51 protein-coding genes (2 of these 51 cut by a window edge) are annotated in these 56506 nt (G+C 72.1%); 21 read left to right on the top strand and 30 right to left on the bottom strand.

The genetic code is table 11. From position 1 onward, the window contains the following. The 7 genes in view from C2L58_RS11580 to C2L58_RS11610 are tightly spaced (at most 40 nt apart) and all read right to left on the bottom strand, a layout consistent with a single transcriptional unit that may run on beyond the window. Window positions 1-340, bottom strand: the 5' portion of a protein-coding gene (locus C2L58_RS11580) for an HD domain-containing protein (protein ID WP_103337567.1). 2840 nt of this gene lie to the left of the window's left edge; only the first 340 of its 3180 coding nucleotides appear in the window; it begins with the start codon at window positions 338-340; its stop codon lies off the left edge, out of view. Window positions 341-358: 18 nt separating this feature from the next. Beyond that, window positions 359-793, bottom strand: a complete 435-nt coding sequence (locus C2L58_RS11585; protein ID WP_103337568.1) for an NUDIX domain-containing protein — start codon at window positions 791-793, stop codon at window positions 359-361. Beyond that, window positions 793-1263 (bottom strand): hypothetical protein, encoded by a 471-nt coding sequence (locus C2L58_RS11590; RefSeq protein WP_103337569.1) that lies wholly within the window; start codon window positions 1261-1263, stop codon window positions 793-795. The genes C2L58_RS11585 and C2L58_RS11590 overlap by 1 nt, the downstream gene beginning before the upstream one ends. Before the next feature lie 40 nt (window positions 1264-1303). Then, entirely contained in the window at window positions 1304-2221 is a 918-nt protein-coding gene (locus C2L58_RS11595; RefSeq protein WP_103337570.1) for an SMP-30/gluconolactonase/LRE family protein, read from the bottom strand. 10 nt (window positions 2222-2231) lie between these two features. Continuing rightward, window positions 2232-2888: a histidine phosphatase family protein gene (locus tag C2L58_RS11600; protein WP_103337571.1), complete on the bottom strand. Its 657-nt coding sequence runs from the start codon at window positions 2886-2888 to the stop codon at window positions 2232-2234. After that, window positions 2888-3946, bottom strand: coding sequence for a phosphotransferase family protein (locus C2L58_RS11605; RefSeq protein WP_103337572.1), 1059 nt, complete (start codon window positions 3944-3946; stop codon window positions 2888-2890). Before C2L58_RS11605 ends, C2L58_RS11600 begins: the two co-directional genes overlap by 1 nt. After that, window positions 3943-4695 (bottom strand): SDR family oxidoreductase, encoded by a 753-nt coding sequence (locus C2L58_RS11610; protein ID WP_103337573.1) that lies wholly within the window; start codon window positions 4693-4695, stop codon window positions 3943-3945. Before C2L58_RS11610 ends, C2L58_RS11605 begins: the two co-directional genes overlap by 4 nt. A gap of 382 nt (window positions 4696-5077) precedes the next feature. On the opposite strand from C2L58_RS11610, the gene C2L58_RS11615 reads away from it, so the two are divergent. Then, on the top strand, window positions 5078-6007 hold the full coding sequence (locus C2L58_RS11615; protein ID WP_103337574.1) for a hypothetical protein: 930 nt from the start codon (window positions 5078-5080) through the stop codon (window positions 6005-6007). 4 nt (window positions 6008-6011) lie between these two features. Here the strand turns inward: C2L58_RS11615 and C2L58_RS11620 are convergent, their stop codons facing one another. Continuing rightward, window positions 6012-8969 (bottom strand): helix-turn-helix transcriptional regulator, encoded by a 2958-nt coding sequence (locus C2L58_RS11620; RefSeq protein WP_103337690.1) that lies wholly within the window; start codon window positions 8967-8969, stop codon window positions 6012-6014. A gap of 76 nt (window positions 8970-9045) precedes the next feature. On the opposite strand from C2L58_RS11620, the gene C2L58_RS11625 reads away from it, so the two are divergent. Continuing rightward, window positions 9046-9342, top strand: coding sequence for a nuclear transport factor 2 family protein (locus C2L58_RS11625; RefSeq protein WP_103337575.1), 297 nt, complete (start codon window positions 9046-9048; stop codon window positions 9340-9342). 76 nt (window positions 9343-9418) lie between these two features. On the opposite strand, the gene C2L58_RS11630 is transcribed toward C2L58_RS11625, so the two are convergent. Next, on the bottom strand, window positions 9419-11053 hold the full coding sequence (locus C2L58_RS11630) for an acyl-CoA synthetase (RefSeq protein ID WP_103337576.1): 1635 nt from the start codon (window positions 11051-11053) through the stop codon (window positions 9419-9421). Between the two features lie 214 nt (window positions 11054-11267). Here C2L58_RS11630 and C2L58_RS11635 point away from each other — a divergent pair, with 214 nt between their 5' ends. Next, window positions 11268-12956 carry a bifunctional 3'-5' exonuclease/DNA polymerase gene (locus C2L58_RS11635; protein WP_103337577.1) on the top strand — a complete coding sequence of 563 codons (1689 nt, stop codon included), beginning with the start codon at window positions 11268-11270 and terminating at the stop codon, window positions 12954-12956. Window positions 12957-12960: 4 nt separating this feature from the next. On the opposite strand, the gene C2L58_RS11640 is transcribed toward C2L58_RS11635, so the two are convergent. The 4 genes from C2L58_RS11640 to C2L58_RS11655 form a co-directional block, all read right to left on the bottom strand. Then, entirely contained in the window at window positions 12961-14715 is a 1755-nt protein-coding gene (locus C2L58_RS11640) for a sialidase family protein (RefSeq protein ID WP_103337578.1), read from the bottom strand. Window positions 14716-14814: 99 nt separating this feature from the next. Next, window positions 14815-18666 (bottom strand): ATP-dependent RNA helicase HrpA, encoded by a 3852-nt coding sequence (gene hrpA, locus C2L58_RS11645; RefSeq protein WP_441296302.1) that lies wholly within the window; start codon window positions 18664-18666, stop codon window positions 14815-14817. Window positions 18667-18831: 165 nt separating this feature from the next. Continuing rightward, window positions 18832-19083: a hypothetical protein gene (locus C2L58_RS11650; protein WP_103337580.1), complete on the bottom strand. Its 252-nt coding sequence runs from the start codon at window positions 19081-19083 to the stop codon at window positions 18832-18834. Window positions 19084-19201: 118 nt separating this feature from the next. Beyond that, complete coding sequence (locus tag C2L58_RS11655) at window positions 19202-20365, bottom strand: lactate 2-monooxygenase (protein WP_103337581.1); 1164 nt, start codon at window positions 20363-20365, stop codon at window positions 19202-19204. 113 nt (window positions 20366-20478) lie between these two features. Here C2L58_RS11655 and C2L58_RS11660 point away from each other — a divergent pair, with 113 nt between their 5' ends. The 3 genes from C2L58_RS11660 (at window position 20479) to C2L58_RS11670 (ending at window position 24883) form a co-directional block, all read left to right on the top strand. Beyond that, window positions 20479-21657 carry a saccharopine dehydrogenase family protein gene (locus C2L58_RS11660; protein WP_103337582.1) on the top strand — a complete coding sequence of 393 codons (1179 nt, stop codon included), beginning with the start codon at window positions 20479-20481 and terminating at the stop codon, window positions 21655-21657. A gap of 150 nt (window positions 21658-21807) precedes the next feature. After that, a complete protein-coding gene (locus tag C2L58_RS11665; protein WP_103337583.1) occupies window positions 21808-23907 on the top strand; it encodes a M4 family metallopeptidase in 2100 nt (699 codons plus the stop codon). A gap of 76 nt (window positions 23908-23983) precedes the next feature. Then, window positions 23984-24883 (top strand): hypothetical protein, encoded by a 900-nt coding sequence (locus C2L58_RS11670; protein ID WP_103337584.1) that lies wholly within the window; start codon window positions 23984-23986, stop codon window positions 24881-24883. Here the strand turns inward: C2L58_RS11670 and C2L58_RS11675 are convergent. After that, window positions 24856-26334 (bottom strand): flavin-containing monooxygenase, encoded by a 1479-nt coding sequence (locus C2L58_RS11675; RefSeq protein ID WP_103337585.1) that lies wholly within the window; start codon window positions 26332-26334, stop codon window positions 24856-24858. The two genes, C2L58_RS11670 and C2L58_RS11675, sit on opposite strands and share 28 nt — an antisense overlap. 66 nt (window positions 26335-26400) lie before the next feature. On the opposite strand from C2L58_RS11675, the gene C2L58_RS11680 reads away from it, so the two are divergent. Then, window positions 26401-26991: a TetR/AcrR family transcriptional regulator gene (locus tag C2L58_RS11680; RefSeq protein WP_103337586.1), complete on the top strand. Its 591-nt coding sequence runs from the start codon at window positions 26401-26403 to the stop codon at window positions 26989-26991. A gap of 173 nt (window positions 26992-27164) precedes the next feature. Next, complete coding sequence (locus C2L58_RS11685; RefSeq protein ID WP_103337587.1) at window positions 27165-28010, top strand: chitosanase; 846 nt, start codon at window positions 27165-27167, stop codon at window positions 28008-28010. Between the two features lie 6 nt (window positions 28011-28016). Here the strand turns inward: C2L58_RS11685 and C2L58_RS11690 are convergent, their stop codons facing one another. Genes C2L58_RS11690 through C2L58_RS11700 form a run of 3 tightly spaced genes read right to left on the bottom strand, consistent with a single transcriptional unit; the run spans window position 28017 to window position 30166 of the window. Then, window positions 28017-29003, bottom strand: a complete 987-nt coding sequence (locus C2L58_RS11690; RefSeq protein ID WP_103337588.1) for a PHP domain-containing protein — start codon at window positions 29001-29003, stop codon at window positions 28017-28019. A gap of 9 nt (window positions 29004-29012) precedes the next feature. Then, a complete protein-coding gene (locus tag C2L58_RS11695) occupies window positions 29013-29516 on the bottom strand; it encodes a metallophosphoesterase family protein (protein WP_103337589.1) in 504 nt (167 codons plus the stop codon). Then, window positions 29513-30166, bottom strand: a complete 654-nt coding sequence (locus C2L58_RS11700) for a GntR family transcriptional regulator (protein ID WP_103337590.1) — start codon at window positions 30164-30166, stop codon at window positions 29513-29515. Before C2L58_RS11700 ends, C2L58_RS11695 begins: the two co-directional genes overlap by 4 nt. 75 nt (window positions 30167-30241) lie before the next feature. Between C2L58_RS11700 and araD the strand changes: the two genes are divergently transcribed. The 3 genes from araD (at window position 30242) to C2L58_RS11715 (ending at window position 35109) form a co-directional block, all read left to right on the top strand. Then, window positions 30242-31954 carry an L-arabinonate dehydratase gene (araD, locus tag C2L58_RS11705; protein WP_103337591.1) on the top strand — a complete coding sequence of 571 codons (1713 nt, stop codon included), beginning with the start codon at window positions 30242-30244 and terminating at the stop codon, window positions 31952-31954. A gap of 116 nt (window positions 31955-32070) precedes the next feature. Further along, complete coding sequence (locus tag C2L58_RS11710) at window positions 32071-33855, top strand: VanW family protein (RefSeq protein WP_103337592.1); 1785 nt, start codon at window positions 32071-32073, stop codon at window positions 33853-33855. A 51-nt stretch (window positions 33856-33906) separates the two neighbouring features. After that, entirely contained in the window at window positions 33907-35109 is a 1203-nt protein-coding gene (locus C2L58_RS11715; RefSeq protein ID WP_103337593.1) for an MFS transporter, read from the top strand. 35 nt (window positions 35110-35144) lie between these two features. Here C2L58_RS11715 and C2L58_RS11720 read toward each other — a convergent pair whose 3' ends face one another. Further along, complete coding sequence (locus C2L58_RS11720; RefSeq protein WP_103337594.1) at window positions 35145-35423, bottom strand: hypothetical protein; 279 nt, start codon at window positions 35421-35423, stop codon at window positions 35145-35147. Window positions 35424-35632: 209 nt separating this feature from the next. On the opposite strand from C2L58_RS11720, the gene C2L58_RS11725 reads away from it, so the two are divergent. Further along, a complete protein-coding gene (locus C2L58_RS11725) occupies window positions 35633-36907 on the top strand; it encodes a diguanylate cyclase (RefSeq protein ID WP_103337595.1) in 1275 nt (424 codons plus the stop codon). 1 nt (window position 36908) lies between these two features. Here the strand turns inward: C2L58_RS11725 and C2L58_RS11730 are convergent, their stop codons facing one another. Beyond that, window positions 36909-38261 (bottom strand): TrpB-like pyridoxal phosphate-dependent enzyme, encoded by a 1353-nt coding sequence (locus C2L58_RS11730; protein ID WP_103337596.1) that lies wholly within the window; start codon window positions 38259-38261, stop codon window positions 36909-36911. A gap of 65 nt (window positions 38262-38326) precedes the next feature. On the opposite strand from C2L58_RS11730, the gene C2L58_RS11735 reads away from it, so the two are divergent. Both C2L58_RS11735 and C2L58_RS11740 read left to right on the top strand, forming a co-directional pair. Continuing rightward, window positions 38327-39004, top strand: a complete 678-nt coding sequence (locus tag C2L58_RS11735; RefSeq protein WP_103337597.1) for a dienelactone hydrolase family protein — start codon at window positions 38327-38329, stop codon at window positions 39002-39004. After that, window positions 39001-39729 carry a phosphatase PAP2 family protein gene (locus C2L58_RS11740; protein WP_103337598.1) on the top strand — a complete coding sequence of 243 codons (729 nt, stop codon included), beginning with the start codon at window positions 39001-39003 and terminating at the stop codon, window positions 39727-39729. The genes C2L58_RS11735 and C2L58_RS11740 overlap by 4 nt, the downstream gene beginning before the upstream one ends. A gap of 350 nt (window positions 39730-40079) precedes the next feature. Here the strand turns inward: C2L58_RS11740 and C2L58_RS11750 are convergent, their stop codons facing one another. The 3 genes from C2L58_RS11750 to C2L58_RS11760 form a co-directional block, all read right to left on the bottom strand. After that, the gene (locus tag C2L58_RS11750; protein WP_103337599.1) at window positions 40080-41708 is read right to left on the bottom strand and encodes a hypothetical protein; all 1629 of its coding nucleotides are present in this window, start codon (window positions 41706-41708) and stop codon (window positions 40080-40082) included. An 84-nt stretch (window positions 41709-41792) separates the two neighbouring features. Then, window positions 41793-43016 carry an RNA polymerase sigma factor gene (locus C2L58_RS11755; protein ID WP_103337600.1) on the bottom strand — a complete coding sequence of 408 codons (1224 nt, stop codon included), beginning with the start codon at window positions 43014-43016 and terminating at the stop codon, window positions 41793-41795. After that, window positions 43013-43336 (bottom strand): YciI family protein, encoded by a 324-nt coding sequence (locus tag C2L58_RS11760; RefSeq protein WP_103337601.1) that lies wholly within the window; start codon window positions 43334-43336, stop codon window positions 43013-43015. Before C2L58_RS11760 ends, C2L58_RS11755 begins: the two co-directional genes overlap by 4 nt. Window positions 43337-43449: 113 nt before the next feature. On the opposite strand from C2L58_RS11760, the gene C2L58_RS11765 reads away from it, so the two are divergent. Both C2L58_RS11765 and C2L58_RS11770 read left to right on the top strand, forming a co-directional pair. Next, window positions 43450-44196: a class I SAM-dependent methyltransferase gene (locus tag C2L58_RS11765; RefSeq protein WP_103337602.1), complete on the top strand. Its 747-nt coding sequence runs from the start codon at window positions 43450-43452 to the stop codon at window positions 44194-44196. 55 nt (window positions 44197-44251) lie between these two features. Next, window positions 44252-44713 (top strand): phage tail protein, encoded by a 462-nt coding sequence (locus C2L58_RS11770; protein WP_103337603.1) that lies wholly within the window; start codon window positions 44252-44254, stop codon window positions 44711-44713. Between the two features lie 88 nt (window positions 44714-44801). On the opposite strand, the gene infA is transcribed toward C2L58_RS11770, so the two are convergent. Continuing rightward, the gene (infA, locus tag C2L58_RS11775; protein ID WP_103337604.1) at window positions 44802-45023 is read right to left on the bottom strand and encodes a translation initiation factor IF-1; all 222 of its coding nucleotides are present in this window, start codon (window positions 45021-45023) and stop codon (window positions 44802-44804) included. After that, on the bottom strand, window positions 45023-45721 hold the full coding sequence (locus C2L58_RS11780; protein WP_103337605.1) for a GNAT family N-acetyltransferase: 699 nt from the start codon (window positions 45719-45721) through the stop codon (window positions 45023-45025). Before C2L58_RS11780 ends, infA begins: the two co-directional genes overlap by 1 nt. A gap of 249 nt (window positions 45722-45970) precedes the next feature. On the opposite strand from C2L58_RS11780, the gene C2L58_RS11785 reads away from it, so the two are divergent. Beyond that, on the top strand, window positions 45971-46597 hold the full coding sequence (locus C2L58_RS11785) for a glyoxalase (protein WP_103337606.1): 627 nt from the start codon (window positions 45971-45973) through the stop codon (window positions 46595-46597). Between the two features lie 7 nt (window positions 46598-46604). Here the strand turns inward: C2L58_RS11785 and pdxR are convergent, their stop codons facing one another. Next, on the bottom strand, window positions 46605-48008 hold the full coding sequence (gene pdxR / locus C2L58_RS11790; RefSeq protein WP_233225676.1) for a MocR-like pyridoxine biosynthesis transcription factor PdxR: 1404 nt from the start codon (window positions 48006-48008) through the stop codon (window positions 46605-46607). Window positions 48009-48055: 47 nt separating this feature from the next. Between pdxR and C2L58_RS11795 the strand changes: the two genes are divergently transcribed. After that, complete coding sequence (locus C2L58_RS11795) at window positions 48056-49207, top strand: MFS transporter (RefSeq protein WP_103337608.1); 1152 nt, start codon at window positions 48056-48058, stop codon at window positions 49205-49207. A gap of 109 nt (window positions 49208-49316) precedes the next feature. After that, entirely contained in the window at window positions 49317-50108 is a 792-nt protein-coding gene (locus tag C2L58_RS11800; protein ID WP_233225677.1) for an Fpg/Nei family DNA glycosylase, read from the top strand. Here C2L58_RS11800 and C2L58_RS11805 read toward each other — a convergent pair. Continuing rightward, the gene (locus C2L58_RS11805) at window positions 50105-50563 is read right to left on the bottom strand and encodes a DinB family protein (protein ID WP_233225678.1); all 459 of its coding nucleotides are present in this window, start codon (window positions 50561-50563) and stop codon (window positions 50105-50107) included. The two genes, C2L58_RS11800 and C2L58_RS11805, sit on opposite strands and share 4 nt — an antisense overlap. A gap of 75 nt (window positions 50564-50638) precedes the next feature. Between C2L58_RS11805 and C2L58_RS11810 the strand changes: the two genes are divergently transcribed. Then, window positions 50639-51433, top strand: coding sequence for a PIG-L family deacetylase (locus C2L58_RS11810; protein WP_103337611.1), 795 nt, complete (start codon window positions 50639-50641; stop codon window positions 51431-51433). A 235-nt stretch (window positions 51434-51668) separates the two neighbouring features. Here the strand turns inward: C2L58_RS11810 and C2L58_RS11815 are convergent, their stop codons facing one another. Then, window positions 51669-52067 (bottom strand): RidA family protein, encoded by a 399-nt coding sequence (locus C2L58_RS11815; RefSeq protein WP_103337612.1) that lies wholly within the window; start codon window positions 52065-52067, stop codon window positions 51669-51671. Window positions 52068-52113: 46 nt separating this feature from the next. On the opposite strand from C2L58_RS11815, the gene mtnA reads away from it, so the two are divergent. Further along, a complete protein-coding gene (mtnA, locus tag C2L58_RS11820) occupies window positions 52114-53079 on the top strand; it encodes an S-methyl-5-thioribose-1-phosphate isomerase (protein WP_103337613.1) in 966 nt (321 codons plus the stop codon). On the opposite strand, the gene C2L58_RS11825 is transcribed toward mtnA, so the two are convergent. From C2L58_RS11825 to C2L58_RS11835, 3 genes are all read right to left on the bottom strand, one after another. Then, window positions 53076-53291: a ferredoxin gene (locus C2L58_RS11825; protein ID WP_103337614.1), complete on the bottom strand. Its 216-nt coding sequence runs from the start codon at window positions 53289-53291 to the stop codon at window positions 53076-53078. The two genes, mtnA and C2L58_RS11825, sit on opposite strands and share 4 nt — an antisense overlap. A 3-nt stretch (window positions 53292-53294) precedes the next feature. Then, window positions 53295-54485 (bottom strand): cytochrome P450, encoded by a 1191-nt coding sequence (locus C2L58_RS11830; protein ID WP_103337615.1) that lies wholly within the window; start codon window positions 54483-54485, stop codon window positions 53295-53297. A 96-nt stretch (window positions 54486-54581) separates the two neighbouring features. Next, on the bottom strand, window positions 54582-56506 hold the 3' portion of the coding sequence (locus tag C2L58_RS11835) for a CHAT domain-containing protein (RefSeq protein WP_103337616.1). 1132 nt of this gene lie beyond the right edge of the window; only the last 1925 of its 3057 coding nucleotides appear in the window; the start codon falls outside the window, past its right edge; it ends in the stop codon at window positions 54582-54584.

The raw sequence follows: 56506 nt of genomic DNA on the forward strand, positions 1-56506 counted from the left end.
TCACATAAGCCGATGGATGCTGGTCGAGGTAGTCGCGGAAGTCCTGCTCCCGCAGCAGCGCGTCCACTTCCTCTCGAGTGTAGACCATCCCGATGTCGTGGAAGTACGCCGCCAGGATGAGCATCCCCGCCTCCAGCGGGGTCAGCTTGGCGACGTCACGCCCGAGCAGCTGCTGGATGAGCTTGATGACGTTGTCCGCGTGCTGCCGGTCGTGCAGGGTGTAGTCGGGGAACGTCTCGCGCACCAGGAGCAATTTGCCGGCCGCGTACTCGACGAGATGCCTGACATCGGCTGTGAACTGTGCGTCCTCGCCATCTTCGAGGATCTGCCAGAGCCCCACTTCGTTCCCTTCTTCGGCTTACCCGCGGCCCGCGGCCTCCCGGTAGGCCGCGACGTTCGCGACGGTGATCTTGCTCAGCGGCGCGGGCAGCTCGTCCAGCCGGAACCAGCCGATCGCGGAGCACTTCTCTTCTTCGATGATCTGCGGCTCGCCTCCCACGTGCACCGCGAGGTAGGTGACCGACACCCAGTGCTGGCCCTCCTCCGGCAGGAGGTGGTCGAACGCGCCCAGCAGCCCGGTCAGCTCGATGCGCATGCCGTACTCTTCGGCGAATTCCCGGACGACCGCGTCTTTCATCAGCTCGCCGAACCCGACCGCTCCGCCTGGGAATTCCCACGAACCGACCTCGTTGCGTGCGGCCGGGCCGCGGCGCGCGAGGAAGAGCCGGCGCGCGCCGTCCGAGACCACCGCTCCGACGCCCACCCCGATGAAGTCGTGGCCGGGAACCCCCATCACCTGATCCGCGCGACCAGAATCGACTCGCCCAGAATCCAGAGCACCCCGGTGATCACGACGATGAACACCACGATGTACGTCTCGTACCACCGGTAGAAGTTGCGCAGACGAGGCCGCGTCCGGAACCCGGCGACGAAGTACTTCTCCGTCAGTTCGCACTCTTCCCGGCGGTAATCCAGCCAAGAGAGAACACCGACCACCACCATCAACACGGTGAACGCGGCGACGGCCGTGGTCAACGCCAGCACACCGCGCACCCCGGTACGGGCGGTATCCGCGGAGATCCCCCACTTCGAGTACCCCACGAACAGACCGAGCGCCGCGGTGACCATCGCCGTGGCCAGTGCTTGGAAGATGGCGAAGAACCGATAGACGTTCTCGTTGACCGCGTGAATCTGGTTGAGGATGTACTTGTACCGCTCGACGACAATGGCCGGTGCCTCTTCGTGTGGCACCTCGCCCTGCACTGGAGGCTCCCCTCCCCCGCCCGCACTCATCGCGGACACGTTACATTGCGCGACCGGTCACCGCGATCGCCGACTCCTCCAAAGAGCCGAAATACAGCTGCCCCTGCCACTCGCGCACGCCCACCAGCATGTGGAAGCCGGGGATCTCGCCGCGGAACTCGCGCGCCACCTTGCCGTCCGCTGCGACGCCCAGCACGCCGACCTCGCGGCCCGGGCTGGGCTGCAACGACTCCGGCAGCCGCCGGATGGCCGCCCGCAGGAACGCCGGCAGCCGACGGACCACGTCGAGGGCCGCCACGCGCGGGGACGCCTGCGTGATCCAGATCAGGCCGTCCGTGCCCGTCGAAATGTTGTCCGGGAAGCCCCACAGGCCGTCGACGAAGACGTCGGTCCGGCCGTCGGCGAGCCACACCCGCGACACGCTGAACGCGCCGGTCTCCGCCACCGCCACGAACGACTCGTCCGGGGCCAGGGCGACGCCGTTCGCGAACTGGAGGCCGTCCAGGAGCAGGTCGATCGAGCCGTCCGGGGAGCGGCGCAGCAGGCGGCCGCCGGCCGTCTGCTCGATCAGGTCGTCGCGCCAGTTGTCGATGCCGAAGCGGCGGGAGGAATCCGTGAAGTAGATCGTGCCGTCGGCGGCCACCGCCGCGTTGTTGCAGAACACGAAGTCCAGGCCCAGCGCGGAGGTGGCCAGCACCGAAGGCGAACCGCCGGACAGGGGGACCACCAGGAGACCGGCCCGGGCGTCGCAGATCAGCAGCTCGTCTTCGCCGTACAGCTCCAGCCCGAGCGGGCGGCCGCCGGTGTCGGCGATGACGTCGATGTGCTGCCCGTCGGGTGACAGGCGCAGGATCCGGCCGTCGTCGACGCCGGCGTAGATCCGGCCCTCGCCGTCGACGACGACGTCCTCCGGGCCGTGGCCGTTCACCGGGTACAGCGTGACCTCGCCGAACTCCATCGAGCGTCTCCTACCGGTAGGTGAGCAACGAGGCCGCGTCGGCCTCGAAGTGCGGGTGCTCGTTGAACGACAGCAGTGTGACACCGCCGCGGCCGGACACCAGCTTGGTGATCCCGCCGTTGACCGTGACGCGGTTGAGCTTGAGCAGCCCGGCCTCGGGGGTGCCCATGAGCAGGCCGCAGATCGTGGCGATCACCCCGCCGGAGGTGAACACGACCGCGTGCTCCCCCTTGCCCAGCGACGCCACCAGGTCGCTCAGCGCGTCCCGGCACCGCGCGAGGAACGCCGGCCACGTCTCGGCGCACGGCCCGTCGGCACCGGCCGAGGTCCACGCCGTCAGGGCCGCGTCCAGGACGCCTTGGTAGGCGCGCGAATCCTCCTGCGGTGCCCCGCCGGCGTGGTGGCGGGCGATGTCGACGTGGTCGTACTCGTTCCAGCGCGGGTCTTCGACCACCGGGACGTCGCTGCCGAGCACCTTCAGCGCCGTCGCCGCGGTGTCGCGCTGCCGGGCCAGCGATCCCGACCGGACCTGACTGAAGGAGACGTTCCGCCGCAGCAGTTCCGCACCGACCACAGTGGACTGCTCGAAGCCGCGCGGCGACAGCGCGTCGTAGTCCGCCGCGCCGAACGACGCTTGTCCGTGCCGGATCAGGTAGATCGCGCCCACTAGACCCGTCCCTTCGCGATGATCTCGCGGCAGCGCCAGTCCAGGTAGCCGACGAACTGCCAGAAGTCCTTGAACGCCGGGTTGCGGGTGGCGCCGTCGTGGTAGCGCCGGTACAGCTGCTGCAGCACGGCGGCGAGCCGGAACAGGCCGTAGACCTCGTAGAACCGCCAGTCACCGATCGAAAGCCCGGTCTTCTCCGCGTAGCGCGCGACGAACTCCTCACGGGTGAACATGCCGGGCAGGTGGGTCGGCTGGCGGCGGCTCGCGTGCATGACGTCGTCGTCGCCGGCCTGGACCCAGTAGGCGAGCATGCTGCCCAGCTCCATCAGCGGGTCGCCGAGGGTGGCCATCTCCCAGTCGAGGACGCCGGTGATGTTCAGCGTCGACGGGCCGTCCAGCACCAGGTTGTCGAGCCGGTAGTCGTTGTGGATCAGGCAGATCTTGACCTCGCCGGGCTGGTTGGCCGCCAGCCACGCGCGCACCTCGGCGAAGTCGCCGACGTTGTCCGTGCGCGCCGCGACGTACCGCTCCGACCAGCCGCGGACCTGCCGCTCGACGTACCCGGCACCCTTGCCGAGGTCGGCGAGCCCGGCCTTCCCGACGTCGACGGCGTGCAGGTCGACCAGCCGGTCGACGACCTTGCCGGACAGCTCGAGCGCCTGGTCCGGGCCCAGTTCGAGATCGTCCGGCAGGTTGCCCCGCAGGATGAGCCCGTCGAGCTTCTCCATGACGTAGAAGTCGCCACCGAGCACGGCCGGGTCGTCCCCGAACGCCACCATCCGCGGCACGTACGGGAACACCGGCTTCAGCGCGTGCTGGACGCGGTACTCGCGCCGCATGTCGTGCGCCGACGCCGCTTTGTGCCCGGCCGGCGGGCGGCGCAGGATCAGCTCGCGGTCCGGGTAGGTCAGCAGGTACGTCAGGTTGGACGCGCCGCCGGGGAACTGCCGGACCTGCGGCGGCTCGTCCCCGAGGCCCTCGACCTTCGCGCTCAGCCAGGCGTGCACCGCGGCGACGTCGAAGGTGTCCTCCGCGCGGACCTCGACCGGGGCGTTCACGTGAACTTCCGCAGCAGCGCGGCGGGCACCACACGCATGACGGCGCTCAGCGGCACCCACGGCCACGCCGGGACGTAAGCCCGGGCGCGCTCGGCCTCGATCGCCTTCGCCAGCGCGCGGGCGCCGGTCTCGGCCTTGGCCAGCAACGGGTTCCGGCCGATCCGGTCGTTCATCTCCGACTCGATGTAGCCGGGCCGGACGTCGGTGACGGCGATGCCCCGGGGCTTCAGCTCGATCCGGGTGCCGTCGACGAACGCCGAGATCCCGGCCTTCGAAGCGGCGTACGCGGTGAGCTTGCCCGGGAAGGGCCGGAGCGCGCTGAAGGAGGAGATGACGGCGAGGTGGCCGGCGCCCTGCTCGCGGAAGATGCCGGCGGCGGCCTCGATCTGGGCGGCGGCCGCGACGAAGTTGACCTCGAGGGTCTGGCGGTTGGCGTCGAACCGGCCCGTGCCGACCCGCTGGCCCTTCCCGAGCCCGGCGTTCACAATCACCCGGTCGAGGGACCCGAGCTCGTCGCGGAACTCCGCGAAGACGGCGAACACGCGGTCGTGGTCGGTGACGTCGAGGGTCCGCGTGACGACCTGGATCCCGGGGTGCGCCGCGGTCAGTTCGGCGGCCAGCTTCCCGAGCCGCTCGGTGCGCCGCGCGCACAGCGCGAGGTTGCGCCCCTTGGCCGCGAACTGCCGAGCCATGCCTTCGCCCAACCCGCTGCTGGCGCCGGTGATCAGGATGTTCTTCCGGAGCGTCATGCCCGGGATGCTACCCGGTGGTAACAAGACCGGTGGCCCGGCGCTGGGGGCGTCGCCGGGCCACCGGTCATCGCGCGGCCACACCGGCCGGTCGCACAACTCGGCCGGGTGAACCGGAGCCGGAACCGCTCGCGCGGCCGGTCACACCTGCGCCCGGATGGGCCGTGAGGGGGAGGCGGTGCCACCGGAGCAGGCAAGTCATACAAGCGCGTCCGCCCAGGCCGGGGCAATGGTTCACAGTTGCCAGTACTAGCCCGTTCGCCCGAGTGGGCGTCCCGGCGGCACGGCCGAAGAGGGGGGCGGAGACCGCGAGGAAAACTGCTAACGTGCTCCGTGTCGGGGATCGTCGGGGGACGGCATGGGGCGGGTCGGGATTTCAGCGATGGCGGGCAGCGCGGCGGGTGACGGCCAGGAGAGCGGCCGTACCGAATTCGCCATCCGGCTGCGCGCGGCCATCGCCACCAGCGGCCTGTCGCTCGACCGGATCCAGGCGCGGCTGCGGGCCCGCGGCGTCGTCGTCAGCGTCACCGCGCTCAGCTATTGGCAGTCGGGCAAAAGGCAGCCGGAGCGGCAGAGTTCGCTCTCGGCCGTCCGTACGCTCGAAGAGATCCTCGACGTCCCCGCCGGGTCCCTGCTCGGCCTGCTGCCCCCGCCCCGGCCCCGCGGCGGTGCCGGGAAGCGCCAGGCCGGCGGCGAGCCGATGTCGTTCCCGCGCGAGGTGCTGCAGCCGCTGCTGGAGAAGGTCGGGGCGCCGCACGCCCTCGACCGCCAGCAGCCGCTGAAGATGGTCGGCCTGCACGACCTGTGCGAGATCGCCGCGGACGGCGGGCAGCGGGCGGTGACCGCGCGGGCGGTGTTCCAGGCCGTCGCGGACGGCCAGGACCGCTGGCTGCTGGTGTACTCCCAGGACGACCCGGCGGCGGGCGTGCCGGAACTGCACGCCGTGCGCAACTGCCGGGTCGGCCGCGCCGAGACCGACGAGGCCCACGGCCTGCTCGTCACCGAACTGCTCTTCGACCAGCCCATCAACCGGGGCGAGACGCACCTGATCGAGTACACGCTGACCAACAGCGGGCCGCCGTACCCGGAGTGCCGCAACACCCACTACCGCGAGTTCCGCCGCCCGGTGCGGGAGTACCTGCTGGAGGTCCGGTTCGCCCGGGGCACCGCACCGGACCGCTGCTGGCAGTACTCCCGCAACGGCGCGAACGGCACCCTCGCCCGCCGCCCCCTGAAGCTCGACGGCGAAGACGGCGTCCACGCCGTGGCGTTCGACTTCGGCCCCGGCGTCTTCGGCATCGACTGGGACTGACCCCTCAGCTCAGGCGGGCCGCCGCCAGGGTGGCCAGCTCGGTGCGGTTCGCGATCCCCAGCTTCGCGTAGACGTGCGCCAAGTGCGTCTTCACCGTGCCGCGGCTCATGAACAGCCGGGTGCCGATCTCCGGGTTCGTGCACCCCTCCGCCGCCAGCTTCACCACCTCCAGCTCGGTCGGCGTCAGGCTGCCCCAGCCGCTCGACGGGCGGCCGCGGGTTCCCCGGGTCCGGCGCACGAACGCCACCACGTCCTCGAGGCCCATCGGCTGCTCGGACGACGCCAGGCCCAGCGCGTCCAGCTCCGCCTGCGCGGAGGGACGGCGGGCAACACCCAGCTCGGCCCGAGCCTGCGAAGCCGAGACGAGCACGCGGGCCGCGTCGGCCTCGCGGCCGGTGCGGGCGAGCAGCGTCGTCAGTGCGTCCAGACTGGCCAGGACACCCAGCCGAAGGCCGTGGTCCAGGCGCAAGCTCAAGGCTTCGTGGTGCAGTTCGGCCGCCTGCTCCGGCTCCGCCAGGTACCCCTGCTGGTCCAGGGCGTCGGCCAAGAGCGACGGCAGGGACCAGTGGCGGGTGAGCTCGACGGCGGTGGCCAGCACCTCCGCGGCCTCGTCAACCCGGCCGAGCGCGCGCAACAGAGCGCCGCGTTCGGCCAGGCCTTGCGCGGCCATGTACGTCCCCGGCACGGCTTCGCGCTCGAACCAGCGCAACGCGGCTTCGAACTCGCCGCGCCGCCAATGCAACTCGCCGAGCACGCCGGCCATGCCCGGCACGAAGACGTCACCCGCCGTCTCCAGCAGCCGCAGGAACGGCTCCATCACACGGAACCCGGCGTCGACGTCGCCGGCCGCGCAGTGCACCAGCGCCAAGCGGCACAGCGTCGTGTTGACGCGGTGGAAGTCGCCGAGCGGGGCGGCCACCTCCACGGCCTGTCCGGCGAGTTCCCGCGCCCGCGGCAGATCCGCCGCGGCGAGCGCGATCCCGGACCGGACACTGAGGACGGTCGACGCGAGGCCGCGATCGCCCCGGCGCAGCAATCCTTCGGCCGCCTCGTCGAGCAGGGGCGCCGCTTCGCCGTGGCGGTCGCGGGCGAACCGGACGATCCCGCGCAGCATCAACGCGCTGTCCCGCGCGAAGCCGTCTCCGGCCTCCTCGGCGACCTTCCCGGCTTCGACGGCGACGTCCCAGGCGGTGTCGAAGTCCGTGTACACGTGGCCTAGGGCGGTCAGGGAGAGACACCGCGCGCGCAGGCCCGCTTCGCCGAGTTCGGTGGCGAGGTCCAGGCCGCGCTGCGCGGCTTCGACGTCGAACGGCGCCGTCGTGTCGGCGACCAGGCCCATCCCGGTCAGCAGCCGGGCCTGCAGCGGGGTCCGGTCGTCCGGGCGCCGGGCGACCGCACGCTTGAGGTACGCCAGGCCCTCGTGGCCGCGGCCGTGCAGGTTCCACAGCCACGCGACGGCGGCGGCGAGCCGGCGGCCCCGGCCCGGATCCTCCCGCGCCAGCCCCCATTCCAGGGCCGCGCGCAAGTTGTCGCGCTCGGGCTCGACCCGCGCCCGCCAGGCGTCCTTGTCGCGGTCGAGATCGGGCTCGGCGGCCTCGGCCAGCGCCAGGTAGTGATCGAGGTGCCGGTCGCGGACGGCGCCGGTCTCCCCCGCCTCGGCCAGCCGGGCCGCCGCGTACTCGCGGAGGGTCTCCAGCAGCCGGTACCGGCCGTCTTCGGCCAGCACCAAGGACTTGTCGACGAGCCGGCCGAGCGCGGGCAGCACGGCCGGGCCGCCCGCCGCGGCCAGGGTGAACCCGCCGGCGAACACCGCCAGCCGCCGGAACACGGCGCGGTCCTCCTCGCCGAGCTGGTCGTGGCTCCACGCGAGCGAGCCTTCGAGGGTCCGCTGCCGCGCCGGCACCCCGCGCGGGCCGCGGGTGAGCAGCGCGAACCGGTCCTCGAGGCCGGCGTCGATCTGGTGCGGGGCCAGGGTTCCGAGCCACGCCGCGGCCAGCTCGACGGCCAGGGGGATGCCGTCGAGCCGCGTGCAGATCGACCGGACGGCGGCCGCGCTGGAGGCGTCCAAAGTGAACAGCGGCCGGACCGCACCCGCGCGTTCGACGAACAGCGCGACGGCTTCTTCGACGGCCAGCGGCGGCACCCGCCAGACCGTCTCCCCCGGCACGGCCAGTGGCTCCCGGCTGGTCGTCAGCACCGCGACCTCGGGGCAGGACCGCAGCAGTTCGACCGCGACTTCGGCAGCGCCGTCGAGGACGTGCTCGCAGTTGTCGAGACAAAGCAGGACGCGCCGATCGCGCAGTTCCGTCGCGACCGACCGCGCCGCGCCGATCCGCGGTTCGACCGGCACCCCGAGCGTCGCGGCGACCCGCTCGGCGACGTCGGTCACGGCGTCCAGCTCCACCCACCAGACGCCGTCGGGCCACTCGGTGCTCGCGGCGACCTGCGCGGCCAGCCGCGTCTTGCCGCTGCCGCCGGGCCCGGCCAGCGTCACCAGCCGCGCGCCGGCGAGCTGCCGCCGGACGTCGCGGACCTCGGCGTCGCGGCCGACGAACCCGGTCAGCTGCACCGGCAGGTTGTTCGGGACGGTGTCGAGCGAGCGCAGCGGCCGCGGGCCGGGTGGCTCGCCGAGCTCGAAGATCCGCTCGGGCGCGGTGAGGTCCGGCAGGCGGTGGACGCCGAGGTCGTGCAGCGTGACGGCGTCCCCGAGGGCCGCCGCGGTGCGGGCCGACACCAGGATCCGGCCGTCTTCGGCCAGCGCGCGCAGGTGTTCGCAGCGGCGGACGGCGGGGCCGGTGGGCGTGCCGTCGTCGCGGATCAGCACGTCCCCGGTGTGCACGGCCGCCGGCCCGCCGGGCAGCGCCGCGAGCGCCTCGCCAGGCGTCGCGAAGACGACCGGGGCGGCATCGCCGGCGCAGAGGATGGTGACCGTGCCGGCCGGCAGGAGTTTCGTCGCAGTCATGGCCCGGCCAGTCTGCCAGCGGATCTCGGCCAGCCGGCCGATGTTGCCCGACTCGGCGCCTGCGACCTTCGAACCCGTGGAGACGTTCGAGGAACTGCTGGCCCGCTGGCGGGACGCCGACGCCGGCGGCGACACCGAGGCACTGGCGCCGCTGCTCGCCGACGGCTTCCGCGGCGACGGGCCGGCCGGGCGCGTGCTCGGCAAGGCCGGCTGGCCCGGCCGCGTCCCGGCGGGCGCGTTCCGGTGGACGCGCCTGCAGGTGACGCCGTCGGTCGGCATCGCGACCGGCCACCGCGACGGCGTCGCCTGCACGGTGGTGGCCGAGCGCCGCGACGGACGCTGGCAGGTCGTCAACGTCCAGCGGGGCTCATGAGGTGGTCACCTTGTCGTGAGTGGTAATTCGGGTTAGAACCCGAATTACCACTCACGACAAGCCGCGGCAGGCTCGCTCATGACAACTGCGTGCGCAGGACCTTCCCGGTCGCGTTGCGCGGCAGCTCGTCCAGGAACTCGACGTCGCGGGGCACCTTGTAGCGGGCCAGGTTCGCCTTGACGTAGTCGCGGAGCTCGTCGGCGTCCAGTGAAGCGCCCTCGGCTCGCACCACGAACGCCTTCAGCCGCTGCCCGAACTCCGGGTCCTGGACGCCGATCACCGCCGCCTCGATCACGTCTTCGCGCTCGACCAGCAGGTTCTCCACCTCGATCGGGAACACGTTCTCGCCGCCGGAGACGATCATCTCGTCGTCGCGGCCGTCGATGAACAGCAGGCCGTCTTCGTCGAAGTGGCCGACGTCGCCGCTGGAGAGCAGGCCGTCGATGATCTCCTTGTGGCGGCCGTCGGTGTAGCCGCCGAAGCTGAGCCCGCTGCCGACGAACACGCGGCCGGTCACGTTCGGCTCGGTGATGGGCCGGCCGTCCGGGTCGTAGAGCGCCACCTTGCAGCCGACCGGCGCGCGGCCGACCGTGCCCGGCGCCTTCGCCCAGTCCTCCGGCGTCGCGACCGTCGCCACCGCGACCTCGGTCGAGCCGTAGAGGTTGTGCACGACCGGGCCGAACGCCTCGTTCGCCCGGTTGCCGAGGTCCGGCGACAGCGCCGAGCCGGCGACGAAGATGATCCGCAACGCCGAAGTGTCGTACTTCTGCCGGACCTCCTTCGGCAGGTCGACGATGCGCTGCAGCATGGTCGGCACCAGCACGAGGGCCGTGCACTTGTGCTCGGCGACGCCGCGCAGCGCCTCTTCGGGGTGGAACTTGCGCCGCATCACGACCTTCGAGCCGAGCGCGAAGGACAGGATGAACTGGGACAGGCCGGTGCCGTGGAACAGCGGCGCGCCCATGTAGGTGGCCTCGTTCGACCGCAGCGGGATCCGGTCGAGGAACTGCGCCGACGCCAGCGCGGAGGTGTGCGGCCGCGGCGCGCCCTTCGGCGTACCGGTGGTGCCGCTGGTCAGCAGCACGAACCCGCCCGGCTTGGCCGGTGCGGGCCACGGCCGGTCGTCGGTGCTGGCGATGATCTCGTCGAGCACCGGGACGGTCCGGTCGGTCAGGTCCGAGCCCGGGTCGACCCAGGCGAGGTAGCGGTCGACGCCGTCCGGGATGGCGTCGAGCAGGCCGGTGAACTCCTGGTCGTAGACGAGCGCGGTGACGCCTTCGCGCTCGGCCACGTCGGCCAGCTGCGGCTTCGCGAAGCCGGTGTTCATCAGCAGCAGGCGGACGCCGAGCTTGCCCGAGGCGGCCATCGTGAGGACCAGGCCGCGGTGGTCGCGGCAGAGCGCGGCGACGACCTGGCCGGGGCGGATGCCGCGCTCGGACCAGGCCCTGGCCAGCGCGTTCGACTGGTCGTCGAGCTGCTTGTAGGTGAGCGGGCCGAGCTCGTCGACGATGCCGACGGCGGCCGGGTCGCGGCGGGCGGAGATGTGGTTGGCGCCGGCGAACGGGCCGAACTTCCGCAGCGCGACCAGTGAGCGGACGCCTTCGTCGAGCCGGGGGAAGGGGACGAGTCCCGCTCGCCGCATCACGTCGACGCTGCGCGCCGTTTCGGCCACCTTGTCCGCCACCTGTGCTGCGAGCGCGACCAGGCTCATCCGGGCACCTCCGTTGCTGCAGGGAAGAGAGCCCACGCCGACGGCGGCGTACCGGCGGTATGGGGGCTACTGGAGAGTAAACCAACCGTAGGCCGAACGCACCAGCCCGCGAGCGGGCGGAAACTGGCAGTGGCATCCGGGGCTTCGCCCCAGGACGGGGGCTCCGCCACCCGAGCCCCCGCAAAATGTCGGTGGTGGTCGGCATGATGTCCGGGTGCAGGTGATCGCGGGACGGGAGGAGGACGGGAGCTTCACCGTGCACACGCCGTCGGACACGGTGTCCGGCCTGGACGAGGCGGCTTTCGCGGGGCTGGCGCGGGAGCTGGAGTCGTCGCTGGCGCCGCGGTGGGTGTTCCCCTCGGTGGAGCGGACGTACCCGGTGCTGCTGGCGGCCGGGCTGCGGGTGCGCCGTTGCTACGACCTCGAACTGGCCGAGGGGCTGCTGCTGGGGTACGAGGGCGAGGAGGCGCAGTCGCGGAGCCTGCGCGCGGCCTGGGCCAGGGCGAACGGCGAAGAACCGCCGCCGGACTCGTCGGCCGTCGAGCTGGCGCAGCCGACGCTGTTCGAGACCCGCAGGCCGGTGCTGCCCGAGGGCGTGACGGTCGTCACGGCGGTGCGGCGCGTGCTCGCGGAGCAGGAGCGGCGGGTGGCGGCGACCGAGCACCCGGACCGGATGCGGCTGCTGCTGGCCGCGGAGTCGGCGAGCGCGCTGGCCGCCGCGGAGATGTCGGCCGACGGCCTGCCGTGGCGCGCCGACGTGCACGAGGCCCTGCTGGCCGCGCGCCTGGGTCCGCGGGTGCCGGCCGGGCAGCGGCCGAAGGCGCTGGTCGAGCTGGCGGCGAAGATCAGCGAGGCGTTCGGCGGGCGGCCGGTGAACCCGGACTCGCCGCCGAGCGTGGTCCGGGCGCTGGGCCGCGCCGGGATCGAGGTGCCGGCGGCGCGGAAGTACCTGCTGAAGGGGATCGACCACCCGGCGGTCGGGCCGCTGCTGGAGTACAAGGAGCTGTCGCGGCTCTTCACGGCGAACGGCTGGGCGTGGCTCGAGGAGTGGGTCAGCGACGGCCGGTTCCGGCCGCACTACGTCGTCGGCGGGGTGGTGTCCGGGCGGTGGGCCAGCCGCGGCGGCGGGGCGCTGCAGATCCCGAAGGTGCTGCGGACGTGCGTGCGCGCGGACCCGGGCTGGAAGCTCGTGGTGGCGGACGCGGCCCAGCTGGAGCCCCGGGTGCTCACGGCGCTGTCGGGCGACCGCCGGCTGGCCGACGTCGCGGCGGCGACGGACCTGTACGCGCGGCTGGGCGAGGCGTTGTTCTCCGGCGCCCGCTGGGTGCCGGCCGCCGACGACGACCGCGACGACCGGGCGCGCGCGAAGATCGCGATGCTCTCGGCGATGTACGGTGGCACGTCCGGCGAGGCGGGGCCGCTGCTGGGGCTGCTGCGGCAGCGCTTCCCGGACGCGGTGTCCTATGTGGAGCATGCGGCGCAGGCGGGCGAGCGCGGCGAGCGGGTCCGGTCCCGGCTGGGCCGCACGTCCCCGGCGCCTTCGGCGGCGTGGCGGGCGTTGACGGGCGGCCTGGCGTCGGACGAGGCGGCGGAGCTGAAGGCCCGCCGGGCCTCGCGCGGCTGGGGCCGGTTCACGCGCAACTTCGTGGTCCAGGCGAGCGCGGCGGACATGACGGCGGTGATGCTGGCGACCCTCCGCACCCGCCTGCCCGCCCCGGCCCACCTGGTGTTCTTCCAGCACGACGAGGTGATCGTCCACACCCCGGCCGAGCTGGCCGCCTCCGTCACCCAGTCCATCGAAGACGCGGTGACGGAGGCAGCTCGAATGCTGTTCGGCCCGGCCTGCCCGGTCCGCTTTCCGATGCAGACCGCCGTCGTCGACACCTACGCCGACGCGAAATGACCCGCTACGGGAACATCGGCAGCGTCTGCGTCCCGACGTCCTGGTTCGGCAGCGTCTTCCCCGGGTTGCCGCGGAAGTCGGTCCATGCCGGGTGCAGGCGGAAGTCCGCGCCGACCGCCGCCGCCGTGTAATCGCCGATGAACACGCCCTGGAGTTCCTTGCCCGTCTCCGCACCCGTCGAAACGAACTGGACCTGCGGGTTCGCCGTCTGCGTCGTGATCCGGCGAAGCGGGGACAACCGGTCGCCCCAGCCGGTCGCGTAGGCGTAGTCCAGGCCGATGCCGTTCGGGTCGTACGCGCGCGTGTAGGACGTGACCGCCACCCGGCCGGCCAGGGCCGCGACCGCCGGGAACACCTCGTCCGCACCGGTGCCGATCTTCACCGGCTTCGACCAGCCGTGCCGGCCGTCGGACCCGCTCAGGAACGCGTCGCCGTTCGTCTTCACCGACTCGCCGTCGCGGTAGGTGCCGTTGCGGTCGTCGGCCCAGGTCACCCACAGGTGATCGGTGACGCGGTCGTAGGTCAGCTGCGGGAAGCTGTTGACCCGGAAGTTCTCGCCGGTCAGCGCGTTGTTGGCGACGTCTTCGTCGACCGGGAAGTCGAAGTCGAGCCCCACCTCGGTGTGCCGGAAGGTCCGGCCGCCGTCGCGGGAGGTCGCCACGACGACCGCATCGTGGTCGGCGGGCTGGTCGCACGCGGCCGTCGCGCACACCGACGTCTCGTAGGCGACCTGGAGCGTGCCGTCGCGGGTGACCACCGGGTTCGAGCCGCTGCCGAACGGGGTGATCCCGCCGGGGAACCCGGTCAGCGACGGCGAAATCCGGCGCATCGGCGACCACGTCCGGCCGAAGTCGCGGGACTTCGACAGCACGATCGGCGATTCGACGAAGCTGCCGGACGCGTCGTAGGTGAACTGCGTCCAGGTCACGTAGACGTCGCCGGACACGGGGTCGGCGGCGATCCACTCCTTGTCGTTGAAGATGTTCGTGGGCGTCGCCGTGCCGGCCGGCGTGACGCCGTCGAGGTGCAGGATCACCGGGTCGCCGAAGCTGCGCCCGCCGTCGTGGGACACCGACACGGCGATGCCGCTGGCGAGCTGCTGGTCGTCCGGCACCGCCGCCCGGCTGAACACGAGCGTCGCGTAGTACACGGTGTTGTGCGGCCCGAAGGCGATGGCCGGGTCACCGGCGGCGTCCATGTAGGACAGCGGCGCGGCCGCCCCGGTCGGGAAGTCGAGGTGCGGCAGCTGGACGTTCGCCCAGGTCCGGCCGCCGTCGAACGAGGTGTAGGCGAAGCCGCCGGAGTCGTTGCGGGACTCACGCGTGTTGTACAGCCGGTAGTCGTTCGCCCCGGCGACGATGTTGCGCGGGTTCTCCGGGTTGACGGCGATGGTGGTCTCGTTCTGGGCCGTGCTGCACCCGGTCTGGCTGCCGGTCGGCACGATGGTGTCGCCGTCGATGACGTCGGTGTTCGGCGCGAGCGGCCGGTACGGGTTCGGCTTGCCGATGTAGGTCTGGCAGAGCGCGGACAGCGCGGGATCGTCGCCGTCCTCCTCTTCCTCCTCGGCGAACTGCTCCTTGAGCAGCGGGTTCGGCACGTCGTGCCGAGCCTCCGCGGCGATCTTGTGCTTACCGTGCCCGGGATCCACGAGCAGCGGCGACCCGGCGGCGTGCGCGGCGGGCGCGAGGACGAGTGGCAACAGCAGTGCGGTGCAGGCGGCGAAAATTCTTCGCCTCGCGGACGAAACACCCAAGGACATCGGAAAGTCCTTTCCCAGGAAGGTCTCCAGCCGACCCAGGCTTGACCCGCCGGGGGACGCGGTCAACCGACGGAAGTGGGGAGCCGGACATTCCCGGCGTCACGCCAGGGCGTCGTCCAGGGCCTTCGTGATCCGCTTCAACGACACCGGATGCGCCGTCCCCAGCGTCTGGGCGAAAAACGAGACCCGCAGTTCCTCGATCATCCACCGCACCTCGCGCAACGCCGGCGACGACGTTCCCGGCGGCAGCGAAGCCAGCGCGTCGGCGTACTCGCGGGTAATCCACGCGATGTCCGCCGTGCGCTGCAGGTCGCGGGTGGGCTCCGAACCCAGCTTCTCCAGCCGCCGGGAAATTCCTTGCAGGTACCGCAGGACGTGACGCAGTCGCGAAGCACCGGTCTCCGTCACGAAACCCGGGTACACCAGCGCAGCCAGCTGTGCCCGGATGTCCGCCAGCGACTCCGCCGGCCCCCGCGACGACGCCCACTGCACCTCGACGTCGTTCGCCGCGCGGAGGATCTTCTCCACCTCGGTCAGCACCGCCAGCACTTCCGGGTGCAGGCCCGCCCGGACCTTCTCCAGCAGCACCTTGAAGCCCGTCTCGTCGAACGCCGGACCGCCGCCCGCGGCCATCAGGGCGTCCACCGCGCAGTCGACGCAGTCCTCGAGCAGCGCCGCCACGCTGCCGTGGGGGTTCCGGTTGAGCACCAGCTTCGACGAGTTGGACAGCGACCGCGTGATGAACTTCATCGGCGAGCTCAGGTTCAGCCGCAGCATCCGCCGGGTGCCCGCCCACATCGCGTGTTCCTGCTGGGCCGGCGTGTCCAGCAGCCGCACCGCCACCGTCGCGCCCTCGTCCACCAGCGCCGGGTACGCCTTGACGTCGTGCCCGCGCTGGCGCGAAGAGAACACCGGCGGCAACGAACCGAACGACGGCTTCGTCAAGCCCGCCTTCTCCAGGGTGTTGGCCGCCTTGGAGATCGTCTCGCGGACCTTCGGGGCGAGCCGGCGCTGCAACTCCGCCACGTCCTTGCCCTCGGCCACGCGGCGACCGCGCTCGTCGACCACCCGGAACGTCATCTTCAGGTGCTCCGGTACCGAAGCCAGGTCCCAGTCCGCATACGGCACGGTGATCCCGCGCAGGGCCCGCAGCTCGCGGCCGAGCACCTCGAGCAGGGGACCGTCCGAAGGGGACACTCGCGAAAGGACATCGCGGGCCGTGTCCGGGGCCGGGACGAAGTTGCGGCGCAAGGCCTTCGGCAGCGACTTGATCAGCTGGGTGACCAGTTCCGCGCGCAGGCCCGGCACCTGCCAGTCGAAGCCGTCCGGCGTCACCTGGTTGAGCACCGGCAGCGGGATGTGCACGGTGACGCCGTCGGCGTCCGCGCCCGGCTCGAACTGGTAGGTCAGCTTGAAGACCTGGGTGCCCTGCGTCCACGAGTCCGGGTAGTCGCCCTCGCGGACGCCGCCGGCGGACTCGTTGATGAGCATGGACTTCTCGAACGACAGCAGGTCGGGTTCGGTGTGCCGGGCCTTCTTCCACCAGCTGTCGAAGTGGCGCACCGACACGACGTCCGCCGGGACCCGCGCGTCGTAGAACTCGTACAGCGTCTGGTCGTCGACCAGGATGTCGCGCCGGCGGGCGCGGTTCTCGAGGTCTTCGACCTCCTCCAGCAGCGCCCGGTTCTCGGCGAAGAAGTGGTGCCGCGTCTGCCAGTCGCCTTCGACCAGCGCGTGCCGGATGAACAGCGCCCGCGACAGCTCCGGGTCGATCCGGCCGTAGTTGACGCGGCGGTCGGCGATCAGCGGGACGCCGTAGAGCGTCACCTTCTCGGTCGCCATCACCGCGCCCTGCTTGCGTTCCCAGTGCGGCTCGGAATAGGACCGCTTGACGACGTGCCCGGCCAGCGGCTCGACCCACTCGGGTTCGATGCGCGCGTTTACCCGCGCCCACAGCCGCGACGTCTCGACCAGCTCCGCCGACATCACCCAGCGCGGCTGCTTCTTGAACAGCGCCGACCCCGGGAAGATGCCGAACCGGGCGCCGCGCGCCCCCAGGTAGTCGCCCTTCGCCGGGTCCTTGAGCCCGATGTGCGAGAGCAGCCCGGCGATCAGCGACGTGTGCACGCGCTGCGGGTCGGCCGGGGCCGTGTTCGTGTTCAGCGAGATGCCGAGCGGCTTGGCCAGCTGACGCAGCTGGCTGAAGATGTCCTGCCACTCGCGCAGCCGCAGGTAGTTCAGGTACCCGGTGCGGCACATGCGCCGGAACTGGTTGCCGGACAACGCCTTCTGCTGCTCGGCGACGTACTCCCAGAGGTTCAGGTAGGCCAGGAAGTCCGACGTCGGATCGGCGAACCGCGCGTGCTGGGCGTCGGCGGCCTGCTGCTTTTCGGCCGGCCGCTCGCGCGGGTCCTGGATGGACAGTGCCGCGGCGATGATCATCACTTCGCGGACGCAGCCGTTCCGCGCCGCCTCCAGGACCATCCGGCCCATCCGCGGGTCGACGGGCAGCTGCGCGAGCTTGCGGCCGATGTCGGTCAGGCTGCGGTCGGACCCGGAACCGCCCGGCGCGAACGCGCCCAGCTCCTGCAGCAGACCGACGCCGTCGGCGACCTGGCGGCGGTCCGGCGGCTCGACGAACGGGAACGCCGCGATGTCGCCGAGGCCCAGCGACGTCATCTGCAGGATGACCGAGGCGAGGTTGGTCCGCAGGATCTCCGGATCGGTGAACTCGGGCCGCGCCTCGAAGTCCGCCTCGGAGTAGAGCCGGATGCAGATGCCGTCCGACGTCCGGCCGCAGCGGCCCTTGCGCTGGTTCGCCGACGCCTGCGACACCGGTTCGATCGGCAGCCGCTGCACCTTCGTGCGGTGGCTGTAGCGGGAGATCCGCGCGGTGCCCGGGTCGACGACGTACTTGATGCCCGGCACGGTCAGCGACGTCTCGGCGACGTTGGTCGCGAGCACGACCCGGCGCCCGGTGTGGGACTGGAAGATGCGCTGCTGCTCGGCCGACGACAGCCGCGCGTACAGCGGCAGCACCTCGGTGTTGCGCAGGTTCGCCCGGTTCAGCACGTCCGCGGTGTCGCGGATCTCGCGCTCGCCGGACAGGAACACCAGGATGTCGCCGGGGCCTTCGGCGCACAGCTCCTCGACGGCGTCGAGGATGCCCTGGGTCTGGTCGCGCTCGTCGGCGGCTCCAGCGTCTTCGGAAGGGTCGTCCGGGTCGACGAGCGGCCGGTAGCGCACCTCGACCGGGTACGTGCGGCCGGAGACCTCGACGATCGGCGCGTCGTCGAAGTGCTTCGAGAACCGTTCCGGGTCGATCGTCGCCGAGGTGATGATCACCTTGAGGTCGGGGCGGCGCGGCAGCAGCTGCTTGAGGTAGCCGAGGATGAAGTCGATGTTGAGGCTGCGCTCGTGGGCCTCGTCGATGATCAGCGTGTCGTACTGGCGCAGCGAGCGGTCGGTCTGGATCTCGGCCAGCAGGATGCCGTCGGTCATCAGCTTGACCAGCGTGTCCTGCCCGGACTGGTCGGTGAACCGCACCTTGTAGCCGACGGTCTCGCCGAGCTCGGTCTTCAGTTCGCTCGCGATCCGGTCGGCGACCGTGCGCGCGGCCAGCCGCCGCGGCTGCGTGTGCCCGATCTGGCCGCGGATGCCGCGCCCGAGCTCCAGGCAGATCTTCGGCAGCTGGGTGGTCTTGCCCGAACCGGTCTCGCCCGCGACGATCACCACCTGGTGCTGCTCGATGGCGGCGGCGATCTCGTCCTTGAGCTTGCTGACCGGCAGCTCTGCGGGGTACTCGATCTTGGGCACGCTCTCGCGCCGCGACTGGACGCGCAGCTCGGCGGCGTCGACGTCGGCGGCGATCCGCGCGAGGGCGGTGTCACGGTCACGGGCTTTGCGGGCGCCCTCGAGCCGGCGGCGCAGCCGCTGCTCGTCGCGCGGCATCAGCTCGGGCAGGCGCGCTCGCAGCGCGTGGAAGGGGGATGGCTCGGACATTCTCGGTCCAAGGATAGCCGTGGGTGACGAACCGGGCTTCCGAATATCCCCGCCGCGTGACCGGGCGCACGCCGAAGGCCCCCTCACCGGCGGCGAGGGGGCCTTCGGAGCACGTCAGCCGGGCTGGCCGGGCTGCTGCGGCGGCTGGACCGGCGCCTGCTGCTGCGGCGCGCTCTTGGCGCGGTTCAACGCCACCGAGCCACCGATCAGCGCGAGGCCGGCCACGCCGAGGACGATGCCGAACACCGGCTGCATGTCGGTGGCCCAGGACAGGATCCGGAATTCGTAGTCGAACTGCTCGAGAACGAGGGTGCCGAACCCGAGCACGGCACACAGGACGCCGATCCGCATCATGATCGAAGACATGGGAAACCCCCTGGTGAAAGGAACGATGGAACCACCGGTCCGTCCCCGAGCGGCCGTGGCGAAGCAGAACCGTAGCGATCCTGGCGCCCGCTGTCGCCGGAGTTCCCGATTTGTTACCTCATGTCCGCTGCAGCGAGTCCGGGCCCAGGTCGGCGAGGGTGCGGTGACCGGACAACCCCATGGTCAGGTCGAAGTCCGCCAGCAGGCTGCGCAGGACGTGACGCACGCCGTCCTCGCCCGCGTGGGCCAGGCCGTACACCCACGGGCGGCCGACCAGGACCGCCCGCGCGCCCAGCGCCAGCGCCTTGAGGACGTCGGAGCCGGTGCGGACGCCCGAGTCGAACAGCACCTCCATGCGGTCGCCGACCGCCGCGACGATGCCCGGGAGGGCCTCCAGAGCACCGATCGCGCCGTCGACCTGGCGGCCGCCGTGGTTCGACACCACGATGCCGTCCACGCCGGCCTCGGCCGCGCGGCGCGCGTCGGCGACGTGCTGGATGCCCTTGAGCACGATCGGGCCGTCCCAGTGCTCGCGCAGGAACGGCAGCTGGTCCCACGTCCGGTCGGTGCCGGTGAGCATGCCGATCCAGCGCAGGATCGCCATGTTCGGGTCGTCTTCCGGCGTCTTCTCCAGCAGGCCGCGGAACACCGGGTCGGTGAACGGGACCGCGCAGCCCTCCCCCTTCAGGAACGGCAGGTACGCCTGGTCCAGATCGGACGGTCGCCAGGCGAGCGTCCACGTGTCGAGGGTGACGACCAGCGCGGTGTAGCCGGCGTTCTTCGCCCGTGTCAGCAGGCTCGCGCAGACGTCGTTGTCGCCCGGCCAGTACAGCTGGAACCACCGCGGGCCGCCGCCGTTGGCCGCCGCGACGTCTTCGATGCCGGTCGAGGACGCCGTGGACAGGATGAACGGGAGCCCGACCGACGCGGCGGCGCGGGCGGTCGCGGACTCGGCGTCCGGGTGGACGATCGACTGGACGCCGACCGGGGCGACGGCCACCGGCGCCGGCAGCCGGCTGCCGAGCACCGTCGTGGCCAGGTCGCGGTCGGTGGCGCCGGTCAGCATCCGGGGCACCACGCGCCAGCGGTCGAACGCCTCGCGGTTGGCGCGGGCGGTCGCGCCGGAGCCCGCCGCGCCCGCGACGTAGGAGAACGGCCCGGGCGCCATGACCGCGCGGGCCGACGCTTCGAGCTTCGTCGCGTCGGTCGAGCACGGCGGCAGCTGCCCACCGAGTCCCTGCAGGTAGATCTCGTTCTGGTAGCTGCCGAAGCGTTCGGTCACCGGTTGCCTCCTCGCGTTCGAGGGGGCACTGTACTCGCCGGTAGTTCACCCGGCGCCGGGAACTGACCGGCGGGTAACCTGAGCCCCGCCGACGTCCCTTCGAAGGAGCTGCCATGCGCGCGTACGACGTGGTCCTGTTCGGCGCCACCGGGTTCACCGGCGGCTTGACCGCCGAGTACCTGGCCCGCCACGCGCCGGCGGACCTGCGCTGGGCGCTGGCCGGGCGCAACCGCGGCAAGCTCGAGGCGGTCCGGACGCGGCTCGCGGAGATCGACGACCGGTTCGGCGCACTCGACCTGCTCGTCGCCGACTCCGGCGACCGGGCTTCCCTGGTGGCCGTCGCGGAGGCCACGAAGGTGGTGATCACGACCGTCGGCCCGTACCTGGCGCACGGGGAGCCGCTGGTGGCGGCGTGCGCCGAGGCCGGCACCGACTACGTCGACCTGACCGGCGAACCCGAGTTCGTCGACCGGATGTACCTGGCGCACGACCGGCGCGCCCGCGAGACCGGCGCGCGGCTGGTGCACGCCTGCGGGTTCGACTCGATCCCGCACGACCTCGGCGCGTGGTTCACCGTGCAGCAGCTGCCCGAAGGCGTGCCGCTGACGATCGACGGCTACGTCCAGGCCGGCGGGATGCCCTCGGGCGGCACGTTCCTCAGCGCGCTGACCATCATGTCCCGCCTGCCGGCCGGCGCCCGCGTCGCGAAGGAACGCGCGGCCGCCGAGCCCCGGCCCGCCGGCCGCTTCGCCCGCGCCCCGCTCGGACGCCCGCACCGGGTCGCCGATCCGGGCTGGTGGGCGGTGCCGCTGCCGACGATCGACCCCGACGTCGTCCGCCGGTCGGCGGCCGCGTCCGAGCGCTACGGGCCGGACTTCACCTACCGGCACTTCGCCGCGGTGAAGCACCTGCCGGTGCTGGCCGGTGGCGTGGCCGGGGCGGGCGCCCTGCTCGCCGCGGCGCAGGTCCCGCCGGCCCGGCGGGCGCTGTCGCGGCTGCTGGCGCCCGGCAACGGGCCGAGTCCCGAGCGGCGCGCGCGGTCGTGGTTTTCGGTGCGGTTCCTCGGCGAGGGCGGCGGCACGCGGGTGGTGACGGAGGTGTCGGGCGGCGACCCGGGCTACGACGAGACGGCGAAGATGCTGGCGGAGTCGGCCCTGTGCCTGGCGACCGACGACCTCCCGGAGACGGCGGGCCAGGTGACCACGGCGACCGCGATGGGCGGGGCGCTCGTGGACCGGCTCACCAAGGCGGGCATCCGCTTCACCACCCTCGTGAGTGGTAAAGCGGGTTAGAACCCGCCTTACCACTCACAAGGCTTTTCACGCTTTCACAGTGCGGCAGCGTGAAATTCCGCTGCTGTGATGGAACTTCTGCCGCTCCGGGGCCGCGGTTAGCGTCGATCGGGTTCTCCCTTCCCCCATCGCGTTTTCCCAAGGAGCGTCATGAGATTGCCCCAACGGTTCGCCGCGCTCGGCGGGGCGACGGCGGCGGGCATGGTGGTGGTCGGCATCGCCGTCGCCGCACCCGCCCGGCCCGCCCCCGAGCCCCCGCCGTCCGCCGCGCAGGCCCAGGCCAACGCCACCGACGCCGCCGCGAACCTGGTCGGCGCCCGGCCCGCCGCCCTCCACGCCGGGAAGCACGACCGGTTCGTCCAGCGGGCCGTCCGGTCGGCGGCCGGGCTGTCCTACGTCGTCTACGACCGCACCTACGACGGCCTGCCGGTGATCGGCGGCGACCTGGTCATCGCCACCGACGCCGCCGGCACGGTGAAGACCACCTCCGTCGCGCAGCAGCAGGCGCTCGGCGACCTCGACGCCCACGGCGCGAAGCTGTCGGCGGCGCAGGCGGACGCCGTGGCGCGCAAGGAGGTCAGCGGGCCGAGGAGCCTGCCGGGCGGCCGGCTCGTCGTGGTGGCCGACGGCGCCGGGCGGCTCGCCTACGAGAGCAACGTCGAAGGCACCGACTCCCACGGCGAGCCGAGCAGCCTGAGCGTCTACGTCGACGCCGTGGACGGGCACGTGCTGCGGACCGTCCAGCACCTCGCCGCGGGTACCGGCACGGGCAAGTGGAACGGCCCGGCGCCGCTGCCGCTGAACACGACGAAGTCCGGCAGCACGTATGCGATGGCCGACCCGAACACGCCGAACCTCGACTGCCGCAACTACAGCAGCGACTCCGTCCTGACCGGACCGGACGACAGCTGGGGCAACGGCACCGGGACGAACATCGAAACCGGCTGCGCGGACGCGCTCTTCGTCGCCCAGACCGAGAAGAAGATGCTCTCGGAATGGGTGGGCCGCAACGGCTTCACCGGCGACGGCGGTGCGTGGAAGATCCGCGTCGGGCTCGACGACGAAAACGCCTACTACTACAACTCGCGCCCGGCGTACGTGAACCTCGGCCACAACCCGAGCGGTGAATGGGTCGGTTCGCTGGACATCCTCGGCCACGAAATGGGCCACGGCGTCGACGACTACTCCGGGTCCGGCGGGTTCTCCGGCGGCGGCACGCAGGAGTTCATCGCGGACACGTTCGGCACGGCGACGGAGTTCTACGCGAACGAGCCGGCCCAGTACGACCCGCCGGACTACGCGATCGGCGAGGAGGTCAACCTGGTCGGCACCGGCGCGATCCGGTACATGTACGACCCGTCGAAGGTCGGCGACCCGGGCTGCTACTCCACCTCGACGCCGAACGCGGAGGTGCACAAGGCGGCCGGGCCCGGCGACCACTGGTTCTACCTGCTCGCCGAGGGCAGCAACCCGGCGAACGGGCAGCCCACGAGTTCGACGTGCAACGGCAGCACGGTGACCGGGATCGGCATCCGCAAGGCGATCAACATCATGCACGGCGCCGTGCAGCTGAAGACCTCCGGCAGCAGCTACCTGCGTTACCGGACGTGGACACTGCAGGCGGCGAAGAACCTCTACCCGGGCAGCTGCGCCGAGTTCGACGCCGTGAAGGCGGCGTGGAACGCGGTGAGCGTCCCGGCGCAGTCCGGCGACCCGACGTGCACGGGGACGCCGACGACCACACCGACCACGCCCACCACTCCGACCACGCCGCCGACGTCCACCACGCCTCCGGGCGGGTGCGGCGGGCAGCTGGTGCAGAACCCGGGCTTCGAATCCGGCCAGGTGTCCTGGTCCGACCCGAACACCACCATCGGCCAGTGGGGCAGCCAGGCGCCGGCACGCTCGGGTACCCACGACTCCTGGCTCGGCGGCTGGGGCTCGGCGCACACGGACACGCTCACGCAGCCGGTCACCATCCCCGCCGGCTGCAAGGCGAGCCTGACGTTCTGGCTGCGCGTGTGGACGGCGGAGACCGAGAACGTCGCCTACGACAAGCTGGTCGTCTCGGCCGGTTCGACGACGCTGGCCACGTACTCGAACCTCGACCGCAACTCGGCCTACGTCCAGAAGACACTCGACCTGTCCGCTTACGCGGGCCAGACGGTGACGCTGAAGTTCGCCGGGACGGAGGACCAGTCACTGCAGACGTCCTTCGCCGTCGACGACACCGGGCTCACGTTGAGCTGACCCGGCGGGGCCTGCCACCTACTTTGGTGGCAGGCCCTCGTTGCGCCGCCCGCGTCCGGTATTCATGCTTACCCGGATGGAGGCGTTTTCCGCGGAGGTCGCCGCGTCGGTCCCGTTCGCCGAGGCCTTCGACCTGGCGATCCGGCAGCGCGGCCTGAGCCTGGAGGCCCTGCAGCGACGGATGGCGATCCGGGGCGCCCAGGTCAGCCTGGCCACGCTCAGCTACTGGCGCCGGGGCCGCCGTCACCCGGAGGGCCACCGCTCACTGCACGCGGTCGGCGTCGCCGAAAGCTGCCTCGGCCTGCCGGCGGACGCGCTGACCAGCCTGGCGGCGCGGCCGCGGGTCCGCCGCACGGAGCCGTGGCCGGGCGGGGTCAGCCTGGCCAGCGCGCTCGGCGGCGAGCCGGCGGACCTGGCCGCCTGCGAAGGCATCGACCTCGACGGCAACGCCCGGCTGGCGCTGGTGTCGGTGCACCAGCGGGCGGTCCTGGGCCCGGACCGAACCGAGCGGTCGGTCCACACGGAACTGGTGGTGACCAGCCGCACGGACGGCGTCGACCGGTGGGTGTCGTTCTTCCGGCCCCAGACCGGCGGCGGCCACCAGCCGGTGCTGCGCTCGGCGCACTGCTGCCGCCCGGGCCGGGTCCGCCGGGACGCGGAGTCCGAACTGCTGGCCGTGGAGCTGCGGTTCGACTACCCGCTGCGGGCGGGCGAGACGTACGTGTTCGACTTCGAGTTCGCCTACGACGGGACCCCGCCGGAGACGAGCTACCTGCAGTTCGGCGTGCGGGCACCGGCCCGGCAGATCGTGCTGCAGGCGTGCTTCGACCCGGCGGCGGTGCCGGTGCGGTGCTACCGGTACGCCGGCGAGGCGGCGGCGCGGCCGGAACTGCCGGTGGGGCCGAGCGGCACCAGCCACATCGCGGTGCTGGACGCCCGGCCGGGGGTTTACGGGATGTGCTGGGAGTGGGACTGACCGAGCTCGTAGTCCCGCTCGTCGAACGAACCCACCCGCGACCGCAACCGTCCCGTGGAGAACGGCCAGCTGAAGCTGTTGCGCCCGTTGACGTCGGTGTAGTAGCTGGTGCAGCCGCCGGACTGGTAGACCGTGCCCGGCAGGGCCGCCTGGACGTCCGCGTCGAACGCCGCCTGCACCTCCGGGCGGACCGACAGCGACGTCCCCGCCGACCGCAGCGTCCGGGTCACCGCCGCCACCGTGTGCCGCAGCTGGGCCTCGACGATCGTGAACGCCGACGAGTGCCCGGTGCCGAGACTCGGGCCGAGCAGCAGGTACAGGTTCGGGAACCCGGCCACCGTCGTCCCCGCGTACGCCTGCGGGCTGCCCTTCCAGTGGTCGTCCAGGCTCCGGCCGCCGGCGTCGAACACCCGCGAAGACACCGGCATGTCGAGGATGTGGAAGCCGGTGCCGAAGATGATCGCGTCGACCTCGGCGACCGAACCGTCCGCGCCGAAAACGCGGCTGCCGGCGATGGACCGCACCGCGGTCGGGTGGACCTCCACAGTGGACTGCGTCAGCGCGCGGTAGTACGTGTTGGACATGAGCAGGCGCTTGCAGCCGAGCGTGTAGTCCGGCGTGAGTGCCTGACGCAGCGCGGGATCCCGCACGGACCGGCGCAGGTGCGCGAGCCCGATCTTCTGCACCTGCCGCAGCAGCCACGGGTGCCGGAAGCCGAAGCCGAGCGTCTCCATCAGGCCGTACTCGGCGGCGCGCAGGGCCCGCTGGAGGGCCGGGAACCGCCGAAGGAGGAACCGCTCGGCCGCCGGGACGGGGTGATCCGGCTTCGGCAGGACCCACTGCGCGGTGCGCTGGAACAGGTGCAGCCGCCCCACCCGGGGCACGATCTCGGGGACGAACTGGACCGCGGACGCGCCGGTGCCGATCACCGCGACCCGCTTGCCCGTCAGGTCGTAGCCGTGGTTCCAGCGCGCGGAGTGGAAGACCTCGCCGGGGAACCCGGCGAGGCCCGGCAGCTCCGGGATCAGCGGTTCGTGCCAGGGACCGGTGCCGGCGATCAGGATCCGCGCGGTGTACGGACCCTGTGACGTCTCCAGCTCCCAGCGCGCGTCGCGGTCGTTCCACTGCGCGCGCGTCACCTCGACGCCGTAGCGGATCTTCTCCGTGACGCCGAAGCGCGCGGCCGTGTCCTGCAGGTAGGCCCGGATCTCGGCCTGGCCGGCGAACGCGCGCGTCCACTCCGGATTGGGCGCGAAGGAGTAGGAGTACAGCGCGGACGGGACGTCGCAGGCGCAGCCGGGGTAGGTGTTGTCGCGCCACGTCCCGCCGAGGGCGCCGGCCTTCTCCAGCACGGCGAGGTCGCCGACGCCGGCCTGGGAAAGGCGGATGGCGGCGCCCAGCCCCGATGCCCCGGCACCGACGACGAGGACCGCGAAGTCGCGTTGTTCCATTTTCGGAGACTAGCAGTATCCGAAAACCACCGGTACCCCAATTCCACGGTTCGCTAGAGTGCCCGCATGGCCCGACTCACCCGCGCGGAAAGCCAGGCGCGCACCCGCGAGCAGCTGGTCGAGACGGCCAAGCTGCTCTTCCTGCGCGACGGCTACTCGGTGACGTCGCTGGAGAAGGTCGCCGACGAGGCCGGGTATTCGAAGGGCGCGGTGTACTCGAACTTCCGCAACAAGGACGAGCTCTGCCTCACCGTGCTCGACCGGATCCACGACGAGCAGGTCGCCCTGATCGCCGAGGCGCTGGCCGGCGCCGAAGGGGTGGAAGGGCTGCTGGCGGCGTTCCAGACCTGGGCCGAGCGCAGCATCGGCGACGAGGCCTGGACGGCCCTAGAAGTCGAATTCGCCACGAACGCTCGGCGCGACCCGCACGTGCGCGCCGAGCTGGCCGCGCGGGACAAGGCCATCCGCGACACCATCGCCGGCCTGCTCACCGGGTACGCCGAGCGGTTCGGGATCACCCTCCCGATGTCGGCCGACGACGCCGCGACGGCGTTGCTCAGCCTGGGCATCGGGCTCGGCGTCCAGCGCGCGATCGACCCGACGATCCCGGTGACCGTGCTGCCGGACGTCATCCGCCTCTTCGCCGGAGTGCGCTGACCGTCCTTTCCGGACCCTGCCGAAGTGGTCTGGACCGTTCACGAACATGAACGAATTCCGCCTCTTGTGGAGCCTGCTGACCCTTCGCTACCGTGTCGTTACGCCGCAGCTCCACCCACACACCCGTAACCGCCGTACTCCCACGGCGCATCCCGCGGAAGGGTCCCCTCCTCATGAGCAAGAAGTTGCGGCCGGTCCTCGTCGGCACGCTCGGCGCGGCCTCCGTCGCCGCCCTCGTGATCACCACGCCGGCCCTCTCCTCCGCCGCACCCGCGCCACTGGCGGCGACCAGCGCGTCCGTGCTCGCCACCGGTGACCTCTCGGCCCCGGCCAAGAAGGAAATCGCGATGAAGCTGGTGTCCAGCGCGGAAAACTCGTCGCTGGACTGGAAGGCGCAGTACAAGTACATCGAAGACATCGGCGACGGCCGCGGCTACACCGCGGGCATCATCGGGTTCTGTTCGGGCACCGGCGACATGCTGGAACTCGTCGAGGCGTACACGAACTCCGTCCCGGACAACCCGCTGGCGAAGTACCTTCCCGCGCTGCGCAAGGTGAACGGCACGGACTCGCACGCCGGGCTCGGCTCGGCGTTCGAAAGCGCGTGGAAGCAGGCCGCGGCGACGACGGCGTTCCAGACCGCGCAGAACAACGAGCGCGACCGCGTCTACTTCAACCCGTCGGTGAACCAGGGCAAGTCGGACGGCCTGAGCAACCTCGGCCAGTTCGCCTACTACGACGCCATCGTGATGCACGGCCCCGGCGACAGCTCCGACAGCTTCGGCGGCATCCGCAAGGCCGCGATGAAGAAGGCGAAGACCCCGGCCCAGGGCGGCGACGAAGCGACGTACCTCAAGGCGTTCTTCGCCGCCCGCAAGGTGATCATGAAGCAGGAAGAGGCGCACGCGGACACCTCGCGCGTCGACACCGAGCAGGCGAAGTTCCTGAGCGAGGGCAACTTCGACCTGCACACCCCGCTGAAGTGGAAGGTGTACGGGGACTCGTACACGATCAACTGAGCCGGGCTATCGGGTCAGGAGCGCATCCGCCGTGCGGGTGTTCAGGATGCGCTCCGGCCCGATTCCCGCCTTGATCGCGCGCTCGCATCCATAACCCAGCCAATCCAGCTGCCCGGGTGCGTGCGCGTCGCTGTCGATCGTGAAGTCGCAGCCGATTTCCGCGGCCAGGCGCAGCAACCGCATCGGGGGGTCCAGGCGCTCCGGGCGGGAATTGATCTCCACCGCCACCCCGTTTTCCCGGCACGCCGTGAACACCGCCTCGGCGTCGAACTCCGATTCCGGGCGCCCGCGGCCGACCACCAGCCGGCCCGTGCAGTGGCCCAGCACCCGCACGTGCGGGTTGCGGACCGCGGCCACCATCCGGCGGGTCATGTCCCGCGCGGGCATCCGCAGCTTCGAGTGCACGCTCGCCACCACGAAGTCCAGCTCCCCCAGCAGTTCTTCCTCCTGGTCGAGCGAACCGTCGTCGAGGATGTCGACCTCGATGCCGTGCAGCAGGCGGAACGGCGCCATCAGCTCGTTGGCCTTCGCCACGATCTGCATCTGCGTCCGGAGCCGGTCCGGGGACAACCCGTTCGCCACGGTCAGCCGCGGCGAGTGGTCGGTCAGCACCATCCACTCGTGACCGACGTCCCGGCCCGCCACCGCCATCTCGCCGATCGAACTGCCGCCGTCCGACCAGTCCGAGTGGGTGTGGCAGTCGCCGCGCAACGCCGAGCGCAGCGGCTCGCCGTCCGGCAGCTCCTTCTCGACGAGCTTCCCCCGGTAGGCCGGGTCACGACCGGCCAGCACGTCCTCGATGACCCCCGCGGTGGCCTTGCCGATCCCCGGCAACGACGTCAGCGTGCCGTTCTCCGCCAGCTGCGCCAGCTTCTCGGCGCCGGTCTTGTCGACCGTCGCCGCGGCGTTCCGGAACGCCCGGACGCGGTAGGTCGGTTCCCCCGCGCGTTCGAGCTGGAACGCGATCTCCCGCAACGCCCATGCCGGATCCATGGGACCTGTCTACCCCCTCCGGGGCAGTTGATGCAGCTCGACGCCGGTCAGCGCCCCGTTTTCGACGCGGCAGGTCTGGTACGTGCAGTACGGCTGGCGGCGGCGGTCCGTCGGCGAGCCCGGGTTGAGCAGGCGCAGCCCGGACGGCGCCACCGTGTCCCACGGGATGTGGCTGTGCCCGAAGACCAGCACGTCGGTGTCCGGGAACCGCGCGTCGCACCGCTGCTCGCGGCCCTGCTTCGCGCCGGTCTCGTGGATCACCGCCAAGCGGACGCCGTCGAGTTCCGCCCGCGCGATCTCCGGCAGCCGCGCCCGCAGCGCCGGGCCGTCGTTGTTGCCGTACACGCCGATCAGCCGCTTGCTGCGCTCCTCGAGCTCGTCCAGCAGGGCGACGTCGACCCAGTCGCCCGCGTGCACGACGACGTCGGCGGCCGCCACCTCGGCCCACACCTGCGGCGGCAGCTCGCGGGCGCGGGCCGGCAGGTGGGTGTCCGAGATGAGCAGCAGCCTCATCCGATGGCCTTCAGGACCCGTTCGAGGAACCCGCCGATGTGGTCGCGCAGCAGGGCGGCCGCGCCCTCGGCGTCCCCCTTCTTCGCCGCGGCCAGCACCGCCCGGTGCTCGGTCCACTCCTTCTTCCAGCTGGGGTTGGCCTCCCAGCCGACGACGCTGATCAGCGCCGCGCGGTCCTTGAGGTCGTCGAGGATGCTGACCAGCAGCGGGTTGCCGCAGCCGCGGTAGAGGGCGCGGTGGAAGCGGCGGTTCAGCAGGCTCAGCGCGGCCTGGTCCTTGTCCGCGATCGCCGTCGACGCCTCCTTCAGCGCCTCCGCCGCGTCTTCCAGCAGCTCGGGGTCGTGCCGCCCGACGGTCCGCCGGACCGCCTCGGGTTCGAGCACCATCCGCACGTCGTAGACGGACTTCGCGAGCTCGGCGTCGACCGTGATCACCGAAGCGCCCTTGTACGGGCTGAACGTCACCAGCCCGGAGTTGGACAGCACCTTGAGCGCCTCGCGCACCGGCGTCTTCGACACGCCGAGCCGTGCGGCCAGCTCCGCCTCGACCAGCGGTTGACCGGGGACGAGTTCCCGGGTCAGGATGCCGCGGCGGATCTCCTCCAGGACCACTTCGGTCCGGGAGGCGGGCAGGCTGAACGTCCCGGTCATGGCGCGCTCCCTCGATCTGTGAACCCCAATTCAACCAGGCTCCCTGATCGTATATCAGATGCCATACTGGATCGCATGAAGAAACCCGAGGAACTCCGCAGCCACCGGTGGTTCGGCGGCGACGAACTGCGCAACTTCAGCCACCGCGCCCGCAGCCGCCAGCTCGGCTACAACCCGGAAGAGCACCTCGGCAAGCCGGTCATCGGCATCCTCAACACCTGGTCGGACATCAACCCCTGCCACATGCACCTGCGCGAACGCGCCGAGCAGGTCAAGCGGGGTGTCTGGCAGGCCGGCGGCTTCCCGCTGGAGTTCCCCGTCGCCACGCTGTCGGAGACCTACCAGAAGCCGACCCCGATGCTCTACCGCAACCTGCTCGCCATGGAGACCGAGGAGATCCTCCGGTCCTACCCGATCGACGGCGCCGTCCTGATGGGCGGCTGCGACAAGACCACCCCGGCGCTGCTGATGGGCGCGGCCAGCGCGGGGCTGCCGGCCATCTTCGTCCCGGCCGGGCCGATGCTGCGCGGGCACTGGCGCAACGAGGTCCTCGGCAGCGGCACCGACATGTGGAAGTACTGGGACGACAAGCGCGCCGGGCTGATCGGCGACGCCGAGATGTCCGAATTGGAGCGCGGGCTGGCCCGCTCACCGGGGCACTGCATGACGATGGGGACGGCGTCGACGATGACCTCGGCCGCCGAAGTGCTCGGCGTGACCCTGCCGGGCGCCGCGTCGATCCCCGCCGTCGATTCGGCGCACCACCGGATGGCCGCCGCGAGCGGCGCCCGGATCGTCGGAATGGTGTGGGAAGACCTGGCCATCACCCAGGTGCTGGACAAGCGCGCGTACGCCGACGCGATCACCACCGTGCTCGCGCTGGGCGGCTCGACCAACGCCGTGATCCACCTGATCGCGATGGCCGGGCGCAGCGGGATCCCGGTGTCGCTCGCGGACTTCGACGCGATCGCCCGGCGCGTGCCGGTGCTGGCGAACATCCGGCCCGGCGGCGACTGGCTGATGGAGGACTTCTACTACGCCGGCGGCCTGCCCGGGCTGCTGTCGCGGCTGACCGGCCTGCTGCACCCCGACCGGCTCACCGTCACCGGCCGCACCCTCGGCGAGAACCTCGCGCAAGCTCAGGTGCACAACGACGACGTCATCCGGCCCCGGGACAACCCGGTCGCCGCCGAAGGCGGGGTCGCCGTGCTGCACGGGAACCTGGCGCCGTCGGGCGCGGTCATCAAGCACATCGCGGCCGAGAAGCACCTGCTGACGCACACCGGGCCGGCCGTGGTGTTCGAGGACTACCCCGACCTGAAGAAGCGGATCGACGACCCGTCGATCACCGCGGATTCGGTGCTGGTGCTGCGCGGCTCCGGCCCGCTCGGCGGCCCCGGCATGCCCGAGTACGGGATGCTGCCGATCCCCGCGCACCTGCTCGAACAGGGTGTCCGGGACATGGTCCGGATCTCCGACGCGCGGATGAGCGGGACGAGCTACGGCGCCTGCGTCCTGCACGTGGCCCCCGAGTCGCACGTCGGCGGCCCGCTGGCCCTGGTCCGCGACGGCGACCTGATCACCTTGGACGTTCCTTCGCGGACGCTGCGGCTCGAGGTGTCCGATGAGGAGCTCGAGCGGCGGCGTGCCGGGTGGACCGCGCCGGCGCCCCGGTTCGAACGCGGTTACGGCGCGCTCTACAGCGAACACATCACGCAGGCGGACGAAGGCTGCGACTTCGATTTCCTCGCCCGGGCGGGCCACAATCCGGAGCCGGACGCGCGCTGACGCTGATCCGTGACCGTTTCATCCCCCGTTAGGGCGAGTCGTACGGCTTGTCCGGGTGCCCCGTACGCTGTTCCCGTCACCGTCGCAACCCGGTGCCGCGCTGAAGGGGTGGAGAGTTGCCGTACGAACCGCACTGGCCCGACTCACACGGTGAGCAGACCGACGTCCTGCCGGTCGTCCGGCCCGAGCCGCAGCCCGGCCCCGCCGCCGCGAAGCGGTCCTTCCGCACGGCCGGCCTGATCGCGGGCGGGGTGTTCGGCGTGCTCGTCGCGGTCTACGGGATCGACCTCCTGATCAGCCAGGGCAGCGTCCCGCGCGGGGTGACCGTCGCCGGTGTCGACGTCGGCGGGATGGGCCGCGAAGCGGCCGAGCAGGAACTGCGCGGGAAGATCGAGCCGCGGCTGACGCGCCCGCTCGCCGTCACCGCGGGCGAGTACCAGGGGACGCTGGCGCCGACGCTCGCCGGGCTGAAGCTCGACTGGCCGCAGACCCTCGACCAGGCCGGCGAGCAGCCGCTGAACCCGTTCACGCGCCTTTCGTCGCTGTTCTCCAGCCGCGAGGTCGGCGTCGTCACCCACGCCGACGACGCGAAGCTCACCGCCGCACTGGAGACGCTGCGCGGCCAGGTCGACCGCGACCCGGTCGAGGGCACCGTCAAGTTCGAGGGCGCCCGGCCGGTCGCCGTGCCGCCGAAGACCGGGCAGAAGCTCGACGTGCCGGCCGCGACCGCCACCGTCGTCGAGAAGTGGGCGAGCGGGGAAACCCTCGCGCTGCCCGTGACCAGCACGCCGGTGCGGACCACGGCCGAAGGCGTCCAGGCGGCGCTCGACGGGTTCGCGCGTCCCGCCGTGTCCGGCCCCCTGCTGATCAAGGGCGAAGGCAAGGTCGCCACCGTGAAGCCGGAGGCGATCGCCGCGGCGATCACCTTCGAACCGGCCGAGGGTGGCGGGCTGACCCCGAAGATCGACAACGCGAAGATCGCCGAAGCCGCCGGGCCGCAGCTGAAGTCCACCGAGAAGGAGGGCAAGGACGCGACCGTCGTCTTCGAGGGCGGCAAGCCCGCGGTCGACCCCTCCACCGACGGCCGGACCGTCGACTGGGACCCCAGCCTCAAGCCGCTGCCCGACGTGCTCAAGAAGACCGGCGGCCGCGAGCTCCCGGCCGTCTACAAGGACAGCCCGGCGAAGGTGACCACCGAGCAGGCGAACCAGCTGGGCATCAAGGAAGTCGTCGGCGAGTTCACGACCGAGAAGTTCGCGGCCGACTCCGGGGTGAACATCCGGACCGTCGCCCAGAAGGTCAACGGCGCCATCGTCAAGCCCGGGGAAACCTTCAGCCTCAACGGTTTCACCGGCCCGCGCGGCACGGCCCAGGGCTACGTCGAGGCGGGCGTGATCAAGGACGGCGCTCCGGGGCGCGAGGTCGGCGGCGGCATTTCGCAGTTCGCGACCACGCTGTACAACGCGTCCTACTTCGCGGGCCTCAAGGACGCGGGGCACAAGGAGCACAGCTACTACATCAGCCGCTACCCCGCCGCGCGCGAGGCGACGGTGTTCCAGAACCCCAACGGGTCCAGCGTGATCGACCTCAAGTTCACCAACGACTCGCCGACCGGCATCGCGATCCAGACCATCTGGACGCCGTCGTCGATCACCGTGAAGCTGTGGGGCACCAAGCGCTACACCGTCGAGTCGATCGAAGGCGAGCGGACCAACCCGAGCGACCCGCAGCCCAAGCCGGGGCCGGCGGAGAACTGCCACGCCTCGAACGGCGCGCCGGGATTCACCACCAGCAACACCCGCGTGCTCAAGGACGCCGCCACCGGCCGTGAAGTCGGCCGGTCGACCCGGACCGTGCACTACAACCCGCAGCCGAAAATCGTCTGCGGCGACGGACAGTGACCTCCTAACGGCCGTTCACGCTGGGCGTCCACGGCGGTACCCTGGGTGCCCATGACAGGGCGCGCGGCAGGCTTCCGGGACGTCCTCGCCGTGACCGAGTTCCGGGCGCTGTTCTCGGCCCAGCTGGTCTCGGTCACCGGTGACCAGCTGGCGCGGGTCGCGCTGTCGATCCTGGTGTACGACCGCACGAACTCGCCGGGCTGGGCCGCGCTGACCTACGCGCTGACGTTCCTGCCGGACCTCGTCGGCGGGCCGCTGCTGTCCGGGCTGGCCGACCGGTACCCGCCGCGGACGGTGATGGTCCTGGCCGACGTCCTGCGGGCGCTCGCGGTGGCCGTGATGGCGGCGCCGGGCCTGCCGCTGCCGGTGGTGGCGGCGCTGCTGGTCGGCGTCCAGCTGTTCAACCCGGTGTGGAACTCGGCCCGGGCCGCGCTGCTGCCGCAGGTGCTGCCGGGCGAGACGTTCGTGCCCGGGATGGGTCTGCTGATGATGCTGGTCCAGGCGGGCCAGGTCGCCGGGTTCGCCCTCGGCGGGCTGCTCGTGGCGGGTCTCGGCACCGGCGGCGCCCTGCTGGCGGACGCGGCGAGCTTCGCGGTGTCCGCCCTGTTCCTGGCCGCCGGAGTGCAGGCCTGGCCGCCGCGGGAAACCTCCGGCGTCCGGTGGTGGCGGCACGTCCGGGCCGGCTGGACGGTGGTGGCCGGCGACCGGCGGCGGCTCGCCCTGGTGGCGCTGGGGTGCGTGTCGGGGCTCTACATCGCGGGCGAGGCGATCGCCGCGCCGTACGCCGCCGAGCTCGGCGGCGGCGCGGTCGTGGTCGGGCTGCTGCTCGGGGCGTTCGCGCTGGGGAACGTGCTCGGCATGGCGGCGTTGTCGCGGATCCCGCCCGCGCGGCGGGGACCGTTGCTGGGGCCGCTCGCCGTGCTGGCCTGCGCGGCTTTGCTGGGCTGCGCGCTGCACCCGGACCTGGTGGCCACGTTGGCGCTGTTCACGCTGTCCGGGGTGGCCAGTTCGTACAACTTGATCGCGAACACGACGTTCGTGCAGCTGACGCCGGAGGCTCAGCGCGCCCAGTCGTTCGGGTTCGCGTTGACGGCGTTGCGGGTGTCGCAAGGGCTCGGCGTGGCGCTGGCCGGCGTGGCCGCCGAACGCGTGGCCCCGCACGGCGTCGTCGCGGGAGCCGGGGCGATCGGCGTGCTGGCGGCGTTCGGTGCGGCCCGGCTGTGGCGGCGTTCGGTGCGACCGGATCCCCGGTGACCGGCCCCGCCGAGGTACCGGTCACCGGGCACTGGTCAGCGTCGCGTCCAGTCGGTGGGGATCTGGCGCGGGGTCCAGTCGGTCGGGCACTGCGCCGGGGCGACGCCCGGCCGGGTCCAGTCGGTCGGCAGCTCGCGGGCGGTCCAGTCGGTGGGCAGTTCGCGGGCGGTCCAGTCGGTCGGCAGCTGCCGCGGGGTCCAGTCGGTCGGGATCGCCCGGGTCCAGTCGGTGGGGAGCTGCCGGGTCCAGTCGGTCGGCCGCTGCGCGCGACGGCGGGACGGGACGATGTTGCTGCCGGGCAGGAAGTGCGACATGGTTTTTCTCCTGTTGTGAGGGGATTAGTACGGTGCGTGACCGGACCGTAGCCTGACCGGACTAGTGACACACCGCGTTCATTCGGTTACATTGACGATTTCCGCGAAGAGTTCCGTCCTGAACAGAAGGGCGTTTCGTGGGATTGTCCGGGTCCCAAGGGCGAAAGCCCAGCTCAGAACGTCCACGATCAGGTACCCGAACGTGGGCGATGTGGAAGCTGGCCACTCCGGTGCTCGGCTACGTCCTCATCGTCGACGCCCTGGCGCTGATCGCGGTCCTCTCGACGGCCGCGCTGGTGCCGATCACCACCCCGTCGCTGCTCTGGTGTGGACTGATCCTCGCCGGTGAGGTCGTGCACCTCGAAGCGGCGCAACGCATCGAGCGCATCCGCGAGCTGGCCGCCGACGGCCGTCCGCACATGCACCTCCAGTCGATCTGGATCTTCGCCGGGCTGCTCCTGCTGCCGCCGCCGCTGGCCACGCTCGTCATCGTCGTGAGTTATGCCCATTCCTGGGTCCGGGTCTACAAACGACGAGGTGTGATTCACCGGAAAGTGTTTTCCGGGGCGACGGTGATCCTGGCGTGCACCGCCGCGGGGGCGGTGTTGTGGGCGGGCACCGGGCACGTGGCGCCGTACGTGCCCTACCTGGACGGATTCGGCGGGATGATCGCGCTGCTGACGTCCGGAATCGTCTACTTCGGCCTGAACTACGTGCTCGTGATCGCGGCGATCCTGCTGAGCAACCCGGGAAAGCCGCCGCGGCAGGCGTTCGGCAACGCGTCCGACGTGCTGATCGTGCTGGCCGCGGTCGGCGTCGGCTGCGGCATCGCGCTGGTGATGACGGTCCGGCCGTGGCTGCTGCCGGTGCTCATGGTGACGCCGGTGGCGCTGCACATCGGCCTGCTGCTGCCGCAGTTCCAGGCGGCCGCGCGCACGGACTCCAAGACGGCGCTGCTCGCGCCGGAGTTCTGGGTCCAGCTGGCCCGCAACGAGCTGGCCCGCGCGGCGGAGCTGTCCTCGACGGCCGGCGTGCTGATGATCGACATCGACCACTTCAAGGCCATCGACGACGGCAACGGCCACCTGGCGGGCGACGAGGTCCTGCGCGCGGTCGCGGCGGCGATCCAGGCCGCCGTCCGCGGCGGTGACTACGTGGGCCGTTTCGGCGGCGACGAGTTCGTGGTGCTGCTCCCGGGCACGACCAGCGCGGAGCTGGCGTCGGTCGCGGACCGCATCCGGATCGCGATCGCCCGGCTCGAGGTGCCGGTCCCGGTGATCCGCCCGGGCAAGCCCGAGGTGATCAGCGGCCTGACGGCTTCGATCGGCGCGGCGGTGTACCCGGAAACGGCCACGGAGTACACGATCCTCCTGCAGGCAGCGGACGACGCGGTGTTCGAGGCCAAGGCGGGCGGCCGTGACCGTGTGGTCCTCGCGACCGCCCGCAGTGAGCTGACCCGCCCGGAAATCCCGGACGCCCTCTGACCTACGGCAGCGTCGCCAACGACTCCTCGAGCGTCGCATCGGAAAGCTCGTTGTCCACCATGTCCCCGGCGAGGTAAGCACCGTACGCCGGCAAGTCCAGGTGAGCGTGACCGCACAGCGCCGTGAGGATCACCTTCTCCTCGCCGGTCTCCTTGCACCGCAACGCTTCCTGGATGCACGCCGCGAGCGCGTGGGTCGGCTCGGGTGCCGGGATGATGCCCTCGGACCGGGCGAACCGCACCCCCGCCGCGAAGCACTCCTGCTGGCCGATGGCGATCGCCTCGATCAGGCCGAGTTCGTAAATGTGCGAAATGAGCGGTGACATCCCGTGGTAGCGCAGGCCGCCCGCGTGGATCGGGTCCGGGATGAACTCGTGGCCGAGCGTGTGCATCTTCAGCAGCGGCGTCAGGCCGGCCGTGTCGCCGAAGTCGTAGGCGTACTTGCCGCGCGTCAGGGACGGGCACGCCGCCGGCTCGACCGCGCGGATCACCGGGTCCATCCGGCCGGCCAGCTTTTCGCGCAGGAACGGGAACGCGAGCCCGCCGAAGTTGGAGCCGCCGCCGGTGCAGCCGACCAGGAGGTCCGGGGTGTCGCCGGCCAGCTCGAACTGCTTCAGCGCTTCCTCACCGATGACCGTCTGGTGCAGCAGCACGTGGTTGAGCACGCTGCCGAGCGCGTACCGCGCGTCCGGGTCCTGCGCCGCCTGCTCGACGGCTTCGCTGATCGCGATGCCGAGACTGCCCGTCGAGTCCGGGTGCCGCTCGAGGATCGCCCGGCCGGACTCGGTCAGCTCCGACGGGCTCGGGTGGACGGTCGCGCCGAACGTCTCCATCATCAGCTTGCGGTAGGGCTTCTGGTCGTAGGACGCGCGCACCTGCCAGACCTCGCACTCCAGGCCGTACTGGGCGCAGGCGAACGCGAGCGCGCTCCCCCACTGGCCGGCGCCGGTCTCGGTCGTCAGCCGCGTGACGCCTTCGGCCGCGTTGTAGAACGCTTGCGGCACAGCGGTGTTCGGCTTGTGGGAGCCGACCGGGCTGACGCCCTCGTACTTGTAGTAGATCCGCGCGGGGGTGCCCAGCGCCTTCTCGAGCCGGCGCGCCCGGAACAGCGGCGACGGGCGCCAGAGCCGGTAGACCTCCCGCACTTCTTCCGGGATGTCGACATAGCGATCAGTCGTCACTTCCTGGGCGATGAGCGCCTGCGGGAACAGCGGCGCGAGGTCGTCCGGCCCGACGGGCTCGCGCGTGCCGGGGTGCAGCGGCGGTGGCGGCGGCTCGGGCAGATCGGGGATGACGTTGTACCACTGGGCAGGGAGATCGGCTTCGTCCAGGACGTATTTGGTCTGTTCAGCCATCACGCCTCCTTGGTCGGCACCTCAACTTAGGACGCACCCGGCCGCGGAGCCAGTACGGTGACCGGGTGAGGAATTCAGTCCTGAACGACATCCCGACGTGGCACCCGCCCGCCGGCCGCGGCCCGGGCCTGGTGCTGATCCAGGAAATCTTCGGGCTGGACGACTACCTGCGCTCGGTGGCGTCGGACCTGGCCGCCGCGGGGTACGTGGTGGCGGTCCCGGAGCTGTTCTGGCGCACGGCACCGGGCTGGTCGTCGACCCACGACGAAGCGGGTGTCGCGGCTTCGATGGCGGTGATGTCCGCCTTCGACCCGGCCTTGGGGCGGTCCGACGTCCTGGCCACGGTCGGCCACCTCCGGTCCCTGCCGTCGGTGACGGGCGGCGTGGGTGTTTTGGGTTTCTGCTTGGGCGGCTCGCTGGCCTTCGCGGCGGCGGCCGAGGGCGATCCGGACGTGGCGGTGTCGTTCTACGGCTCGACGGTGGCGCAGCAGATCGACGCTCTTTCCCGCGTCGCATGCCCGATCCAGTTCCACTTCGGCGGGGCGGACCCGTACATCCCGCGGTCCGACGTGGCCGTGGTGGAGGCCGCGGTGGCCACGCATCCCGGGGCGGAGATCCACGTCCAGGAGGAGGCGGGGCACGCGTTCCACAATCACGTGGCCCCGATGTTCCACCACCCCGAAGCGGCGGCCCGGGCGTGGGAGCTGACGACGGAGTTCCTGCGGCGGACCCTGCCGGCGTGAAGGCGCTCTTCCGGGGCGTCGGCGGGCGCCCCGGCGTGCTCGTCGAGCTGGCCTTCCTCCTGCTCTGGTTCCTGCTCTTCGCGCGGCTCGACGCCGCTGTGGGCAAGGACTTCGCGGCCGCCGACGCCCACGCGCTGGCGCTGCAGTCCCTGGAACACCTGGCAGGCCTCGACATCGAGCGGAGTGCGAACGACTGGCTGGCCGGCCGGCCGGTCCTCGGCCACCTGGCGGTGTACCTGTACCGGCTGTACTACGTGGTGGTCGCGGGTGTGCTGGTGTGGGTGTTCGTCCGCCACGCCGAGGTCTACCGCCGGGTGCGCCGGACGATGGTCGCGATGACGGCTCTGGTCCTGCCGGTGTACTGGGCAGTGCCGATGTCGCCACCGCGGTTCGCGCTGCCGGGCGCGGTGGACATCGTGGCCAGGTATGACTTCCTGGGCGTGGAGAGCTGGACGAAATCCACCCACTACACGGCGATGCCGAGCATGCACGTCGGCTGGTCGCTGTGGTGCGCGTACGCGGTGTGGACCGCCCTGCGCGGCACGCACCCACGCCTGGCGACGGCGGCGTGGTCGTTCCCGCTGCTGATGATGGCGGACGTGCTCGCCACGGCGAACCACTACCTGCTGGACATCGCGGGCAGCGTCGCACTGCTGACCGTCTCGGTCATCGTGGCGTCCTGGTGCGGCCGGCTCGCCGAGTCCTGGCGAACTGCGCCTGCGTAGTGGAAATCCACCGTCATTTCGATTTCTTCGGCGCTGAGCAAGGTCAGTCCGGCTTCCCGGAGCTTCGACTTCGAGGAACTCCTCGAATCCGGCTCGACCCGGCCGGCCCCGCGATCCCGCTCCTCGCCGCCGCGGCCGTCGTGCTCCTCATCGTGCTGACCGGACTGCGGGTGAGGACGGCGGCGGGCCCCAACGGCGTCTCGGTCCACTGTGGAGCGTTCGGCCGGCCGCGCCGCACCTACTTCACGCTCCGGACCGGACCCGCGCTGCGCCTGACCCTGCGCACCGGGCCCCCGATCCCCACGCCGCCGCCGCGACCGTCCACGAAGCGAAGTCCGCCTGACACCGCGCTAGGACTTCCGCCTCGGGACGGGCGGATCCACCGGCCAAGGCGGCCCGGACGGCTCGCGCGGCCACGGCGGATCCGGCGGCCAGGGTGGTCCCGGCAGCGCGGCCGGGTTGCGCGCGCCGGCCCACCAGCCGGCCACGGCGACCACCGGCAGGCAAGCCGCGGCGAGGATCAGGCCGAGTCCGGCCGCCGGGGCGTGCTCCTGCGGATGGCCGAGCGTCCAGCCCAGCGCGGGCGCGACGTACGCCAGTCCGGTCAGGACGGCGGCCCCGACGACGGCCGTCATGCGCGGCCGGTGCAGGCGCGGCTGAGCCAGTGCGAGCGCGGCACCGGTGCCGACCAGGCAGAGAGAAGCCACCAGCCAAGGCCCGGTCGACATGCCGGAGCCCTCGGTGAAGAACGCCACCGCGCCGAGGGCCGGGAGGCCCAGCACGATGAGCAGGACGAGGGGAACGACAGCGGTGAGCCCGCGGCCGAGCCGGGTGCGGACCCGGGCGGCCGCCAGCGTCGTCCCGATCAGCAGCGCGAGCACGGCGAGCAAGCCGGCGTAGTTGACGTCGTCCCCGATCACCCGGCCGAACGCGGTGAGCGGCGCCGGCCGGATGGCCAGCCCGGTTTCGGGGACCACGACCGGGATCCGGCGCCAGGCACCGTCGGCGCCGCGGACCACCAGCCCTTCCACCCCGTTGGCCACGAACACCTCGTGCCCGCCCGGGACGGCGCGGACGACGACTTCCACACTGGACAGTTTGGGCAGGTTGACCACCCCGGCCGGAAAGGGGTGCTGGCGCGCGATGAACTGCCACCGGGCGGCGGGCGTCTCCCAGGCGGTGTGCCAGGTCCGGCCGGCATCGGCCGACTCGTCGACGCCGGGCGGGCGGCCACCGCTCGGCAGCAACCCCGCGTTGTCGAGATCAGCGGTACCGCGCACCCGGTAGCAGTGTGCGGCCACGTCGGGCACGCAGGCTTGGGTCTGCAGCTGCCGCGCCGGCGTCGGCCCCGTCGTCGACCAGTTCGCCGGTGGCACCTGCGACACGAACCGCCAGCCGTCGACGCCCGAGGCGGAGCTGTAGATCCCCCCGGCCGCCTCGATCACCACCTCCGTGCCCTCGCTCCGCACGGATTCGACCGCCGGGGTGTTGTCTTGGGCCGCCGACGTCGCGGTGATCGCCAGCACCGTGAACGGCACCGCGACGATCACCCGCACCCGGAACACCAGGTCCGCCGGCAGAGGCGGGGCCGCGGTCACCCGGCGCCAGACCCACCAGGAAAGACCCAGTGCGGACAGCGCGACCAGGTCGGTCGGATCGGCCAGGACCACCGAAGGACCGTTGACCACCGACCACGCCGCCGAAGCGACGCCGGCGCCCGCGGTGGTCAGCTTGACCACCGCGAACGCGGCTCCGGTCACCGCCACCGCGGCCGCGGCGGCGAGCCGGCGGGCGAGGAACAGGCCGAGCAGCAGCCCGAGCACCGGCGGGGCCGCGACCAGCCCGGCCACGTCACTGAGCTTCCCGGTGACCAGGCCCGGCCACGCCGGTTTGAGCACGTGGTCGTTGAGCAGCAGTACCGCCGTGGCGCCGACGGTCAGCGGATGCGCCGCCCAGCGCAGAAAGACCCCGGTTCGCATCTGGTACAGCCTCCGGCGCCGCGATCACGACCGCGACACGGCTCGGCCCCGGATCGGGTCCGGGCGCGGTGCGTCCGGTTCCGGCTACCCCAGTTGATCCCGGCGGCGCGTCAGGTACGCGATCTCGGCGGTGTTGCCCGCCAGCTCGATGGCTTTGCCGTACGCCGCGCGGGCTTCGGCGCTGCGGGACAGCCGCCTGAGCAGGTCGGCGCGGGTCACGTGGTAGGCGTGGTAGCCGGCCAGCTGCTCCTCGAGCCGGTCTACGGCCGCCAGTGCCACCTCCGGGCCGTCGAGCTCGGCGACCGCGATCGCCCGGTTGAGCGTGACGACCGGCGACGCGTCCACCCGGACCAGCTGGTCGTAGAGGGCGACGACCTGCGACCAGTCCGTGTCGCGGATGTCGCGGGCGGACGTGTGCACGGCGTTGATCGCCGCGAGGATCTGGTAGCGGCCCGGCGCCACCCCGGCGGCGAGGCGCTCGCGCACCAGCGCGTGTCCCTCGGCGATCAGCGCCGCGTCCCAGGTGCCGCGGTCCTGCTCGTCGAGCGAGACCAGCTCGCCCGCCGAAACCCGGGCCGGGCGGCGGGCCTCGGTGAGCAGCATCAGCGCCAGCAGGCCGGTCACCTCGCCGTCGTCCGGGAGGAGGGCGTGGATCAGGCGGGTGAGCCGGATCGCCTCGGCGGTCAGCTCGTGCCGGATCGGGTCGGTACCGGGGCCGGTGGCCAGGTAGCCCTCGTTGAAGACGAGGAACAGGACCGTGAGCACCCCGGACACGCGGGCCGGGAGGTCCTCGGCGGCCGGCACGCGGTACGGGATGCGAGCGGCCTTGATCTTGGCCTTCGCGCGGGTGATCCGCTGCTCCAAAGTGGACTCCCGCACCAGGAAGGCGCGGGCGATCTCCGGCACGGTCAGGCCGCCGACCAGGCGCAGCGTCAGCGCCACGCGGGCTTGGGTCGCCAGCGCGGGGTGACAGCAGGTGAAGATCAGCCGCAGCCGGTCGTCGTCGATGGCGCCGGACGGCTCGGGCGGGGCGTCGTCGTACACCATCCGGGCCTCCTGGTGCTTGTCGTCGCGCTTGTTTTCGCGCCGGATCCGGTCGATGGCCTTGCGGTTCGCGGTGGTGGTCAGCCAGGCACCGGGGTTCGGGGGCACGCCGTCGGCCGGCCACCGCTCGACGGCGGTCGCGAACGCTTCGGCGGCGGCCTCCTCGGCGAGGTCGAGGTCGCCGAAACGCCTGGTCAGCGCGGCCACCACCCGGGCCCACTCCGCGCGGTGCACCCGGGTCACCGCCTGCTCGACGTCGCTCACCGGAACGGTCGCACCTCGATCTTCCGATCGCAGGCCTTCGACGCCTCGGCGGCGAGCTTGAGCGCCACGTCGAGGTCGGGGACGTCCCACACCCAGAAGCCGGCGAGGTACTCCTTCGACTCGAGGAACGGCCCGTCGCTGATCACCGCCTGCTCGCCCCGGTGGTCGACGACCGTGGCCGCGTCGGTGTCCGCGAGCCCGCCCGCGAAGACCCAGTAGCCCTCGGCGATCAGCCGGTCGTTGAACTCGCTGATGGCGGGCTGCCGGTCCGTGCTGCCGGGATTGCTCTTGTCGTCGATCACGGAAACCAGGTACTGCATCAGGAAGTCCTCTCTCGGTGGCCACCCCTCGCGGGTGACTTCACCCCTGCTACGAACGCCGCTGGCCCGATCCGACAACCTCGCCCGGATTTTTCCGAAGGGTACGGTGCCTTGTGGAACACGACGCGCGACAGCGGCATGCCTCGTCCTTCGGCGCGGCGGCGGCCGACTACGCCGAGCACCGCCCGGACTACTCGCCGGCCGCGGTGCGGTGGGCCCTGGCGGGGGCGCCCGGTCCCCGGGTGCTGGACCTCGGGGCCGGTACCGGCAAGCTGACCGGCACGCTGGTCGCCCTCGGCGCCGACGTCATCGCGGTCGAGCCGGATCCGGCGATGCTGGCCGAGCTGCGGCGCGCCCGGCCGGCCGTCCGCGCCCTGGCGGGTGGCGCCGAGGCGATCCCGCTGCCGGACGCCTCCGTCGACGCCGTGCTGGCCGGGAACGCGCTGCACTGGTTCGACATGGCCGTCGCCGGGCCCGAGCTGGCCAGGGTGCTCGCCCCCGGCGGCGTGTTGGCCGGTTTGTGGAACGTCCTGGACGACCGGGTCGGCTGGGTGGCCGGGCTGGAGCGGGTCAGTGGCCCCGCGGTGATCGGCCCCCGTGACACGTTCAGCAGCTGGCGCGCCGCCACGGCCGGCCTGGCCGGGCGATTCGGCGCACCGGAGCAGGCCGAGTTCCCGCACGGGCAGCGGCGCACCGCCGGCTCCCTCGTCGCGACCCTCGCGACGCGCGCCGGCGTCCTGGTCATGCCGGCGCGAGAGCGCGAGGCCACTCTGGACCGGATCCGCGCCCACCTCGCGGACCGGCGCGGCGAGTTCGTCCTCCCGCTGCTGACCGGCGTCCTGCGCGTCCGGAGGCCGTAACCGCCACGACGGCCTAGGCTGAAGTCCGGCCAGGACACCGACGCGGAGGATCGCCATGCCCCACACCGTGGACTTCGAGACCGTATCGACGGCCGGCCTGGAGTCGTCGCCGGTCGCGGACGCGCTCGCCGGGCTGCGGGCCAACGAGGCGCGGTACTTCAAGAACAAGTACGACCACGTCTTCACGGTCGAGCCCGCCGGCGACGTCCAGCCCACCGTCGACTGGGTGCACCGCATCCTCGAGGAAGAGCGCGGCATCGTCATCGCTGCGCGCCCGCTCGAGGCGACCGCGTTCCAGGTCGAGAACATCCGGTGGACGTACGTGTTCTACGAGAACGGCCTGTCGATCAACGTGCTGTACACCGTGGACGACGGCGGGAAGCGGGCCGTCGGGTTCAAGCTCTCGGACGGGATGGAGATCCCCGAAGAGCTGTCGTCGTTCAAGTTCGCCCGCCAGAAGTCGAAGCTGGCCGGCACCATCCGCGGCTCCTACTTCGTTATCAAGAACGAATACTGACTCCGCGGCGCGGCCAGGAAGCCACCGTCAAGAAACCCCTCCGGGAAGCCGTCGCCGGGTCCGGGGACCCGGCGACGGCGACCCCGTACTACGTCCGGTAGCGGAACAGGATCCGTCCCCGGTTCAGGTCGTACGGGCTCAGCTCCACCAGGACCCGGTCGAACGGCAGGATCTTGATGAAGTTCTTCCGGATCTTCCCGCTGATGTGTGCGAGGACCTTGTGCCCGTTCTCCAGCTCGACCCGGAACGTCGCGTTCCGCAGGCACTCGACGACCGTGCCCTCGACTTCGATGCCCGCTGTGTTCGCCATCAGCGCAGCACCAGCTCGACGTTGCCGCCCACCCGGCGGGCTCCGGCGCCCTCGACCAACGCGAGAGCCGCCGGGTTCGCTTCGTTCACTTCGGCCGTGGCCGCCTGAACTCCCTTGCGGTGCAACGCATCCAGCACGTGGGTCAGCAACGCGCGGCCGATTCCGGTCCGCTGCCGGTCCGCGCGGACCGCGAGCAGGCCGATCCGCGGCTGCCGCGGTACCGCCGCCAGCCTGAGCAGGCCCACGTAACCCTCCTCGGCCGCGGCCACCGTGTACTTCGTGAGGTCCAGGACGGCCGGGCGGGGAAGGATCTCGGCCGGCATCTCCGGCCAGCCCACCGTCGCCGAGACTTCGGCGCGGATCGCGTCGTCGAGCGAGCGCAGGGCCCGCTCGTCGGACGGCGGCCCGATCGTCACCCCCGCGACGTCGGGAACCGTGCCCGGTGCCGTGGGGACGACGTACTCCCACTCACGGCGTCGCGGGGTGAAACCGGCCGATTCCCAGCAGGACCGGAGCTCGGTGTCGGCTTCGTCGACCACTGTGTACAGCGGCCTCGGCAGTTTCGGCAGCATGTCGGCCGCGAGCAGCGCGAAGTCCGCCTGGTTCCACGTGTCGATGCTGAGGAAGAGGCGTCCGTCCGGTCGCCGGAACGCTTCCCCGCGGCCGGCCACGTCCGGCCGTTGGTGCAGATAATCCATGGTGTCGCCTTTCGGGAGACGGTCGAAGCGCTCCCGGCGACACCTGCGTCAGCCGCCCGCCCGTGACGACGAGGGGGAGCACCCATTGCGTACAACGTTCACGGGTCTCACCTCCTCGGGCCGGGTCACGGTCAACGGCAACGTATCAGCCCCGCGAACGTCCCGCCCACTCCTTTTCCGCACGGGCCCGCCCAGACCGATCAGGATTCGAGAAGCGCCGGTCAGCGGCCCGGACCTAGCGTTACCGGCATGACGAACATCGAAACCATCACCCTCGAAGTCGCCGGCACCGCCGCCGCCGAGCGCTTCTACGCCGACGCCTTCGGGCTCACCACCCAGCTGCGGTTCCGGGTCTCGGACGCGCCGAGCGACGGCTTCCGCGGGTACACCCTCTCCCTCACCGTGCCGCAGCCCGCCGACGTCGACTCCCTGATCGAGACCGCCCTGAAGGCCGGGGCCACGACCATCAAGCCCGCCGGCAAGTCCATGTGGGGCTACGGCGGCACCGTCCGGGCGCCGGACGGGGCGATCTGGAAGCTCGCGACCTCCGCCAAGAAGAACACCGGCCCGGCCACCCGCGAGATCGAATCCGTCGTGCTCCTGCTGGGCGCCGCCGATGTGGCCGCCAGCAAGAAGTTCTACCTCGACCACGGCCTGACCGTCGGGAAGAGCTTCGGCAAGATGTACGTCGAGTTCGACGCCGGCGAGAGCCCCGTCAAGCTGGCGCTGTACCGCCGCAAGGCGCTCGCGAAGGACGCCGGCGTCGCCCCCGAGGGCAGTGGTTCGCACCGGATCGCGGTCGGCGGCGCGCCCGCGGCGTTCACCGACCCGGACGGGTTCGCCTGGGAGACCACGGCTTCCGCGAGCCTCTCCTGAGCACCGGTCAGCCGCGCAACAGGTCGGCGACGGCGGCGATGCCGGGCGCGATCGCGTGGTCCGGGGTGTCGCCGAACCCCAGGATCAGCCGCGGCGGCCACGGCCCCGGCGTGGCGTGCAGGCCGGCCAGGCCGTAGAGCCCGACACCCCGCTCCCGGGCCTGGTCGATCACCCGCTCCTCGACGGCCCCGGGCGGCAGGTGCAGGACGGCGTGGAACCCGGCGGCGAGCCCGGTGACGCGGAGGCCGGGCGCGTGGACGGCCAGCGCGTCGACGAGCGTCCGGCGCCGGGCGGCGTACTCGGCGCGGGCGCGGCGCAGGTGCCGGTCGTAGCGCCCGGACTCGATCAACAGCGCCAGCGCGAGCTGGTCGAGGCCGGGGCTCCCGCGGTCGGTGACGGCCTTGTCGTGGGCCAGCACGGGAATCAGCCGTTCGGGGGCGACCAGCCAGCCCAGGCGCAGGGCCGGGGCGAGCGACTTGCTGACCGTGCCGAGCGAAACGACGTGATCGGGGTCGAGGCCCTGCAGCGAGCCGACCGGGTCGCGGTCGTAGCGGAACTCCGCGTCGTAGTCGTCTTCGATGACCAGGCCGTCGCGCCGGCGCGCCCACGCGAGCAGCTCCTGACGGCGGTGCCCGGCGAGCACCACGCCGGTCGGCCACTGGTGCGCCGGGGTCACCAGCACGGCCCGCGCCCCGCTGCGGTCGAGCGCCTCGACGTCCAGGCCGTCTTCGTCGACCGGGACGGGCACCACGGCCAGGCCGGCGGCGGCCGCCTGGCTCGTCGTCGACCGGACGGCGCCGGGGTCCTCGAAGGCCAGGGTGGCGCCATCGGCGGCGAGCGCCCGCAGCACCAGGCCGAGCGCCTGCGCCATCCCGGTGCAGACGACGACCTGCTCAGCCGGGGCCGCGACCGCCCGCACCCGGCGCAGGTACGCCGCGAGCACCTCCCGCAGCTGCCGCTCGCCGATCGGGTCGCCGTAGTCGAACGCGGTGTTCGGCGCGGTGCGGCAGACCTCGCGGACCGCCCACGCCCAGTCCTCGCGGGGCGCCAGGCGGAGGTCGGGCACGCCGTGGCGGAAGTCGGCGATCGCGGGCCGCGGCGGCGTCCGCGGGCTCGGCGGGGGCGGCGCGGCCCGGCGGGCGACCGCCGCCACCCGCGTGGCCGATCCGGGACGGCTGGTCAGGTAGCCCTCGGCCTGCAGCTGGGCGTAGCAGTCCTGAACCAGGCCGCGGGACAGGCCGAGGGCGCGGGCGAGTTCGCGGGACGACGGCAGCCGCTCCCCACTCGCCAGGCGGCCGCCGCAGATCGCGTCACGCAGCTGCCGCTCCAGCTGCGCGCGGAGCCCGTCGCCGCTCTCGCGGTCGATCGTGAACAGCAGCTCCGGACCCGAACCGGCCCACTCCACAGGCATGGAACTGGACCTTACCGGTGACCCGGTTCGCTTCTAGCGTTCTCGGCATGACCGTCGACCTGCAGCTCCGCCCCCGGTTGGTGTCCCGCGCCCTGCTGGTGCGCTTCGTCTCGATCATCGGCTCGGCGATCGGCTTCTTCCTGCCGCTTTCGGTGGTGCCGCTGTTCGCGAAGCAGGCCGGCTCGGAAGCCGGCGCGGGGCTCGCGACGGTCGCGCTGCTGCTGGCCACCGTAGCCGCCGAGCTGGTGACGCCGCGGCTCGTCGCCCGCGTCGGCTACCGGTGGGCGCTGGCCACCGGGCTGGTCCTGCTCGGGGTGCCGACGCTCGTCCTGACCTGCAGCGACGACATCCGGGTGATCATCGCGGTCAGCGTGGTGCGCGGGATCGGGTACGCCATCGCCGTGGTGGCCGGCGGGGCCGTCACCGCCCTGCTGATCCCGGCGGACCGGCGCGGCGAGGGCCTCGCGCTCGTCGGGATCGTCGGCGGGATCCCCAGCCTGCTCGCGTTGCCGGCCGGCGTGTGGGCGGCGGCGCACTGGGGCTACGCGCCGGTGTTCGTGGTGACGACCGTGGCGACCCTGCTCGCCCTGCTGTCGGTGCCGGGCCTGCCGCGGCGCTCCTTCTCCGCCGCCGCACCGGACCAAGGCGTCCTGGCCGGCCTGCGCAACCCGGTGCTGACCCGGCCCGCGACGCTCTTCGCGGTGTCGGCCGCCGCGGCCGGCGTCCTGGTCACGTTCCTCCCGCTCGCCGCCGCGGACCAGCCGGCCTGGGTCGCCGCGAGCGCGTTGCTCGCCCAGCCCGCGGCGGCCACCGCGGCGCGCTGGGCCGCTGGGCGGATCGGCGACCGCCACGGGCCGGCGTGGCTGCTGGTGCCGGGGCTGCTGCTGGCCGCGGCGGGCATGGCGGGCCTCGTCTTCGTCGGCACCCCGGCCGCGGTGATCGGCGGGGCGTTCGTGTTCGGCGCCGGGTTCGGCGCGCTGCAGAACGCGACGCTGTCGCTGATGTACGCCCGGGTGCCCGCCGGCGGCGAGAGCGCGGTGAGCGCGATCTGGAACGCGGCCTACGACCTCGGCATGGCGGCTGGCGCGCTGGGCGCCGGGCTGCTGATCGGCTCCGCCGGGTACCCGGCGACGTTCGCCCTCACCGCCGTGGCGATCCTGCCGGCGTTGCTGCTGGCGCGGCGCGACCGGCGTCCCTGACGCAGACTGAAGCTTATTCTGGTCAGGCCGCCGCACCCCGCCCACACGCTGCCGGCTACAGCCAAAAGTCATGCGGCGGCCGACGGCAGAATAAGCTTCACTGGTCCGCGTGCCCGAACTCCCCGAAGTGGAACTCGCCCGGCAGGTCCTCGCCGGTGCGCTCGGCCGGAAGATCCGCGCGGTCGACGACCACGACGACTGGGTCTGCCGCCCCCACGCCCCCGGGGACATCGCCACGGCGTTGCGGGGAGGGCGGCTCACCGAAGCGCACCGGCGGGGCAAAACACTGTGGTGCGAAACGGAAGCCGGCGACGGACGGCCCGGCCCGAACCTCGGCCTGCACCTCGGGATGGCCGGGCAGCTGCGGTTCGGCGGCGAGAGCGGACCGCCCGGGCGGGCTCGCGATCGGGTGGAGAAACCCGAGTGGTTCCGGTTCGGGATCACTTTCGCTGATGGCGAACAGCTGCGCCTGTTCGACACGCGACGGCTCAGCCGGGTGCGGCTCGACCCGGACCTCGACGCGCTCGGCCCGGACGCCGGGGAGGTTTCGCGCCGCGACTTCGCCGAGCGCGTCGGCCGCGGCCGGGCGCCGCTGAAGGCGCGGCTGCTGGACCAGTCGGTGGTGGCCGGGATCGGGAACCTGCTGGCCGACGAAACTCTCTGGCAGGCGGCATTGTCCCCGGCCCGGCCGGTGCACGAGCTGAGCTCCGGCGACCTCGGTGACTTGCACAAGGCGCTGCGGAAGGCGTTGCGCGCGGCCATCCGCCACGGCGGCGTGCACACCGGCGAGATCATCGGCCACCGGCGACCGGGCGACCACTGCCCGCGCTGCGGCGCGGAGATGAGCCACGGAACGGTCGGCGGCCGGTCGACCTGGTGGTGCTCGAAGGAGCAGTCCTAGCGCGGGCCCAGCCCGGTGCGGCCGTCGAGCAGCTCGCGCACCACGTCCAGGTGCCCGGCGTGCCGCGCGGTCTCTTCGATGACGTGGAGCACGACCCCGCGCAGATCGGTGATTTCGTCGGCGAGCGGGCCGGGGTGCCGCCCTTGCGGCGCCGCGGACAGCGGCGTCGCGGCGAAGATTTCGTCGGACCGGCGGCACTGTTCGCGGTAGTAGGCGAAGACGGCCGCCGGGGTGCGCGGCACGTGTTCGCCGAGCAGCGGACCCGGGGTGCCGGTGACGATCTCCTGGAACCAGTGCCATTCCGCGTCCCCGAGGTGTTCGACCATGTCCAGCGGGGTCCAGCCGGACGGGAGGACCGCCTTCGTCAGGGCTTCCTCGCCGAGGCCGTCGAGGATCGCCAGGACCACCGCGCGCTGGGCCCGCAGAAACGTCAGCAACGTGCTCTTCTCGGTCACGACCGCGGACCCTAGCGGGCGGGAGCGCATCTTCGAGGGCGGTTTTTGTCGGGGGTAGCCGGTACCGTCGCGGACATGGCAACACTGGTCACCTTCCACGCCCACCCGGACGACGAGTGCCTCCGCACCGCGGGCGTCATGCGCAAGGCCGTCGAAGACGGGCACCGGGTCGTGCTCGTCGTCGCCACCAAGGGCGAGGTCGGCGAGGTACCCGACGGATTCCTGGCCGAGGGCGAGAAGCTCGAGGACCGGCGCGTCCAGGAGTCGTACGCGGCGGCGGAGATCCTCGGCGTCGAACGCGTCGAGTTCCTCGGCTACCGCGACTCGGGGATGATGGGCGAGCCGACGAACGACGAGCCGGGGTGCTTCTGGCGCGCCGACGTCGAAAAGGCGGCCGAGCAGCTCGCGGCGATCCTGCGCGAGGAGTCGGCCGACGTCCTGACGGTGTACGACGACAACGGCGACTACGGCCACCCGGACCACATCCAGGTCCACCGCGTCGGCCTCCGCGCGGCCGAGCTGGCCGGCACCACCCGCGTGTTCCAGGCGACGTTCAACCGCGAGTTCATGCAGCGCGGCTTCGAAGCGGCGGTGGAGCAGGGCCTGATGCCCCCCGAGGCGGCGCCGAAGCCACCGGAGAACGTGGAGTTCGGCAAGCCGGAGGCGGAGATCACGGCGGCGGTCGACGTGGCGAAGTACGCACCGGTCAAGCGGGCGGCGATGCGCGCACACCCGAGCCAGATCAGCGAGGACATGTTCATGCTGGCCATGCCGGACGACGCGTTCACCTTCGCCTTCGGCACGGAGTGGTTCATCAGGTGGGGAGAGGGTCCGGGAATCACCGAGACAGACCTGATGGCCGGCCTCTAACCTCACCCGCGGCCCCGCCGAGCCGGTTCGCCGGGGAAGGTTGGCTGGGCGAGGCGGCGCAAGTGATCAACCGGCCCTTGTTGACCCGCCAATCACGAATGATGCCCCTCCAATCACGCGAGATCCATCCCCGATCACGCCAATCCGACCCTCCGGGTACGCGAGTCGACCCTCCAGGTACGCGAGTCGACCCTCCACGCACACCGCACTCGCGTGATTGGGCGGGCATCTCGGGTCAGGTCAGGGCGGCCGTCACGTCCAGCTCCACCAGCTGGCCCGCGTACCCCAGCTGGGCGACCCCCAGCAACGTGCTCGCCGTCGTGAACGCCGGGCCGAGTTCGGACGCCGTCAAGCGGTCCCAGACCGATGACAACACCGCGCGGTCGGCCGTCACCACGTAGATCACCGTGCGGACCACGTCCGATGGGGTGGCTCCCGCAAACGACAGAGCCGCCGCCGTGTTGGCCACCACCTGGTCCGTCTGGGCCAGGATGTCGCCCTCGGCCACCGTGCCGTCCGGGGTCAGGGGGCACTGGCCCGCCAGGTACACCGTCCGGGGTGCCGAGGTCACCGTCACGTGGTGGTAGCCCGGTGTTGCGTGCAAGCCGGGCGGGTTCTGCCGTTCAATGGTCACGCCCCATCTTCACCGGCCGGGCAAGCGGAAAACCCCAGGAGGGCTCGTGCGCAGGACCATCGACTGGGCCGGCGGCGCCATCGTCGTCATCGACCAGACCGCGCTGCCCGGCGAGTACCGGCTCCTCGAGCTGAGGACCGTCGGGGAACTCGTCGACGCCGTCAAACGGCTCGCCGTCCGGGGCGCGCCCGCTCTCGGGGCCGCCGGGGCGCTCGGGGTTGCGCTGTCCGCCCGGCTGAACGGCGACGTCCGGAAAGATGCCGAGGTCATCGCGCACGCGCGGCCCACCGCCGTCAACCTCGCCTGGGGCGTCGAGCGCGCGCTCGGGAAGCTCGGCCAAGGCGCGGACGCCGTCCTCGCCGAAGCGCTCGCCCTGCTCGACGAGGACGAACTGCTCAACAAGGCCGCCTCGAAGCACGCCGCCGAGATCGTGCTCGCCGCATGCCCGCGACGGCCTCTGCGGCTGCTCAGCCACTGCAACGCCGGGCGCCTGGCGACCGTCGGCTGGGGCAGCGCCCTCGGGGTCGTCTGGCACCTGCACGAACGCGGGCTCGTCGAAGAAGTCCTCGTCGACGAGACGCGCCCGCTGCTCCAAGGCGCCCGCCTGACGGCGTGGGAGCTCGCCCAGGAGAAAGTCCCCTACCGCGTGCAGCCCGACGGCGCCGCCGCGGCCGCCATGGCTCGCGGGATGGTCGACTGCGTGCTCGTCGGCGCCGATCGGATCGCCGCGAACGGCGATGTCGCCAACAAGATCGGCACCTACGGCCTCGCCATCGCCGCGCGGCACCACGAAATCCCGTTCGTCGTCGTCGCGCCTTCGTCCACTGTGGACAGCAAGCTCGCGGACGGCACAGGCATCGCCATCGAGGAACGCGACGCCCGCGAGCTCACCGGGTACGCCGGGGTGCCGATCACGCCGCCGGACGCGCAGGTGTTCAACCCCGCCTTCGACGTCACCCCGTTCGAGCTCGTCACGGCCGTGGTCACCGAGCACGGCCGGTTCAGGCCCTAGGGGCGCGGGCCGATCTCGCGGCCGCCGTCGGTGACCGTGATCGCCATCGCCGGGCAGGAGTCCGCCGCGTCGAGGACCGTCTCGTCGGCGTCGACCGACGACGTCACCGGGTGCGCCACCGGGCCGTCGAGGGTGAACAGCTCCGGCATCAGGGCCGCACACATCCCCGACCCGATACAGGTGTGTTCATCGACTTCCACGTGCCAGCTCATGCATCACCATCCGATCGGCATCGACCGCGGTCCGCGGACGATCATCTGCGTCTTCCACACGATATCGCCGGCGAGGTGCAACCCCGGCATCTCGGTGACCAACGCGCGCAGCGCCTCCTGCAGCTCCAGCCGGGCCAGGGGCGCGCCGAGGCAGTGGTGGACGCCGTGGCCGAAGCCCAGGTGGCGCAGGTCCGGGCGCTCGAAGCGCAGCTTGTCCGCGTCGTCGAACTGCAGCCCGTCGCGGTTGGCCGCGCCGATGGCGACCAGCACCGGCTCGCCCGCCCGCACGAGCACGCCGCCGACCTCGACGTCTTCGGTGGCGTAGCGCGCGAACGCGGCACCGGCGCCCAGCGGCACGAACCGCAGCAGTTCCTCGACCGCCGCCGGGATCAGGTCCGGGTCGGCGCACAGCCGTTCCCACTGCTCGTGCTGGTCCAGCAGCGCGTAGACGAAGTTCGGGACCTGGCTCGCGGTGGTCTCGTGCCCGGCGATGAGGATGCCGACGCACAGGTCGACCAGTTCCAGCTCGGTCAGCCGGTCGCGGACGTCGCGGGCTTCGATCAGCGCCGTCATCAGGTCGTCCTGGGGCCGCACGCGGTGCTCGGCGATCAGGCCGCGCATGTAGTCGCGCAGCTCTTCGCGGTTGCGCTCGAACTCCTCGGGGGTCAGCCCGCTCGTGGACAGCGCCGCGTCGCTCCAGACGCGGAACTTCGGCCGGTCGGCGACCGGGACACCGAGCAGCTCGCAGATCACCGCGACCGGGATCGGCAACGCGTAGGCGTCGACGAGGTCGGCGGGCGGGCCGGCCGCCTTCAGGTCCGCGATCAGCTCCGCCGCGAGGGTGGCGACGCGCGGCCGGAGCAGTTCGACGCGCCGCGTGGTGAACGCCTTCGCGACCAGTGTCCGCAGCCGCGTGTGGTCGGGCGGGTCCATCTGCAGGATGCCACCGTCGCGCACGACCGGCGAGCGGCGCGGGGCGTCTTTCTCCTTCTCCATCGCCCGGGAGAACCGGCGGTCGCCCAGCACCAGCCGGGCGTCGGCGTAGCGGGTGGCCAGCCACGCCGGCTCCCCGTAGGTCATCTTCACCCGGACCAGGCCGTCGGCTTCCCGCGCGGCCGCGTACGCCTCGTTCAGGTCGAGCCCGGCCTCCTCGTTGAAGGGGTACGCAAGCGGTTCGGTGTGGGTGGCAGTCATCCGGAAACCCCCGTGCTCCTGGTTGTAAGCAGCCGCTTACAACGCTACACAGAGACCGCGCTCACGTCGAGCACTTGTCCGATCACCGGGAGTGGATCAGTGCTGGGCGCCGCCGTAGACGATCAGGCCCGCCCAGCGACGCGGATAACGCCGCCGGTCCGGGTCGGCCGCCAGCCACTCGGCTTTCGCGGCGTGCAGTGCCAAGACCGGGTTGTGCGTCTCCGCGTAGCACCGCCAGAACAGGCTGAGGATCTGGCTCGTCGCTTCGTCTTCGATCGCGTAGAGCCCGCCGATGACGGTCTTCGCTCCCCGCAAGAACAGCGCGAGGGGGAACCCGGCCAGCTCCCCGCCGGGGCGGATCTTGATGCTTGAGTGGCACGACGCCAGCACGCACAGCGGCGGAACCGTCCAGCCGAGCACGTCGGCGGCGGCGATCGACGTCCCGTCCGGCAAGCACTTGGTCTGGCCCCAGCCATCGTGGTCGTCGTCGCCGTGGAGCCCGAGGACGAGCATCTCGTAGGCCGTGGAACCCCCACCGAGGGCGGCCTCCAGTGCTCCGCGGGTGTCGGCTTCCTCGACGTCCATCTCCTTGCGGAGAGCGGCCAGCTCGGCCGCGGCGAACTTCAGCGAAGGGTCATAGGTGGCGACCGCCCCCACCGTGGCGCTGGGCTCGGCCGACACCAGGGAGGCGGCGGTGCTGAGCGAACTGTGCAGGCTCAGCACGGCCCGGTCGACGAGACAGCTGTCCTCGTCGAGGGGCAACGCCTCGAACGGCACGTGGAAGAGCCCGGTGGGCACCACGACCAGCCGGACCGGATCGGTGCCCGGTTTCGCCAGCATCGCCCGCAGCCGCGGCGGGAGCAGCAGCGCGCCGAGCGCCTCCAGCCGGCGGGCGGCGAAGTAGTCCGGACGGCTCGGATCGACGTTCACGAGGTCGGCCGTCATCGCGATGCGCACGGATTCTTCGCCCACGGTCCCGGCTTCGGTCTGCCAGCTGAGCCGGCGGTAGAACTCGAGCCGGCCACCGGCCGGAAGCCCGGCGGGCGCGAACTGGAGGATCACGAACTCGCCGGCGGGCCTGGCGTCCCGCAGGACCTGAGCCGCCGTGTACGACTCCGAGATCTTGACGTCGGCCTGGGCGACGAGCGGCCCGATCACCTGCTCGGCACGGGCGATCGCCCGCTGCCGCCGGTGCGCCAGCGCCTCGGCCGAGCGACCGAACCGGTCGCCCGAGCAGACGGGCAGCGTCGCGGTGAAGACGCCGGCGGCATCCGAACCGTGCAAGGCGACGCTGGTCGCCTGGACCTGTTCGGCGGCGGAGCGCACCGTCGCGCTGACGAACTCCTCCTTGCTGAGGTTGGCGAGGAGAACGCCGACCCGGTCGCGCCGGGACGCCTCCAGCACGAAATCGAGGGCGGCGGCGTGGTCCCGGCGCAGCGCGAGGTCCGCGGCCTCCTCGAAAACCGGGCCGTACCGCTCGATGGCCCGGCCGCGTTCCGCCTGCGTCGACAGGGAAACCAGCCGCTGAGCGACGCAGTTGACCGCGTTGATCAGCAGGTCCAGGCGGTGGTCGTCGTCCGCCGTCCCGAGCCGGGCGGCCGCCGAGGCCGCCGCGGACCAGCATTCGGCGGCCAGTTCGGGATCGATCATCGCGCCTTGCCGCTCGAGGTCCACGGCCGCTTGGCGCGCCCTCTTCTCGACCCGTTTCCAGCGCTGGACGCTCTTCGGGGTGCGGACCGCCGCTTCGGCGGCGCGGAACTGCCACAGCGCCAGAGCACCGCGCAGCCGGGCGGCGTGCCCGATCCCGGCGCCGGGATCGGCCTTCAGCATCTCCCGGAGCCGGTCACGGGGAACGGGGTCACCCGGACGGCACAGGCGGGCCGCATCGAGTGCCGCGTTGCGCCGCAGGGCGTACCGGAGACCGATCCGGCTGACGGCCACCATCTTCGCGATGACGAGATCGAGCTCGGTGCCGGCCGAATCGCGCGCCAGCAGGCGCAACCGGGACAGCTGGACCGCGC

Source organism: Amycolatopsis sp. CA-126428, from assembly GCF_002904335.1.
In the GTDB taxonomy this organism is placed as follows: domain Bacteria; phylum Actinomycetota; class Actinomycetes; order Mycobacteriales; family Pseudonocardiaceae; genus Amycolatopsis.

Excerpts from the sequence above, each read along its gene's own strand:
- C2L58_RS11585 (WP_103337568.1), bottom strand. The coding sequence starts at position 793 with ATGGGGGTTCCCGGCCACGACTTCATCGGGGTGGGCGTCGGAGCGGTG.
- C2L58_RS11595 (WP_103337570.1), bottom strand. The coding sequence starts at position 2,221 with ATGGAGTTCGGCGAGGTCACGCTGTACCCGGTGAACGGCCACGGCCCG.
- C2L58_RS11610 (WP_103337573.1), bottom strand. The coding sequence starts at position 4,695 with ATGACGCTCCGGAAGAACATCCTGATCACCGGCGCCAGCAGCGGGTTG.
- C2L58_RS11615 (WP_103337574.1), top strand. The coding sequence starts at position 5,078 with ATGGCGGGCAGCGCGGCGGGTGACGGCCAGGAGAGCGGCCGTACCGAA.
- C2L58_RS11620 (WP_103337690.1), bottom strand. The coding sequence starts at position 8,969 with ATGACTGCGACGAAACTCCTGCCGGCCGGCACGGTCACCATCCTCTGC.
- C2L58_RS11630 (WP_103337576.1), bottom strand. The coding sequence starts at position 11,053 with ATGAGCCTGGTCGCGCTCGCAGCACAGGTGGCGGACAAGGTGGCCGAA.
- C2L58_RS11640 (WP_103337578.1), bottom strand. The coding sequence starts at position 14,715 with ATGTCCTTGGGTGTTTCGTCCGCGAGGCGAAGAATTTTCGCCGCCTGC.
- hrpA (WP_441296302.1), bottom strand. The coding sequence starts at position 18,666 with ATGCCGCGCGACGAGCAGCGGCTGCGCCGCCGGCTCGAGGGCGCCCGC.
- C2L58_RS11650 (WP_103337580.1), bottom strand. The coding sequence starts at position 19,083 with ATGTCTTCGATCATGATGCGGATCGGCGTCCTGTGTGCCGTGCTCGGG.
- C2L58_RS11660 (WP_103337582.1), top strand. The coding sequence starts at position 20,479 with ATGCGCGCGTACGACGTGGTCCTGTTCGGCGCCACCGGGTTCACCGGC.
- C2L58_RS11665 (WP_103337583.1), top strand. The coding sequence starts at position 21,808 with ATGAGATTGCCCCAACGGTTCGCCGCGCTCGGCGGGGCGACGGCGGCG.
- C2L58_RS11670 (WP_103337584.1), top strand. The coding sequence starts at position 23,984 with ATGGAGGCGTTTTCCGCGGAGGTCGCCGCGTCGGTCCCGTTCGCCGAG.
- C2L58_RS11675 (WP_103337585.1), bottom strand. The coding sequence starts at position 26,334 with ATGGAACAACGCGACTTCGCGGTCCTCGTCGTCGGTGCCGGGGCATCG.
- C2L58_RS11680 (WP_103337586.1), top strand. The coding sequence starts at position 26,401 with ATGGCCCGACTCACCCGCGCGGAAAGCCAGGCGCGCACCCGCGAGCAG.
- C2L58_RS11685 (WP_103337587.1), top strand. The coding sequence starts at position 27,165 with ATGAGCAAGAAGTTGCGGCCGGTCCTCGTCGGCACGCTCGGCGCGGCC.
- C2L58_RS11690 (WP_103337588.1), bottom strand. The coding sequence starts at position 29,003 with ATGGATCCGGCATGGGCGTTGCGGGAGATCGCGTTCCAGCTCGAACGC.
- C2L58_RS11695 (WP_103337589.1), bottom strand. The coding sequence starts at position 29,516 with ATGAGGCTGCTGCTCATCTCGGACACCCACCTGCCGGCCCGCGCCCGC.
- C2L58_RS11700 (WP_103337590.1), bottom strand. The coding sequence starts at position 30,166 with ATGACCGGGACGTTCAGCCTGCCCGCCTCCCGGACCGAAGTGGTCCTG.
- araD (WP_103337591.1), top strand. The coding sequence starts at position 30,242 with ATGAAGAAACCCGAGGAACTCCGCAGCCACCGGTGGTTCGGCGGCGAC.
- C2L58_RS11715 (WP_103337593.1), top strand. The coding sequence starts at position 33,907 with ATGACAGGGCGCGCGGCAGGCTTCCGGGACGTCCTCGCCGTGACCGAG.
- C2L58_RS11720 (WP_103337594.1), bottom strand. The coding sequence starts at position 35,423 with ATGTCGCACTTCCTGCCCGGCAGCAACATCGTCCCGTCCCGCCGTCGC.
- C2L58_RS11725 (WP_103337595.1), top strand. The coding sequence starts at position 35,633 with ATGTGGAAGCTGGCCACTCCGGTGCTCGGCTACGTCCTCATCGTCGAC.
- C2L58_RS11730 (WP_103337596.1), bottom strand. The coding sequence starts at position 38,261 with ATGGCTGAACAGACCAAATACGTCCTGGACGAAGCCGATCTCCCTGCC.
- C2L58_RS11750 (WP_103337599.1), bottom strand. The coding sequence starts at position 41,708 with ATGCGAACCGGGGTCTTTCTGCGCTGGGCGGCGCATCCGCTGACCGTC.
- C2L58_RS11760 (WP_103337601.1), bottom strand. The coding sequence starts at position 43,336 with ATGCAGTACCTGGTTTCCGTGATCGACGACAAGAGCAATCCCGGCAGC.
- C2L58_RS11770 (WP_103337603.1), top strand. The coding sequence starts at position 44,252 with ATGCCCCACACCGTGGACTTCGAGACCGTATCGACGGCCGGCCTGGAG.
- infA (WP_103337604.1), bottom strand. The coding sequence starts at position 45,023 with ATGGCGAACACAGCGGGCATCGAAGTCGAGGGCACGGTCGTCGAGTGC.
- C2L58_RS11780 (WP_103337605.1), bottom strand. The coding sequence starts at position 45,721 with ATGGATTATCTGCACCAACGGCCGGACGTGGCCGGCCGCGGGGAAGCG.
- C2L58_RS11785 (WP_103337606.1), top strand. The coding sequence starts at position 45,971 with ATGACGAACATCGAAACCATCACCCTCGAAGTCGCCGGCACCGCCGCC.
- pdxR (WP_233225676.1), bottom strand. The coding sequence starts at position 48,008 with ATGCCTGTGGAGTGGGCCGGTTCGGGTCCGGAGCTGCTGTTCACGATC.
- C2L58_RS11795 (WP_103337608.1), top strand. The coding sequence starts at position 48,056 with ATGACCGTCGACCTGCAGCTCCGCCCCCGGTTGGTGTCCCGCGCCCTG.
- C2L58_RS11810 (WP_103337611.1), top strand. The coding sequence starts at position 50,639 with ATGGCAACACTGGTCACCTTCCACGCCCACCCGGACGACGAGTGCCTC.
- C2L58_RS11825 (WP_103337614.1), bottom strand. The coding sequence starts at position 53,291 with ATGAGCTGGCACGTGGAAGTCGATGAACACACCTGTATCGGGTCGGGG.
- C2L58_RS11830 (WP_103337615.1), bottom strand. The coding sequence starts at position 54,485 with ATGACTGCCACCCACACCGAACCGCTTGCGTACCCCTTCAACGAGGAG.